Source organism: Tepidibacter sp., from assembly GCF_025210165.1.
GTDB lineage: Bacteria > Bacillota > Clostridia > Peptostreptococcales > Peptostreptococcaceae > Tepidibacter_A.
Window position 1 is genome coordinate 1 of record NZ_JAOASI010000063.1, and the last position, 57671, is coordinate 57671.

Genomic DNA, 57671 nt, shown 5'->3' on the forward strand with positions numbered 1-57671 from the left:
TGCTATATCCTTTTTTAAGTCTGCACCAGCAACTTCATACTCTGTTCCATCTATTGTTATTTTTAATGTTGCATCTTTACCAGTTAAATCCGCACCTGCTATCGTTTTTCCTGTTACTGTTGCTGCTGTTGCTTCTTTTGCTTCTTTTGCCTCAGAACCTCCTTTAGCTCCTTCAGCTGCTTTACCTTCTGTAACAGTTTTGAATGTACCTTCCATTTCTGCTTTTTTAGTACCTGTTACTTCTAATTTTAATGCTGTATCACTTTCTTGTCCTTCTTTTTGAGTTAATGTAAATTTATCACCATCAACTTCAACTGTATACTTATCTTTTAATTTGTCGTTAGCTTCTATTGCTGCTTTTAATCCAGCTGCATCTTTAAACTCTCCACCAGCTGCATTATCACCAGCTTTTTTCGTAAAAGTTTCTCCATCAATTACCACTGTATCATCATTTGTAAGTGTTGAAAGCGTAAATTCAAATTTACCAGCTACAGCTTTAGATGCTTCTCCTTCTCCTGCTCCTTCAACGTTTCCACCATTAAGTACTTTTTGCTTATTGAACTCAGTAGTGTTAGCTATTCTGTTTATTTCAGAAGTTAATTGATTGATTTCGTTTTGGATTTGATCTCTATCCTCTCCTGTATATGTATCATTTCCTGCTTGTACTGCAAGTTCTCTCATTCTCTGAAGTATAGAGTGAGTTTCATTTAAAGCTCCCTCTGCAGTTTGAATTAAAGAGATACCATCTTGAGAGTTTCTTGAAGCTTGGTCAAGCCCTCTTATTTGTCCTCTCATCTTTTCACTTATTGCAAGTCCTGCTGCGTCATCTCCAGCTCTATTTATTCTTAGTCCTGAAGATAACTTCTCCATTGACTTTCCTGATGCTACAGTGTTTGAAGTCATCATTCTGTGTGCATTTAATGCATTCATATTGTGGTTAATTATCATAATATATTACCTCCTTGAGTTTTTATATGGGCTTCCTTTCCCATAAATTTATTTATATCAAGCCTTTTTCAGCTTAATAGCTACGTAAAAAAAGAGGAGTTAACGAACTAGATTTAATCATCCTGATTATCTCCAGTTCATTAACTCCTCCATGAGTTTCTAAATATTTAATTAAACTACAGTTTCTGTCTCTTTCTCCCAAACTTCGCCTCTCATTATCTTCATCTCTCTTGGAGCATCTATAGCAAGTCTTAGCTGTCCACTCTCACTCTTTATAACCTTTACCTTTATCTTCTCATCAATTACTATGTACTCTCCTGGCTTCCTTCCTAGTACTAACATTTTAGGTTCCCTCCTTATGTAATGTGTAAATAAAAATGGACGATTAACAAGCTTATCTATTCTCTTCATCCTGAAGAGTTAAATAAACCTATTAATCGTCCATGATTATATTTATGTATTCAGTTATTATTTTTTACAATTAATATATCGTCCCTTGTTATTAATACTTTATAGTTTTTTTTAAATTTTTTTAGAATTTTTTAATTCATATAAAACTTAATAGTATACCAAAAATAGATGGCATTATAATGTTAGTCAGTGATTTAAATATTTACAACACTGGCGGTATTATAATGTCATCTATTTTGCGATTAAAATTCTATTAAATATGTAAGTTTACTTCTTATATACAGCTTCCCAAATTTCTCCTCGTATTACCTTCATATTTCTGGGTACATCTATACCGAGTCTTAGCTGCCCATTTTCACTTCTTATAACTTTCACCTTGATACTTCCATCAATTACTATGTATTCCTCTGGTTTCCTACCTAATACTAACATTTTAATTCCTCCTTGAATTTTAGGTACAAGGCCGGTTGCACTATTAACTCCATATAGCTCAAGTGCCCAAGTACAAGCTATATTTCCTCGTTTCCTTTCTAATTTTATATATTATAGCATAATATTACATAAATGTATATTAAAATTCGTCTACTCGCTAACGCGGTGACTCATATCTCCAACAATCCTTACAGGCTCTGTTGCTCAAAAATAGTTTCAAGTATAGCTCTTTCATCAATGTTATCCACAAAACAAAAATAATATTATTTTCTTAAATATAAAAAAAAGCCAGAGATAAATATCTCTGACTATGGTTAAAACTATCTTAATAATTGAAGTACACCTTGTGGTGCTTGCTTAGCTTGAGCAAGCATAGCTTGAGAAGCTTGTTGTAATATATTGTTCTTAGAGAATGCTAACATTTCCTTAGCCATATCAACATCTCTAATTCTTGACTCTGCTGATGTTAAGTTCTCAGAAGATGTATTCAAGTTGTTAATAGTGTGCTCTAATCTGTTTTGAGCAGCTCCTAGCTTTGAACGCTGAGATGAAACCTGCTTAATAGCCTCATCTAAAGTAGATGTTAGTGCATCAGCTTCAGTAGAATCTGTAATAACATTGCTCGCAGCCTTAGCTGTAACTAAAGCACTTAATTTAGAACCACCACTACCAAGTGTAGTATCATCAAACTTGTCAAAATTAACAGACATTTTTTCATCAGCTGTTCCATTAGCACCTATTGCAAACTGTGCAGAAGCATTAGCTCCAGTTGTTATAGTTAGAGTATCAAGGTCAGCTGCAACATTTGCATTAGTCTTACCTGCTGCCCCTGTCATTTCTATAGTAATTCCTAAATCATCAAAAGTTAGTGTAGTAGTACCATCTGCACCAATAGTAGCTTCACCTGTTACTGTCTGAGCTACCGAGTCAGAAGATCTAGTTAATGTAATCTTTCCTCCAGTTGCATCTGATAATGTATAAGTGTCACTCGCTAGTGCTCCAGATACATCTATCTTTGATATTGTTGCATTAGCACCAGTAGTCAAATCCTTACCTACTACAGCAGTACCACCTGATTGTGTTGTTGATAAAGAACCGTTAAGTAGTTTTTTACCATTGAACTCCGTTGTTTTAGAAATTCTATTCATCTCTGACGTTAAATCCTTTAACTCTTGTCCAATTGCTTCTCTGTCTTGTGCTTCTAAAGTATCATTTGAACCTTGTACTGATAATTCTCTCATTCTTTGAAGTATAGACTCAGTTTCTTGTAATGCTCCCTCAGCTGTTTGAATCATTGATATACCATCTTGTGCATTTCTTGATGCTTGATCTAATCCTCTTATTTGGCTTCTCATCTTTTCAGAAATAGAAAGACCTGCTGCATCGTCTCCTGCTCTGTTAATTCTTAATCCTGAAGAAAGCTTCTCCATTGATTTTGATGATGCTATTTGGTTAGACCCCATCATTCTGTGTGCATTAATTGCTGACATATTGTGATTAATTATCATAATAAATTCCTCCCTGAATTTTATTAGAGCGTCCATGCTCATTTTTTATTTGTTGCAATATATATATCGCAATTAGACATTAATACTTTATAGTTTTTTTTATTTTTTCATTAAATTTTTCAAGGTATTTATATCCATTTTTGCTATTGCTTCTTTATTCTCATTAACTACAGCTTCCTTGACTTCCTTTCTAAGTATCTCAACCTCCTTAGGTGCATCTATTCCAATTTTCACCTTTCCTTCTGATATTCCAATTACTTTTATTTCTATATTTTCATTTATTATAATACTCTCATCCATTTTTCTTCCAAGTATGAGCATCCTACTCACCTACCTTTTCAAATATCATATATCTTAGAGGATATCTTTCATCTAGTATTAATTGCTTTCCTCTTTTATTTTTATTATTAATAACTATCGGAGCTTGAAGATTAGTTCTCATATTCTTTATATTATTATCTGGGATTGTAACCATTGTATATATTTCTACATCCTGATGATCTTGTATTTCCAACTTCTTTATAGTATTATCAGGTATTTTAATTTCATACTCTTTATTGACTAAAAATGGATTTATTATAGGAAAAGTTATATCCTCCTCAATACCTTGAAGCCAATCTATAATCATATCCTCCTGCTTTATAATCACGAATTTATCTAGATATTCAAACCCAGGAAGCCCATCCTCAAAATATATAACCTCACTATCATCTATATTAATTTCACCAAAATAATTAGTATTAACCTTCACTCAAATCACCTCTTATATTTTTTAAATTATATTTATTCGAAATCTAATCTATCATTATTAAGTATAAAGATAAGAATTTAACATTATAACTAAAAATGATTTTTATTCAAATGTTAGCTACTTTTTGTTAATATTTTTCAATAAAACTTAGATTGTGCTGTTAAAATATCCGTTAAGAAACTTCTTTGTCTGACCAGAGGGAGTTCAAGAAGTTTTAGGATATTTTATAAAGCAGAATCTATAGTTTTATAAAAATATTGACTAAGTAGCGGTATTTTAATAAAAACCATTTTTCGCTTAACCACTAAACTCTATACTAATAATCCCCAAACACTATCAATAGCATTTAGGGATTATTTATTCTATCTTACAAAGTCCACAAGTGTAGGCTGTATAATTTTTGCTCCTATATTAAGAGAAGCCTGATATATACTCTGTATTGTCATAAATTCCATAGATACCTTTGCCATATCTGTATCCTCTGTTTCTGACAATAGTTTTTTAAAGTTTACATCAGTTTGCTCTATTCTATTTTTTATCGTTTCTGCTGTATTAGTTTTGGCTCCTATTTCACCCTTTAACATAGATACATTATCTCTGTGCCCATCTATTTCATCTAGAATTTTAGATATTTTTTCAGTATCTCCAGATTCAAGATGATTTATAAGGTCATTCATTGTATCCATAATAGTTTTGTCACCTATTCCATCATCATCAGTGTCAAAAACTGCTCCAAATACTCTATCCCCTGTAATATTTATTTCTAAATCGGCAGATACTCCTACTTGATATTTTATTTTTTCACTACTTTCAGATATATTTAATTTTTCAAGACCTAATTGATCCCTAAGCTCCTTAACATCTAGCTTTAGAGCAAATTTTTGATCATCCTTCATATCGTCATTCTCAATTACTAGCTTATTATTATCTATATTTGCTTTAAAATAATCATTATTATCAGAAAGTCTTATACCTATACTTTCTAAGTTATTAGAACCATCGTTAAATTTTAATTCATGTGCCTTAAATAAAATATCCTTACCACCTGCTAAATCTAATTCTTTTCCGCTATTAGCAGTTATAATTATTTTTTTGCTGTCTGTAGGATGTATTACTACTGTAGCATTTCCTGCTCCAAATTCTTTGTCTAATTTTGATTGTATTATATCTTTACTAGAAGCATCTAACTCTTTATCAAAAGTTATAGTAACACTTTCTTCTGTTAGTTTATTATCTCCCTTTTTAGTAGGATCTAACGGAGAACTTACTTGAACACTTTCTACCCCTTTAGTTCCCATAGATGAATTTAGTTTGTTTTGTAATTCCTCCTGAATTTCTTCCATATTAGAATAAGTTTTAGCCTCTAGTTCAACCTTATATTTACCTGTATACTTAACGCCATCTTCATCTTTAAGACCTGCTATATCCATCTCAAATGTATTGTTTGGACTTTTTATCTCTAATGGGAATTTTAGATTTTCTGTTTTAATATGCTTATTCATATTCATATTATAAATTCCATTTTCACTCATATACGGTTTGTCCGTTTTATATCCTGAATATATATGCCTTCCAACATAAGTATCATTAGATATTTTTATTATTTCTTCTTTAAGCTGATCAACCTCAGCTTTAATCTTTAAAGTATCTTTCTTTGTTAAAACTCCATTTGATGCTTGTGATGTAAGTTCTCTTACTCTAAGTAAAACAGAATTTAATTCATTAAGAGAGGTTTCTGTTTTTTCTAAAACTGAATTAACATCATTTATATTCTTCTTAAATTGTTCATTTTCTGATATATCAGTACTTATTTTAAGACTTCTAGCTACTAAAATAGGATTATCCGAAGGTCTGTGTATTTTTTTACCTGTAGAATAATCATCATATAAGCTATTCATTTTATTTAAATTTCTATTCATATTCATCATCATTCTGTTTACCATCATAGAATTAGTAATTCTCATAATAAACTACCCCCTTACATACCTACTCTTCCCATTCTATTAATTATAACGTCTATCATCTCATCAACTGCTGTTATCATTCTTGCAGAAGCATTGTATGCATGTTGAAATTTAATCATATTAGACATTTCCTCATCTATAGATACTCCCGATATTGATTGTCTTGTATTATCTATTTGGTTAACAAGAACACTTTGATTATCACGCATTCTTTTGGCTTCTTGTGATTCTACCCCAAGATTTGAAACTAATGATGTAACAAAATCGTCAGGAGATCCCCAAGTAAACATACTATCATCATGTCTTAGATTTGACATAGCCTTTATATTTGAGTTATCTCCAGAAATACCTTCTCCATTATCATCATGCTTCTTAGCAACTGCTATATAGTCAACATCCTTTTCTATTTTAGACGATATCTGTATGTCTTTTGCCGATAATTTTTCTACTTCATACCAGTTACCCTCATCATCTGCTGCTAAGGTATATCCTTCATATGTTTCTTCCCATTCTTTTATTGCTTCACTTTCTGTTTTTCCTGCTTCTTTTTGTTTTTGTATATAATCTTTTATAGAGTTTGCTGCTATTGGTGAGTTTGATCCATTTACCACTCCAGATGTTGATAATCCTATAGAATCTTCTACACTTGTCTTAGATGCTGCATCTGTTCCATTTATAGTTATCTCAATACTAGATGCAGCTCCTAGTACTTTTGATTTTATAGATATTTTACCATCTACTATATTTATATCTGCTTTATCTTTTAAATTTCCTGATGCTGGTGCAACTGCCACAGCGTCATTAAGAATTTTTTTAAGATCATCTTCATTCTTAGTACCATCTAAGGATTTTAAATTTGCATTACTAATTTTATATTGTACTCCATCTACAGTTACAGTAATAGAAGTATCAGCATTAATTGAGCTTAAATTATTTTTTAAATCTATTGATTTTCCTGATATTTCAGCAGGTTTTCTCATACTAGGATCATGTATTTCATTGAGTCCTAATTTTTTATTCACTGTAAACTTGGTTGAATCAGTTGTATCCTTTGATATATCTCTATCTTTAAAGAATAAATTACCCGTTCCAGCAGAGTCTAGTCCATATCCTGCAAAATGTTGAACATCAAGTTCTGCTGTAAATCTATTTACAAATTCATCTAATTTTTTAATGTAATAAGGTATCCCTTTAGCTCCATCTACATCATTAAGGTTATCTCTCATATCTATTTGAGCCTTTAGAGTACCCTTTATATTATTAGTATTTATCGGAGAGCCTGATTCAAACATAATATCTCTTATATCAAATTCTATTCCAAGCTCATCTTTATGTTTATGAGATTTCTTTTGCATAATTATAGTATCTACCTTGTTATGGGATACTAATGGCTGTCCATTTATAGCTATTACCATTTTTTTAGAAAGATTCTCATTTCCTTGGCTAACCTCATCTATTTCCACATCTACAAGCTTAGATAAATCATCAAGCAAAACATTTCTTTGATCTCTTAAATCATTTGCATTAGATCCACCCATTTCAGCTTGATATATCTGTTCATTAAGTTTTGATATATCTCTTGCGTATCCATTTATCTGATTAACTGTAGATTCTATAGATGAATCAGTATCCTTTAACATTTTTTCAAATTGAGAATGCATTTGTCTTATTGAATTAGTAAATGCAATTGCTCTTTCTCTAACCACCGTTCTAACCGATACCGAAGAGGAATTCTTAGATAACTCTTCAAAAGAACTAAAAAATTCATTCATAACCTCTGTTATTCCACTATCTCCTGGCTCATTCATTATAGCCTCTATTTCTTCAAGAGAGCTCCTTCTATAATCCCATTGTCCATAAGATGTAACTTCTCCTCTAAATTTTACATCCAAGAATTCATTTCTTATTTGAGTAACACTTTTTGAGTCAACCCCTGTTCCTATCATTCCCGATCCATTTGGAGCACTTAATGGATTACTCGATACTAGCTCTATTCTTTGTCTACTATATCCACGAGTATTTGCATTTGCTATATTATGACTTACTGTATTTAATGATTTTTGAGCTGCAAACAATCCTGATTTAGCTATATTTAATCCAAAAAAACTAGACATAATTGCACCTTCCTTTTAATACTTTGTATCGAAAAAATTATTACCTTTATTTTTTTTCTCACTTGCAGATTTCCCATATGTTTTTGGTTCTGCTCTTGATGTTAAAAGATTTATATTAAGATCTAAATATTCAAGTGTAATATTTAAGAGATTATTATTAAGATTATTATTGTTTTGAAGAGCTTTTAGAACTTCTTTAAGTTCTTTTGCTAATAAATCTATTTCTTTACTTTTTTCTTCATTAACACTGTTAATAACTTCCTTTATATTAGTTATATTCGGTATATCAAGCTCTTTTTGTATGCCGAGAATGATTCCCGCTCTCAATTTTTCAAGCTCTATTATTCTTTTAATATGATTTTGCTCTTGTATCATTAAGCTAGACATTTCTTTTGATTTATTATTTATTATAAAGTCCTTTTTTTGAATAGATATTTCTAATAGCATTTTATTAATATTACGCTCTTCATTTAATACTTCTATAAATGAATCTACAGATTTCATATTAATCTCTCCAATTCAAATCTTATTTTACAATAGACTTTGCTAATTTATGCTTATCTATTGTATAAGTTCCATTATCAATTCTTATTTTTATATCATTTACCTTATCTTCTCTTATATCTTCAGTATTTTTTAATGCTTCTATTGCAAATTGATAATCTTTTCCTGCTTGAGATATTTCTATTTTGTCTTCTTTTAAAGAAACTTTATTTACATTTTGAGATTTATTAGTTTTATATGCTTTCATAACCTTATGTATATTGCTAATGCCATTTATCTTCATAAAAAACACCCCTTATTAATCTTTTATGTTACTATTATCGACTAAAAGGAGTGTTTTCTTTACATAAATTTTTATTATTTATTTTGTGTATGATATTTTGCTTTAGGTCCTTTGCTATCTTGAAGTGATTTTGCAGCTTGGGCAAGTTCTTTTTTTATTTCTGCTTTGCAAACTTCACAATATTTACCTGTCTTTATGCTCTTGTTACATCTTTCACATGAAAGTATAGCATTCTCGTCCTCAACTATCTCTATTCTTTCTTGTTTTAGAAATTTTATTATTAATGCTTCATATACTCCTGTTTGATTTGCAACCTCTTGAACTGATGAACCTGGATTATCATATAAATAAGCTCTTACTTTTTTAAACTCAGCACTATCATCAATCTTACATTTTGAACAATATACTTCTCCATTGTGACTTCCAAACATTCTACCACATTCTTTACAATTTATAAGTTCCATCTAATATTCCTCCTTGTTAATATATATTTTTACCTGTTGCAAATGATATTGCATATATTTTACTCGGCTCAAGTTTTATCAAATTCCTAGATATTTCATTAACTGTAGCACCTGTTGTAAATATATCATCGACTATTAATAAATTTTTTTTATATATTTTATTGTTATTTTGGGTTAAAGTAAATACATTTTTCATTTTTTTTAATCTTTCTTCTCTAGAAAGCTGTGATAAAAATGGTGTGTTTTCATTTCTAACTACTATATCTAATACTTCTTTTTTTCTAATTTTTGATATTTGCTTAGCTATAAGAAGTGCTTGATTATACCCTCTTTTTTTAAGCCTTTTCTTATGGAGTGGTACAGGTATAATATAATCAAAATCTATATTTTCATATTTTAACTTATCATTCATAATCTCAGCAATATTATATGATAGATAAGTTTTTAATCCATATTTAAATGAATATATAAGTTTATGAATATTATCATAGTACTCAACACATGATAATGCTCTTGTAAAAGTGTATTCCTTAGTTTCACAATTTAAACATATATCTTTTTTATAAAAATCTGTTAGAGGCTTTCCACATTTTGAGCATCCTTTTTTTATAAATTTTAATTTATTAAAACAATCTTTGCAAAGAGAGTACGAGTTATTTTTTGATATTGGATTTTTACATAATATACATTTTATATTTCTAGGGTATATATAATCTATAAAATCATTTATCATTCTAATAATCCTTCCTCTTTAAATCTTGAAAGCTTAATATTCAGATTTGAGTATCTATCATATATTTTGTTGTTTTTAACCATATAGTCTAAGTATTTAATATCCCCAACTAAGACTACTAATTTTTTAGCTCTTGTAACAGCTGTATATAATAGGTTTCTAGTTAAAAGCATAGGAGGTGCCCATGTTATAGGCATTATTATTACAGGAAATTCACTTCCCTGACTTTTATGTATAGTAGTACAAAAGCTATGATTTATTTCATCTAGTTCATTATAATCATATTGTGCAATTTTATATTCATCAAACAATATATATACTATTTTTTCTTCTTTATCTATATGATATATATACCCTATATCTCCATTATATACTCCTTCACCATCTTTTGTCTCATCTTCATTTTTCCATTTCTTCGTATAATTATTTTTTATTTGCATAACTTTATCGCCTACTCTAAACGTCCTTTTTTGAAATTTTTCTTCTACCTTAAATTTATCATTTGGGTTAAGAACATCTTGAAGGCACAAATTCAAATTAAATACTCCAGTATCTCCCTTTCTCATGGGAGATAGTATTTGTATGTCTTTTAGATTGTCTATTTTGTAATACTCAGGAAGTCTTTTATGTACTAGATTCACTATTTCTTTTAATATATCTTCTTTTTCATATTTTGAAATAAAGTAAAAATCCTTGCCCTTAGCGTTAAGTTCTAATTTTTCACCCTTATTTATTTTATGAGCATTAACTACTATCATGCTTTCTTTTGCTTGTCTAAATATTTCATTAAGCTTTACAACTTCTATTATATTAGAGTCTATTATATCCTTTAATACATTTCCCGCTCCAACAGATGGAAGCTGGTCAGAGTCCCCTACTAATATAACTCTAGTTCCTGGCTTTATAGCTTTAAGAAGATTATACATTAACAAAATATCTACCATAGATACCTCATCTATTATAATCACATCAGCATCTAACTGATCATCCTCCCCCTTCATAAATACTAGTTCTTCATCTTCTGATGAATATCCCATCTCAAGTAATCTATGTATAGTCTTAGATTCTCTTTTAGTTGTTTCACTCATTCTCTTTGCAGCTCTTCCAGTTGGTGCTGCTAAGTATATATTCATTTTTAGCTTTTCAAATATCTTTATTATAGTATTTATTGTAGTGGTCTTTCCAGTTCCAGGCCCTCCAGTTACTACTAAAACTCCTTTTTGTACAGCTTTAGTTACTGCCTCTTTTTGATTTTTTGCAAGAGTTATATCATCTTCTTTTTGTACTGAGGATATTTCTTTATTTATATCTAGTTTTAAATCATCAAATTCATATTGAGAAAGCTCTATTAATTTTTTACAAACTCCATTTTCAGATATATAATATGGAATTAAGTATATATTATCTTCTAAAGGGCCCTTCTCTATTTGAATTTTTTGGTCAAGTGCTAATTTAAATACAATGTCTCTTATATATTCATCCTCTATTTCAAGTAATTTAGAAGCTTCCTTTATAAGCTTACTCTTAGGTAAGTAGGTATGTCCTTCACTTAAGCTCTGAGTTAGTGTATATATTATTCCTTGTGCTATTCTATCCTTTGAGTAAGGATCTATTCCCATCTTTCTTGCTATATTATCAGCTAGTTTAAAGCCTATCCCTCTTATATCTTCTGCTAGTTTATATGGGTTTGTCTCTACTATTTGAATAGATTTATTTTTATATTTTTTATATATTTTAAGGCAGTAGTTAGGAGTTATTCCGTACTTTGACAGATTTATTATTAAATTTCTTAGTTCTCTATTATCTTGAAAGCTTTTACCTATTGTCTCAGCCTTTTTCTTCCCTATTCCGTCCACCTTAGTTAATTTTTCGGGATTCATTTGTATTATATCTAGAGTATTAAGTCCAAATACCTCTACTATTTTTCTGGCCATTTTAGGACCTATACCCTTTATCATTCCAGATGATAAATATATATATATTCCTTCCTCAGATTCAGGTGTGCAAGGAATAAATGAACTTACTTCAAACTGTGGACCATACATTTTATGATTTATCCATCTTCCATCAACTTCAATAGTCTCTCCAAGCGTTATAGTTGGCATACAGCCTACTATAGTAACTTCATCATTTGAGTGTTCAAGGGCGGCTACTGTATATCCATTATCATCGTTTTTAAATACAATCTCAACGACCATTCCCTTTATTTTTTCCATAGTATCTTCTCCTAAATAGTTATAATACTACTATTATATCAAAAACTAGCTTTACTTTATAATGTTATCCATTAATTTCATATATTATAATATTATATATTTCAAAAAATTGTCGATATATGATAAGAATAATAATATTATTTCAAGGATGATATTAAAATTTCCAAGGAGGGAGATAATTGTGATAATAAATCATAATTTGAGTGCACTTAATACTCAACGGACGATGTATCAGAACATTTTTTCACAGAAAAAGTCTGTAGAAAAATTATCTTCAGGACTCAGGATAAATAAAGCTGGAGATAATGCTGCAGGACTTTCAATATCTGAAAAAATGAGAGCACAAATACGAGGATTAAATCAGTCATCTAGAAATATCCAAGATGGTATTAGCTTAGTTCAAACTGCTGATTCAGGCTTATCAGAAGTAACATCTCTTTTACAAAGAGGACGAGAGCTTTCTGTTCAAGCATCAAATGATTCATTAACTCAAGATGATAAAACTTCTATACAAGAAGAGATAGATCAAATAAAAAAAGAAGTAGATAGAATAGCGCAAACTACTGATTTTAATGGAAAAAAGTTATTAAGTAGTTCTAGCAGTTCAGCAGCCACAGCACAAAATGTAATAGATGGATTAAAAAAGGGTTGGCTAGAAGAATCTGAAAAAAGAATAAAAGATGTATATGGATTAGAAGGTACAGGAACAGCTAATCTGCATATAATACTCGAGAGTGAAGCACAATATGGAAGACTAGCTCATGTGGAGGGAACAGCCTCAGATTTAGAATTGCATATAGACTTAGCCGATTTTGATCCAGGAACAGGTGAGCATGGAGATACAATACTTGGCAAAGGGTTTTATGCAGATAGAATCGTAGCACACGAGATGGCACATGTAGTAATGAATGATACCTTTGGAGTAGCTAAAATGAATGACCTTCATACTAACAATGCTGTATGGTTTATAGAGGGTACAGCAGAGTTTATACCAGGAGCAGATGGAAGATTAAAAAAGGTCATAGGAGATTTAGGTCAAACAGGTATAGATAATACAAAACTAGATACCCTAGTAAATAGAGCTACAGACTTACTAAATGGAGCAGTCTGGAGCGGAAGTGATACTGATTATTCAGCTGGATATGTAATATCAAAATTCTTAGATAGCCAGCTTCAAGGTAATGGAAGTAGTTTTACAGCTTTAATGACAGCAATAAAATCAGGTGGAGCAGCAGCTACGAATACCCTAAAAACTGAAACAGGTAATTTAACAGGACTAGGAAGCTATGCAAACTTTGTAACAGAATTTTCTAAGGTAGGAGCAGGTGGAGGAAAGGATTATATTCAAAATAATATAACGCTAAATTGGGGAGCAGATGAAACTGATACAGGATCAATAAAGGGTTCTGACCACTCAGGAGCAAACCTAAATGCTGAAGATGTAATAGATGAGGGTTCCTCTGTATCTAAAGATCAGCCACTTTCTAAATTCACAGTTGTATGGGAGCCTGTAAAAAGCTCAGATCCACTAAAAATTAGATCTGGTGCAAATTCAGGAGAATCTATAGAAATAAATCTAGTAGGAGTGACAGCTTCAGGACTAGATATACAATCAGTGGATGTAGTTAATTTATCAGATGCATCTATTGAAAAATTTGATAAAGCAATAAAAACGGTTTCAATGGCAAGAAGTAAATTCGGAGCATTACAAAATAGATTAGAGCATTCTCTTTCTGTAAATACTAATACATCAGAGAATTTAACTTCATCAGAGTCAAGAATAAGGGATGTTGATATGGCAAAGGAAATGATGAGGTATAGTAAGACTAACATATTGCAACAAGCATCAAATGCAATGCTAGCTCAGGCTAAACAACAGCCTCAAGCAATACTTCAGCTATTAAGATAATTCAAAAATTCGTCTAATTCGTTATAAAAAAATAGAGGCAATTAAAATAATGTGAATCTATTAAATATTCACTAACATTTTAATTGCCTCTATTTTATAGGTTAGTTTCTTAAATGTTCTTTTACTTTATCTATATCATCTGCATTTTTCTTACTTTACTCATCTATTTTGTCTAACTTATCATTTAATTCTTTAATATCTTTTCTTGTTTCTAGTATCTCTAAATACATTTTTTCTAGATATTTTTTAGCACCAACATATAATCTTAAGTAGAAATATAATTTATAATGCTTCTTTTTTTAGTATTTCAGCCTTATCAGTTCTCTCCCAAGCAAAGTCAAAGTCAGTTCTTCCAAAGTGTCCATAAGCTGCTGTATGTCTAAATACAGGTTTTTTAAGATCTAAGTCTCTTATTATAGCTCCTGGTCTTAAGTCAAAGTGCTTTTTAACAAGCTCTACTAGTTTTTCTTCTGAAACTTTACCAGTTCCGAATGTTTCAACCATTACAGATACAGGCTCTGCAACACCTATTGCATAAGCTAATTCTAATTCGCATTTTTTCGCAAGTCCTGCTGCAACTATGTTTTTAGCAACGTATCTTGCTGCATAGGCTGCTGATCTATCAACCTTAGTAGCATCTTTTCCTGAGAATGCTCCACCACCATGTCTTGAATATCCTCCGTAAGTATCTACTATTATTTTTCTTCCTGTAAGACCTGCATCTCCACAAGGTCCTCCTATAACAAATCTTCCTGTTGGATTAACTAATATTCTAGTATCAACAAATAATTCTTCTGGTATAACAGGCTTTATAACATGCTCTATTAAATCCTTCTCTATTTGTTCTCTAGTTACTTCTGGACTATGTTGAGTTGATATTAAAACAGTGTCTATTCTTACAACTTTATCTTTATCATACTCAACTGTAACTTGAGTTTTTCCATCTGGTCTTAAGTAAGGTAGAGTTTTGTTCTTTCTAACTTCTGATAATCTTTTTGATAATTTATGAGATAAAGATATCGGCATAGGCATTAACTCTTCTGTCTCATCACAAGCAAATCCAAACATTATACCTTGATCTCCTGCTCCTACTGCTTCAACTTCATCATTCATTTTTCCTTCTTTTTCATCATTCATTTTTCCTTCTTTACTTTCTAGAGCCTCGTCAACTCCCATAGCAATATCTGAAGACTGTTCATCTATAGCAAGAAGTACTGCACAAGTATCTCCATCAAAACCATATTTAGCTCTATCATATCCTATTTCTTTAATTCTATTTCTAACAACCTTTTGAATATCAACATAAGCATTTGTAGATATTTCCCCTGATATTAAAACAAGTCCTGTAGTAACTGATGTCTCACAAGCAACTCTTGAATTAGGATCCTTCTCAAGTAATGAATCTAATATTGAATCTGATATTTGATCACATATTTTATCTGGATGCCCCTCCGTAACTGATTCTGAAGTAAATAATCTTTTAGCCATTTTAGTACCTCCTAATTTTATTTTATATTGTGTTTCTATTATGATTTTTTTTATGTATAAAAAAAGTCTCTTCTACAAGAAGAGACTAATTCAAACTTAAATTAGACCTCATCTTCCAAAGCACAGCTTTGTAGGAATTAGCACCATTTTCCATTACTGGATGGTTGCTGGGTTTCATCGGGCCTATTCCCTCCACCTCTCTTAATAAGGTATTAAGATTATATTCAATTAACTAACTTAGTTCATAATACTATTTTAAAATTCATTTGTCAATAAATATTTAAGTGAAATTTAATGTAATAAATGATACTATTACTCCAGCTAACATATTACCTATAATTATTCCTAATACAGCATCTTTAATTCTCATCTTGAAGACAGATGCAACCATAGCTGCTGTCCATGTTCCTGTAGTAGGAAGAGGAATCCCAACAAATAGTATTATGCCCAATAATTTTTTTTTCATTATCTTATCGCTATTTTTATTAACTTTATTATCTAGGAAATCTCCAACCCATTTAAAGTGTTTGTTCTTTTTGAGCCACTTAAGCAAGTCTTTAAAAAATATTATCAAGAACGGAGCAGGAATTATAGCTCCTATAACGCACGATATGTATACATATATAGGGTTTAGGTCTTGAACTATGCCTACAGGAATGGCTCCTCTAAGTTCAATAATAGGAACCATAGATATAAAAATCAAATGTATGTATTCTGAAATCATCAATATTGTCACTCCTTATTTTAAAAATTCAATACTTTTATTATATATTAAAATTTAATATTATTGTAATTGAATTTATACCATTTTTAATATAAACTCATTGTATGGATTCAAATTTTGTATACAAGTCAACACCCCAACTTACATTATATTGTTTGCAAGGTAGATATTTGAATTAATACTAATAATAATTACATAACAAGGAGAGTCATAATGAAAAAAATACTTGGAAAAATAAGGCGTGCCTGTAATGATTATAATATGATTCAGGATAACGATAAAATAGCAGTAGGATTCTCTGGAGGAAAGGATAGTATAGCTCTTATATATGCTCTTAAGCTATTTCAGAGATTTTCTCCTAATAAATTTGAACTAGAAGCAATAACCGTTGATCCTGGATTTGATAATATGAATTTAGACAATGCTAAAAAATTCTTAAGAGAAATAGATGTCCCATATACAATAATCAAGACAGATATAGCTCAAATAGTATTCGATGAAAGAAAAGAATCTAATCCGTGTTCATTATGCTCTAAAATGAGAAGAGGAGCATTAAATGATCACGCAAAGAAGAGAGGAATAAACAAAATAGCCCTAGGACATCACCTTGATGATGGAATATCTACTTTATTTTTAAGTATGTTCTACGAGGGAAGAATGAATACCTTTAAACCAGTTACATACCTAGATAGAATGGATATAACAACTATTAGGCCTTTAATTTATATAACAGAGAAAAGTATTATAGAAGCAGTTAAAAGAAATAATCTTCCTGTTCTTAAAAGTCCTTGTCCTGTTGATGGCAAAACAAAGAGAGAATTCGCAAATACAATTGTAAATGATATAGCCGATAAGGTTCCTGATTTTAAAAAGAGAATGCTTAAGGCTATGCAAAACAAAGATCAAACTCAATTATGGTTTAAGCCTGAGATGTTTGAATGATAGGAGTGGTTTTTATGAATAAAAAACTTATAAGCTTTATGTTAGCAGGATTTTTTTTACTTTCATCTTCAACTAATATATTTGCAAGCTCGGTTATAAGAGAAAGTCAAAGAGAAATGATGCTTTCAAAAGGCGTAACATATAAAAATGTATACTCATTTACTGAAAATGGTATACAAAATATAAATTTAGTTTATGTAGACTTAAACAATCCTGATATAAAATTAGATTTATTATTCAACAAAGATGGATTTAGTAAAACTCAAAGAGTTAGTGATATGGTAAAAAACGATTCCTTAAGTGAAGATAATGGTGATATATTAGCAGCTATAAACGCAGACTTTTTTAGTATGTCAAAGCCTGCCTTTTCGTTAGGTCCTATGGTTAAAAATAGTAAAGTTTTATCGAATCCTCATTATCAGATAAATAAGTACTCGTCATTCTTAGTTGATAATGATAAAAATATATTCTTTAGTTACTTAAAACCAGATGTAAGCATAACTGATATAACAAAAAATACTAACCTTCCAATAGCTGCAATAAATAAACCTAGTAAAGATTATGCAAATATAGTTATGTATACAAGTGAATACTTTAAGAACTCACCTGGAGCAAATGATACTTACTATGACCTTTGTGAGGTAGTTGTAGTTGATGATGTTGTTACAGATATAAGATATGGTCAACCTTCAGTCCAAATACCACCAAATGGATATATATTATTATCAGCTGGAAATAACGGTTTAACACTTAGAGATTTTTTTAGTATAGGTGATGAATTGAAATTAAATTCTACCTTCAGTCTTGATTATTCAGACAATATAGACCTTGCTGTAGGAGGGGGGAGCTTAATATTAAAAGATGGAGAATTATTTGCTCCAACACAAAGAGTTTCTGGAAACAGCCAAAGATCTGCAGTAGGTTTAACTTATAATAATGAGCTGGTTTTATTTACAACAGATGGAAGACTTTCTAATGTTATAGGAATGAAGGAAGAAGATGTTGCAAATTATATGAAAAATTTAGGCTGTAAGGATGCTATGCTTTTCGACGGTGGTGGTTCTACTGAGCTTATCGTAAATGACACTATAGTAAATACTCTAGTAAAGGGAGCTGAAAGAAAAATAGTTGATTCTTTGGCTGTTAAATCAACAGCTCAAAAAGATGAATTTGACTCTATAGAAGCTTTTATAGATAAAGATTTTGGATATGTTGATGAAAAATTCAAGCTTACTGTTAATACATTCGATTCAGATTTTGACCCCCTTAATATACCTATTGAAAGCATAAATTTCAGTGTATCAGGAATAGATGGTACCTTCAATAAAAATATATTTACTCCAAGTAGTGCAGGAGAAGGTATTATACATGTAGAATATGAGAATGAAGATGTTTCTATCCCTATAACTGTTGTTGAAAAATCTAATACAGACCCTCATTTAGTAAATGAATTAGGACAAGAGGGTATAAATATAGCCTTTTTAAGTGATATGAATAAAACTAGCATATTACTTGATAATTTAATTCATATAGCCTATAGAAAAGATATACAAAAAAATTCAGACAATTTATTCTTATTATCTAATTCGAATGTAGGATTTGAAGAAAAACTAGATAAACCTCATTATAACTTTAACGGATCTTATTCTAGCCAAGTTATAGATGAAAACCTTATAATAAATCTTAATAGCTCAAACGGAGGCTTCTTTAAATCAAAGGGGCAATGGGACTTTTTTAGAAATTCACTAGATACTACACTTGATAATATATTTATAGTTCTTAACTCTAAAGAATCCTTAAAAGTAAAAGATGAAGCTTATGAATTTAAAAGAACTCTACATGAAGCTTCAAAGGACAAAAATATATATGTTATTTATAGAGGGAATAATTTTACTCAAACACTAGAAGACGAGGTAAGATTTATAAGCATACCAGATTATAAGGATGTATATAGAAATGACCTTTTAAATGATTATAAATATCTTCTAATTAATATAAATGGAAAAGATATAACATACACTTATAGAAATATATTTAATTAAAAATATTAAGTTTTACTTCATTTGTAAATATTTTCAAGAACAATATCATAATTTTGAGCATACTATAATATGAGAAAGTGTAAATTTAAACTTTCTCATATTTTTTTATTTTCTCCATATAATTAATTAGGAGGTGCTATCTGTGTATTTGGCTAAGGCAAATTATAAAGACGAGAACGTCATTTGTGTTTTAAAAAAAATTTTAACAACTATAATCAACGATAATACGGTTATAATTTGTATAGGAACAGATAGATGCATAGGCGACTCTCTAGGACCCCTAGTTGGGACTATGCTGAAAAACAGCGATTATAAACATCCTATTTATGGAACTTTAGATAATCCTATTCATGCCTTGAATATTCATGAATCACTAAGTTATATAAAAAACAAACATCCTGAGGCTAACTTTGTAGCTATAGATGCTTGTTTAGGAGAAGTTAATAATATAGGCAATATTCAAATCAGAGAAGGCCCTATTCTTCCTGGAAAAGGAGTCGGAAAAACACTTCCTCATATAGGGGATCACTCAATAGTAGCTATTGTTGATGAAATTAATGAGAATAGTAAATTTGCATTTAATAACATACGTCTTAGTTTCATCGTGCAAATGTCAGAGCTAATAGCAACATCTATTATACTATCATCATAAAATTCGTCTACTCGCTAACTAGGATTATAATTTACTATTCATTAGAAATACGATTAACGGTATTGTTATTACGGATAATAAGGTAGTTATAAATATCCCTTGGGATGCTAATATATGATCATTATCGTATTTCGTTGCAAATATAGCACAGTTTGCAGCACTTGGCATTGCAGATACGATAGATGGTATACCTAATAATAAACCCTTTAGATGAAATACTTCTTTTAAAGTAAAATATACTATACACGGAATAATCAAAAGTCTTAAACAAGAAACTATAAGTAAATACTTATTTTTAAGAGCTTGTTTTATACTAGATTCAGCTAGTATTGACCCAATCAATATCATAGACATAGGTGTTGTTGTATTTGCAAGTACATTTAATATATTGTATATTGGAGTAGGTATTTTTATTGATAATAAAAACAAGATATATCCTATTATTATTGCAAACATACCTGGATTGATAAATATTTCCTTTATACTTATTTTATTATCTTTATCAGAATTTCTAGACATTATAATAACGCCAACACTCCATACTAATATGTTAAACGGCATATTGAAAAGTGCTGTATAAAATACTCCACGATCTCCATAAATTGAGCTTATAACTGGATATCCCATAAATCCTACATTTGGAAATATAATAAGAAATTGTATTATATCTTTGATCTTTCCTCTTACATCCAAGTTCTTTATAACAAAAAAAGATATTAATATTGACATTAAATACATGAATATGGATATTATTATTATTCCTATACTGCTTTTTAACATTTCCTTAGAAAAATCGTACTGCATAGATTTTATTATTAGAGCAGGAAGTGTTATATATAAAACTATATTACTCAGTTCTTTATTTAGATTTTGAGTTATAAGCTCTTTTTTATTTGCTGCATATCCTATTAATATTAGTGCAAATAACATGAATACTTGATTAAATGTAGTCATAAAATTCATAATTATACCTCCAAAGTTCATTGTCTTACTATAATATATAATTTTTGTAAAATTTGTCTATAAATTCGTATATATTGATTACGTTTAGTCCAAAATAAATCTGCATGTTAACATATAATTTAACATACACCATCACTTAAAAAAGTTTTTATTTATATTTTCCCTGTTTTGCATAAGTTTAAAACCACACAATTCAAGCACTAATTAAAAATGATGCTTATTAAAATGTTAGATACTTTTGATTAATATTTTTCTATAAAACTTAGACCGCGTCGTTTAAATGCCCGTTAAGAAACTTCATTGTTTGAACATAGTGAGTTTATGAAGTTTTAGGGAATTTAATAAGACGTGGTCTTTAGTTTTATAAAAATATTAATTAAGTATCGTTATTTTAATAAGTATCATTTTTTGCTTAAGAACTAAAACTTATCAAACTATGCTTATTAGAATATTTGGTACTTTTGATTAATATTTTTCTATAAAACTTAGACTGCGTCATTTAGATGCCCGTTAAAAAACTTCATTGTTTGAACATAGTGAATTTATGAAGTTTTAGGGGATCTAATAAGACGCGGTCTTTAGTTTTATTAAAATATTAATTAAGTATCGTTATTTTAATAAGTATCATTTTTCGCTTAGATGCTAAAACTAAACTATGGTTCTTAGAATTTTAGTTTTTATCAACCAATGCAAACATTAAAGTTCCGCTACAAGCTAATTCTTCTCCAACATAAGCCTTAGCTTCTGCTTTTCCTATTCCTCTTCTCATATTTATCATTTCAACTTCCATTCTAAGAATATCTCCTGGTCTTACTTCTTTTCTAAATCTAACCTTATCTATCCCTGTGAAAACTCCTAGTTTTCCTTTATTTTCTTCTAAGCTCATCATAGCAACTGCTCCTACTTGAGCCATAGCTTCAACTATTAAAACTCCTGGCATTAAAGGATAATCTAGAAAATGTCCTTGAAAGAACGGCTCATTTACAGTGACATTTTTTATACCAACAGCTCTTTTGCCTTCTTCTAATTCAACCACCTTATCCACTAATAAAAAAGGATATCTATGCGGTATTATCTTTTTTATTTCATCTACGTTAAGCATATTTTTAAAACCTCCTTATAGTATCTAGTACTAATTTCATAATTAGTATACCATAAAAAATAGCCTATATCTAATAGATAAAGGCTATTTCTTTATATATGTTTTATTAAATTGATCGTATATACTTTTAGCTAATCCTAAAGAAGATCCCTTTGAGGTTTTAGTTGCTAAGTTTTCTGTATATAAATCCTCAAAGATCTCTCTTCCCTGAGACTTTTGAAACAAAGAATCTTCAGGAACAGTCTTTTTCATTTCTTTTAGCATTATTTTTAAAAACTCTGCTTCTATATCCTCACAAGCTTTCATAAGCTTTTTATCATCTTGTTTATTATTCTCAGCTTTCTTCTTTAATAATTCTAAGTTTGTATAATTATTATTAATATTCACTCAAATCACCAACCTATCTTCTAAGGTTATTAGCCATTTGCATCATATCATCTGCTGTTTGTATAGACTTTGAATTCATTTCATATGCTCTTTGAGCTGTTATCATTTTTATCATCTCATCTACTACTTGTACATTTGAAGTTTCTAAAAATCCTTGATATATACTAGTTTGTGCATCTTCTTCATCAAGAACTACTTCTTCTCCAGAGGCAGATGTAGACTTATAAAAGTTTTTACCTACTGCTTCAAGACCAGATGGATTTAAGAATTGAACTACCTTAATTTGACCTAGTTCTTCAAATTCTTCATCTGAGTTTTTAACTGTAACCATACCACTTGCATCTACAGTTAAATCTGTTTGACCATTCTCTACTATTATCTCATCATCATCCGCAGATAAAACTGTATAGCCCTCTGTTGTAACAAGCTTTTTAGTATCCTCATCTACACTTAACTTAAATGATCCATCTCTTGTATATAGATTTTGACCATTAGGAGATTGTATTGCAAAGAATCCTTTCCCATCAAGAGCTAAGTCTGTTGGATTCTCAGTTCTTTCAAGATTTCCATTTTCAAATATTCTACTAGTAGCAGATGCCATAACACCATGTCCTATTTGCAAATTAGATGGACTACCTTGTCCCTCTACTAAATTAGATTTTTTTATATTTTCATATAGTAAATCCTTAAACTCTATTCTTTGCTTTTTATATCCTGTAGTATTCACATTCGCCAAGTTATTAGAAATATTATCCATATTTAGTTGCTGTGACTTCATTCCACTAGCAGCTGTCCATAACGCTCTCATAATTTACACCTCCAATTAAACTTTTCCTATCTCATTTACAGCCTTTCCCAATATTTCGTCATAGGCTTTTACAACTTTTTGATTACTTTCATATTCTCTAAATACAGTAATCATATCTACCATCTCATTTACTGAATTTACATTAGAAGTCTCAATAAATCCCTGAAGAAGATCTCCGTCAAATTGTTGTTCATTTGGATCTATGCCTTCCTCTATCTGATATAGATTGTTTCCTTCTTTTCTAAAGGCATTGACATTCAATACATTTACTATATCTAATTTTTCATAGTATTCATCTGTTCCATACTCTTCATCCTTTATATATATTTCTCCACTTTTACTTATCTTAAATTCTTTATCAATAGTTATTATGCCTTCTTTTCCAAGAACATGATTTCCATCTGCATTAACTAGTTCACCTTTATTATTTAATTCAAAAGAACCATCTCTTGTATATCTAATTCCATCTTCTGTTTGAATCTTGAAAAAGCCCTTTCCTTTTATAGCAAAATCTAATTTATTATCAGTTTGCTTCATCTGTCCTGAAATAAAATTAGTCTGAATTCTATCAAGTCTTAGCCCTCCATTTATAGTTCCTATAACATTCTTAGACGGCTTATGAATAAGATTTGCTACTACATTTCCACCTGATATTACGTTTCCATTTTTATCATCAATTTGAATATCATTATTATCAACTTTTATTTTTTTCTTTTCAGAATCTAGTACATAAAATCCTGTACTAGTATCTATTCCTTTATTTATGTCTCTAGTATATGTTTTTAAATATCCTTCTTCATCTACACTAAATTTTACTGACTTATTATAGCTTGTACCCATAGAACTATCCACAGTAAAAAATCCTTTATTAGATTTAAGGTAAAATCCTTGTCCATCTCTTTTAATGTCTAATTTTAGGTTATTATATTGTGTGTTTAAATCACTTCCCATTTTACCATGTATCTTACTAATTAGCATCTCTGGAAAAGCTTCTGAAATTACTACATCCTTTTTAAATCCAGACGTATTAGCATTTGCGATGTTATTACTAATAACATCTAGTTTTTTTTGATTAGTTTGCATTCCCGATGTTACAGTATAAAGTCCTCTAAACATAATATCACTCCAAAAAAGTTTTTACTAATTATACTTCGGCATGAATGATAAAAAAGTTTAATTTATTTTCTAATACTTTTTAACATTCCAGAATTAAGAACTTCTCCTGTTCCTTTAGCAACACAAGATACAGCATCCTCTGCCACATATACATCAATGCCCGTCCTTTTAGATATTAATTTATCAAATCCCCAAAGCAAAGATCCTCCACCTGTCATTACTATTCCTTTATTACTTATATCTGCAGATAATTCTGGAGGTGTTTTTTCAAGTACACTATGTACTGCATCTGCTATTTGTAATGTACATTCATTTAAAGCCTCTAGCATTTCGCTCGAACTTATTTCTATAGTAGTAGGTAATCCTGATAGTAAATTTCTACCTCTTACTTGCATAGTTTCTTCATCCTCTTTAGGATATGCTATTCCTATATTCATTTTAATTTGCTCAGCTGTTCTTTCTCCTATAAGCAAGCTATGTTTTTTTCTCATATATTTTATTATAGCTTCGTCAAATTTATCTCCTGCTACCTTTATAGAAGTACTTACAACATTTCCACCGTATGATATTACAGCTACATCAGTTGTTCCACCTCCTATATCTATAACCATATTACCTTGTGCTTGTGATATGTCAAGTCCCGCACCTATTGCTGCAGCCGTTGGTTCTTCTATCAAATCTACATGTCTTGCTCCTGCTTGTTTTGTAGCTTCTTCAACAGCTCTTTTTTCAACTTCTGTAACTCCTGATGGAACACATACAACTATTTCTGGTTTAAAGAATTTAAAAAAACCTTTTTTAACTATAACCTTATCTATAAAGTATTTAAGCATTTTTTCTGTAACATCATAATCAGATATTACTCCATCTCTAAGAGGTCTTATAGCAACTATATTCCCAGGTGTTCTTCCAATCATTCTTCTAGCTTCTTCTCCAACAGCTAAAACTTTTTTTGTTTTCGTATCTATAGCAACTACAGACGGCTCTTTTAAAACTATCCCCTTACCTTTTACATAAACAAGAACCGTTGCTGTACCTAAGTCTATTCCTATACTTGGATTAACCATTAAACTTGTCCCTACCTTTCGTTTAAATTATTCTATATATCTTCCTTCTACAAAAATATACAAAAATTTGTATTTCGTCAAGAAAAAAATACAGGTATAATTATCCTGTATTTTTACTAGTACTCTCATATTTTAATTTTGTAGCCATTCCTCCTCTTATATGTCTTTCTGATTTATTTTTATTTAATACATACTTTACCTCTTCAGCAAGTACTGGATTTACAGATTCTAATCTTTCAGTTATATCTTTATGTACTGTACTTTTGCTAACTCCAAATCTCTTTGCAGTTTCTCTTACTGTAGTTTTTTTCTCTATTATATACTTGGCTATGGTTACTGTTCTTTCTTCTATATATGCCTTCAACGGTCCCCCTCCTTAAAGGAATAGTCTTTAATCATATATATGTGTTTTGTACAAAAAATAGAACAGGCTTAACCTTATTTAAAGGTTAAGCCTGTTAATTAGAATTTATCATAGATAAAGGATCTATGTTTTTATTATCTTTTAAAACTTCAAAGTGTAAGTGAGGACCTTCTTTACTTTCTATTATAGATGTGTTCCCTATATTTCCTATAATATCTTTACACTTTATCATCTGACCTTTTTGAACTTTAGTGTCTAAAGATAGATTGCTATAAACACTTACTATATTATCTTGATGCTTTAGTTTAACAGTTATTCCTTGCATACTATCCTTTAATACCTCTAATACTTCTCCATCCATAAAAGCACTTACAGGGGTTCCTTCTTTAGCTTGTATATCTATTCCCTTATGTAGCTCCCATTGTTCTAACGTAGCAGAGTAAGTAGGTTTATTATCAGAATAATCTCTTCCTAATTTACCTTGAGCTGGCATAATAGCTTTTATTGTTGTAGTTTTTGCAACTTCTGTATCAGGGTCTTTTTTAGCTTGGTTTTCCTGTTTTAATTTTTCCTTTGCCTTAGCTAAGTTTTGATTAGAATTTGTTGCTGTAGGCACAGCTTTCTCATCTTCTTTTATTAGATGAATCTCATCCTCGTCATTGCTAGCTACTTTATCATCATCTATAATCTCTCCTTGTTCGTAGTTCACAAACCCATTCTGAGATGCTATATTGTCTATACTGTTTTTAGTTACCCATACAGCAGTTACTGCTACTAAACACACACAGACAAATAGAACTAGATAAAACCCATCTTTCTCTAATAATTTTTTGAATTTATTTTTTTTGTTATCCATGACTTTCACCTCCATCTATATTCTTACCGAATTTTTAAATTATATACTTTTTACTGCACAAAAAAAGAAGGACTTATTTAGTCCTTCAATACTTATTTTCTATACTTACTCCTTTAAAGTAATGCTTTAATATTTCATCATATTTATAACCTTTATGAGCCATTCCATTTGCTCCCCATTGACTCATTCCTACTCCATGACCATACCCCTTAGTCAATATATTTACAAAATTTTTATCTACTTTTATATTAAAATCAGATGAATTAAGACCCAGTATACTTCTAACTTTACTTCCCTTTATAACACTTTTCCCTACTCTTATTTCTTTTACAGAACCGCCTTCACTTCTTGATATAACTTCTATATCTTTGTCAATATCATCAGATAATACAATTCCAATACCCTTGAATTTATTTATAAAATCATTCTTACTTATCTTCATATTTGCTCTAAATTTTGGTGATTCTTGTTCATATGGGCTATCAACAGATCTTAAGTAAGGAAGACTAGAGCTAAATACTTCTTCAGAATTCTCAGTTTTACCTCCACTTGTTGAATGATATAGAGGTTGTATAGTTCTTGCTTCAAACATAAGTACCATTCCCTTAGTATCATCTACAGCTTTTTTTATTTTAGAAAACGACTCATTCATCCATTTTTTATTATGTAATTTCTCAAGAGTTTTCGTATCTAGATATTCCTGGCAATGCCTATGATCTGTGCATACTACAGCTCCTTTATGCTGAGGTATTTTATCTCCTCCACTTTCAATTTTATGAAAAACATAGGACCTTGCCGCTATAGCCTGTGCCTTTAGAGCTTCTTGATCAAAGCTTGCTGGCATTTCAGATGCAACTACATTATATAGATACTCCTCAATATCCATATCTTCTACCTTATCTGTTTTTGTGTTATAAACTTTTATGTTTATGGAATTAGTTTTTTTAGTTTGTACAACTTTTTTTTGAAATATATCATCCTTATACATTCCAATAGTTAGTATTACAGGTAAAACTATTATCACTAAAAAAGTATATATAACAACTAAAAAAGGGTTTTTCATAGACTCTCCTCCTTTGATTATCTCTATCAATAAAGTCTATGAAAACCCTTATATTATTATTCCTCTATAATTTCTATATTAGCACCTAAATTATTTAACTTCTTATCTATATCCACATAACCTCTAAATATATGATATGTATCACCTATAATAGTTTCACCCTCAGATACAAGTCCTGCAAGTATTAAGGCAGCTCCTGCTCTTAAATCAGTTGCATTAACAGTAGATCCTTGAAGCTGATTTACTCCTTGAACTACTGCACTTCTTCCCTCTATCTTTATATTTGCGCCCATTCTCTTAAGCTCTGGTACATTCATAAATCTATTTTCAAATACAGTCTCTATAACTACACCAGTTCCTCTTGAAACACTTAAAAGTGCCATAAACTGAGATTGCATATCAGTTGGAAAACCTGGATGAGGAAGAGTTTTTATATCAGTAGGCTTTATTTCATCTGGACCTATAACCCTTACAGAATTATCCATTTCATGGACCTCACATCCAACCTCTCTAAGCTTTGCAATAGTAGGTTTTAAGTGGTCTATTAATACATTGTCTACTAATACATCTCCTTTAGTTATAGCTGCTGCTACCATATAAGTTCCAGCTTCAATTCTATCAGGTATTACAGTATGAGTAGCTCCTTTAAGCTCTTTTACACCCTTAATCTTGATAGTATTAGTTCCTGCACCTTTAATATTTGCTCCCATTTCATTTAAGAAATTAGCTAAATCAACTATTTCAGGTTCTTCTGCAACATTTTCTATTATAGTAGTTCCTTCTGCAAATACAGCTGCCATCATAATATTTTCAGTAGCTCCAACAGATGGAAAATCAAGATATAACTTAGTTCCTACTAACTTATCCGCTTTAGCCTCTATAAATCCGTGATCCATTTCAATTTGAGCTCCTAAAGATTTGAATCCTTTAAGATGAAGGTCTATAGGTCTTGTTCCTATAGCACAGCCTCCTGGCATTGATATTTTAGAACTTTTAAATCTAGCAAGTAACGGTCCCATTACTAAAAATGATGCTCTCATTTTTCTTACAAGCTCGTAAGGTGCTTCACATGTATCTATATTTGTTGCATCTACTGTAAGTACATCTTCATTAAATTCTACTTTAGCACCTAAATGTCTTAAAAGATCTGATATTACATGCACATCTCTTAAGTTTGGTACTCCCTTTAATACTGATTTTCCATTTGCAAGAAGTGTTGCTGCTATAACTGGAAGAACTGCATTCTTCGCTCCATTTATTTTTACTGTTCCCTTTAAAGGTTGACTTTTTCTAACTACTATCTTCGACACTTTTTTCAGTCCCTTCCTAATATTCTAATGTTATAAGAGGTGTACCTATATACACAAAAGTCTTATCATCATATTCACTATATCTGACAGAAGCGTTTACATTTATCTTATCTTCACCGTACTCTATACAATTTCCTAAATTTTTAGTGTATCCTGTTGTTGATAATATATTATCATCTTGTATTTCATCCTTTTTTTGCGCATCTAAACTAGATAATATATCGTCCACTATATTATTATAACATTTTTCATCTATTTTTCCTTCAAAAAATCCACATATACAAGAATATACATCTATATTTTTTGAATATTTTTTTAAATTATTTTTAAGTTTAATATAATCCTCTACTATACCTTTATACACTTGATTCGTGTTAATGTCAACTATAATATGAGTTTGTTCCATACTTTGACATTTTTCGCTATCGATTATAATGGATATACCTCGTTCTGCTTTATTTTGGCTATTTCTGTCATATACATATATTTGTCTGAAATCTTTTTGTTCACTTCTTGTGTATTCCATTCTTTCTTTATCAATACCAAACTTAGCTACAATCTCATTAACTATTTTATCCATTTCCTCAAAGCTTAAAAACTCATTATCCATCATAGCATGAGCATTTATATTGTAATTGTCAAAAGTAGAACCCGTCTTCTCAAAAGAATCTAATATAAGTTCATAATCATTTCTATCCTTTTGATTATCGTCTAAATTAACTTGTTCAGCTGATGATATCATACTAAAAAATAAAACTAATATTATTATAACTCCAAGTACTTTTTTCATAATAAATCCCCCTTTAAATTGTATCTATTTTGATTATTGACAATTTAAAGGGGGTTATACATTTATTATTTTATTTTTTGAAATCCATTTTTGAATGCATTCATTAACTCTTCATTAGTATCTAGTCTATACGTTCTAGCTGGATTTCCATTTTTATCCCAATCTATTCCATTCCACCATATAGCTATTTTAATTCTAGGATAATTGTGTATTGTATCAAACATATTGTTTACCCAATTTATTTTATCTCCACCAACATCATTAGACCCAAACTCTGTTATCATAAAGGGTTGTTTGAATAATTTAGTATATTCTTCATATACTGGAGTATATATATTATCAAACTCTCTCCAAACTTCACCTTTGTAATAATTCCCTGTATTATAACCTGTAAGACCTATAACATCTACATTCTCATCACCAGGATAATAGTTTAAATAGTGGTTCCAAGAAAAGTTAGGAAAAGACTTATCATTAGGATTCCATACCCAAATTACATTCTCCACTCCCTCATCTTCAAATATCTTATATACATATTTCCAAAGTTCATTAAATATCAATGTATCCTTTGAGTAATAATAAGAAGAATATGTACACCAATCTCCATTCATCTCATTGTTTAATCTAAATAGAACAGGCTTTCCAAATTTTTTAATTTTCTTAGCATAGTTTCTAAGCCAATGATCATACTCTCCATCCAATATATCGTAGCTAATATTTTTATTCACTGGAAGCGATAAATCTGCTTTTGATGTTTGAAGTGTAAGCTCAACTATTTTCTTATCATTATAAGCTCTTTTAAGTTCGTCTATATCTAGTTTTGAATCTAAAGAATGATATTTTACTAATACGGAAAAATCATAACCTAGTCTATCTTGTAAGCTATGTAAATAATTCATATTAGTAGGAGCTGTAGGCTCAAATATTCCAAAGCTTACTTTATCAGAACTAGTCAAATAGTTGTTATAAAATTCTTTAGTAGGATTATTCCATTGCTTATGTTTATTATCATACATCTTATTTATTCTAGCAGTTCCCTTTGGTTCAAAAAACTTTATAGTCCCAACAAGAGACTCAAAATACTCTATAGGCTGTTGAGATTTTAGTATAACTGTATAAACCTCATTGTTATTTTTCTTTATTTCAGCACTTGCATAGTAATTATAATCTTTATCAAGTCTATTGAGTTTTTTTCTACTCCACTTTATAATTCTTATATTTTTACCATTAATATTGATCCTTTTGTCAGATTCAAGATTATGGTACTCTCTATTATATAAAAATTTATTACTATAATTAGTGTAAACATTAAAATTAACCTTGTCATAGTATACTTCCATTATACTATTTCCATCTGCAAAGCTTGTCTTATATAAAGATTCACTTGTATCTAATTTCATATAATTTGCAAACTGTATTGAATACCCTTTTGGATAATTTATATATTCATTAGTGTATTCATTTATTTTAACCACCTGATGAAAGTCATCCCATTCATTAAATTGATTATTATCAGATATCTGTCCATTTAATATATTTGTAGCATTATTTCTTCCATATTCTACAGCGTATGTAGTCTTTATATTAATACTAAATACAAAAATAAATATAATTACATATAAATATAGTTTTCTCATCAACACCCCTCCTTAGTCCACTATATTATAACTTAATTAAAGTTATTTTTAAACTATATATATCTTTTTTGATAATTAATTTCATTTTATTATATTATTCTCCACAAGCAACTTTTCTAAATATGGACTTGCATTTAAGAATTTCTTAAATTGTTTATATTCATCTATAAGAAATTTATCTATTTCCCCTTTATACTTAACAGCTCTTATTAAAAGATTTTTCGGAGTATGCTCAGTCTCTATAAATTCTAATATCTGAGTTTTATATCCAATTATTTCAAGAAGATTTGCTCTTATTGAATCGGTTGCAAGAGACGATAATCTCTCTTTTATTATTCCATGCTTTAACATAGGGCTTAATAAATCATTTTTTATCTGAGTATTTAGCTCATGCTGACAGCATGGAACTGATAATATAACCTTACTATTCCAACAAATAGCTTTAAATAGTGCCATATCAGTAGCTATATCACAAGCATGAAGAGTTACTACCATATCTACCTCTGTAAATTCATCAAAATCAGATATATTACCTATTTGAAAACTCAAATTCTCATAGTTTAATTCCTTAGCGACTTTATTACAATACTCTATAACATCCTTTTTAATATCTAGTCCTACTATTTCTACATTAAATTTAGCTATCTTAACAAGATAATAATAAAGAGCAAACGTAAGATAAGACTTTCCACAACCAAAATCTATAATCTTTATTCTCTTATTTTTATCAAAATTTGCTTCTACATCCTTTACCATCTCTAAAAATCTATTTAGCTGTCTAAATTTATCTCTCTTTTGTTTTTTTACATTTCCTTTTTCATTCATAACTCCAAGGTACTGAAGAAAATCACAAGGAACATCTTCTTCTAGTATATATTTTTTCTTTCTATTATGAGATATATTCACTGTTTTTTTAGTTGCTTTCTTCTTTAATACATTAGCCTTACCTTTTTTATTTACAAGTATTTGATAGTCATTATTAATACAGTACATCTGAGCTTGCTTAAAGTTTTTATTTATATGTTCTATTATTTCATCTACAGTGTCTTTGGGTAGTAAATTCTTGTGTATTTCTTTATTAGAGTATACATAAGTTAATTGGTACATAAAATCATTTTTTATTTTTATAGGCCTTATATTTATTTTGTTGTAATCTAATTCTTTATTTCTTTTATTGCTAAGAACTGCTTGAATCAATTCTTTATCATTTATAATATCGTTAATCAAATCATTACTATTCATAAAATATCCTCTTTCTATTTGATATATTTAATCCAAAAGCTAAGAGTTACAAGACTCTACAGCTTCTGGATAAGTTTCACTTGATTATATATGATATAGTATCATTTTATCTATCAAAGTACAAACCTACTACTATTCTTATATTTTAAATTCATTAACTATGTCTTTTAATTCTTTTGTAATTTCTTCTAATTCATATGATGAATTAGATATTTCTTCTATTATAGCTGCTTGTTGCTGTATAGATGCACTTATCTGCTCAGTAGAAGCACTTGATTGTTGTGTAACAGCTGATATTTCTTGGATTGATGCTACAACTATATTTTTATCATCATTTATTTTTTGTATATTATTTATTAAATTATCTATTTGTATAATTATATTTTTTATAGCTTTACTAATATATTTAAATTTTTCTTCTGTAATATTAGATGCCTTTTCTGTATTTAAAACTATTTCTTTTGAATCATCTATCTTTTGTTTTGTACTATGAATTTCTAATTTAATATTATTAATAGTATTTTCTATACTATCAACATTATTATTTACTTGGTCTGCTAATTTTTGTATTTCTTTTGCTACTACAGTAAATCCCTTCCCTGCTTCACCTGCTCTTGCCGCTTCTATCATTGCATTTAAAGCTAGTAGATTAGTTTGATCTGCAATAGCTTTTATAGTTTCTGTAATTTCTCCTATTGTGTTTGACTCATTATCAAGAATATCAACTTGAGATACTACTTCTGACAATGTAATTATATTATCAGATATTGATTCTTTTAATCCTAATATAGCTCTATTTCCTTCTTCATTTGCTTTATTTATTTCATCTATATATTTTTCTATTTCTACTGAATTTTCTGCTGTTATCTCTATGTTTTTAGAAAGATTATCAAGCTTTAATACAGCTTCTTCTGCATTTATGGCTTGATCTGTTGCACCTTTTACTAAATCATCTGTTGCATCTGCTATACCTTGAAATGTTATTGAAGTATCTTTAATGCTGTTATACATATTCTTTGCATTATATTCTACATTATTCGAAAAATCTTTTATGCTTTTAATAATGTTTCTAATAGATTTTCTCACTTTAACTAATTCATCTATTATATCTGAAAGTTCATCTTTATTCTTAAGTTTTTTAAATTTATTCATTAAATCCTCATTAACCTTCAAATTAAAATCATTAGTCTCCTTTAAGCTTATCATAATACCATTTAATCTATTGCTTATACTCTTATTTATAATCCATGCTAAGAATATACTTATGATTATAATTATAATTGTTAGTATTATGAATATCTTTACAAAATGATTATATATTGAAGCATTGGTATTATTTTGAGAAATCTCTTTCTTATGTTCATCTAATTCTGAGTCTTTACTTTTAATATCGTTATATTTATTTAGTGATTCTGTTAAAATAATTTTATTAGCTTCCTTTTTATTTAAGTCTGAACTTAACTTAATAATTTTATCGCTTATTTTAAGATAAGATTCAGTGTTTTTTTGAAATTCTTGAATTAATATTCTATCTTCTTCAAGGTAAACCGTTTTCATATAATCTTTAAACGATTTTCTTATATCCTCTTTTATATCTTCCATTTCTTTTTTGACTTCTAGCATTCTATCTTTATCATTAAGTGATATATGTCTAAATTCGTGAAGTCTATAGTCTCTTATATTTTCATTGATATAATGTAGAGAGTCTACACCAGTAAACCATAACTTCATATTTTCTGTAGATTTTTTATTTATATTATTAATTGATTTTATTGAAAAAAAACTTAAGCCTATCATCATTATAATTATTAACCCAAAGCATATAATCAACCTATTTTTTATGCTTATATTCATTCTGAATTCACCCCTGTTGTATTTTTTTGATGTACCCATTATCTTGTATCCTTCTTTAATTTATTATATTCGCTTATAATTTTTTGTTTCATTATAGGAGATACTATCAAAAAGGTGGTGATTTACTTGAATATAAATAAGTCTTTATCTTGTCCAAATTGCAATAGCAATGATTTTTTATTAAAATATGAAGCTAAGTATGTTTATGTTTATAAGATAGATACAAGTAATTTTGAAGATATAAACAAAACCTCTAATGTTCCTTTTTTATTTGATACAAGGGATAAAGCAGATTCAAATCAGTATATAGAATGTATGGGATGTAAAAATAGATATAAGTGTGATCTTGAACATGATCATGAAAAGATAGATTTTACTATACTTCAAAAAGCAATCCGATCAGATTATATAGAAAACCCTGAATTTTTTGGATAGTATATTTGAACACTAAAATCTAAGTCTCATATATAAGGTATATGAAACTTAGATTTATCTTTAAATTGTAGATAAATATACTTTTAGTTATGATTTTCAAAAAAGTTATTTTGCCTCTATTTTAAAAGGCTTCTTTATCAAATTATTATAATTATCTATTGTTAATGTTATAGGATTTTTATACTTTATATTTTGGGGTATACTAATATGTGTGTTTGTATACTCTTCTCTTTGTGAGCGACCCACACTATAAGCATGATATGATATATTATCTTTATCCTTAAATTCAAACCCAAAGGATATATTCTTATCACACTCAAATATTAACTCATATAATTTTTCTTCTTCAAATGATGCATCTTTTTCATATCTTATCTGTTTAAGCTTTAATCCAGGTATTGATGATTTGGTTAATTTATTATTTTCGATATCAACTACTACTTCTAATTTATCTTTTTCAATAGCCTTTATTCCAGTCCCCTTTACATAAAGCTTTTCATTATTTTCAAAATATGGACTTTCAAAATATAAAGATCTATTTTCACCTTTATTCCTACTTATATAACCATCTATACCTAAATCATACTCTTTATTATTGGTTGATATTTTTAAATCTTTTATTTCAAATATTTTCATAGTATTATCTTTATCATATCTTATATCAATAATTGTAGTAGTTGGATAAACTGTAATATTATCTATATATATCTTTTGATTTTTAATATCTATAGCTTCATCTACACTATATACCTTCTTTTTAGCTTCAAATATTTTCTTATCTATAGGTATGTAAAAAGTATATTTATAACTAGACTCTTTTTCGTCTTTAGATTTATTAGATTCTATCATTTCATCATATTCTTGTGAATTATACTCCGATTCATTTAGTATTATATCTAGCTTAATTTTTGATAAATGTTTCAATTCTTCAGAAAATAATAAATCAAAGCTATCATGTATTCTTTTAACCTTATTGAGATTTGTATCTCCGTAAGTTATATAAGGGCTTGTACCCCCTTTTATAGCTTTTTTATTTTCATCATATAAGTGATACTCTATGCTTTTAATATACTTATGGTTTGATTTATTTTTTATAGTATAAAAAACCTTAATCCTTTTTTTATCCACTATAATGTTATCAACTGTAACTTCCAATCCATCTTTTTCTTGAGACTTTTCTACTTTTTGTATAAAACCAGACTTAATCGCCATTTGTATTCCTTTATCCTCTATATTGTAGGCTTCATTAAAATTAAACTTTTTGATAATATTATCTAAATACCAAGTTCTTGTATAGGTATATATTGATAAAGGTATTATAGTTAACACAATTATGGTGATAATTATTATTTTTTTATTAAACTTATATTTATTATTCATATCTCCCTCCTACATATTTAATTATCTACATTTATGGAAATTATATCATATAATCCAATATTTAGAATGTCATTGTAATTATATACTATAATATGATTATTGTTTAGGCAAATTGACAATCCACTATTTAAAAATTAATAAAGCACCATTATTTCAAACTATTATTTAGCCTAAAATAATGGTGCTTTGTATGTTAAATGAATAATAAAGTTAACTTATAAACTAATTCTTATTAAATATGCAGCTTGTTCCACGTGGATTGAAACATTTATTACATGATACACATTTTGATTTTTGAGTTTCTCCATCTATCCATCTAGTTATTAATTTAGGCTCTCTTATAAATGGTCTACACATAGAAATAGCCTCTATGCTTGTATTCTCTAACGCTTCTTCTATTACATCTAAGCTTCTAAATCCACCTACTAGGATAACCGGGATATCTATTTCTTTAGCTATACTATCTGCGTATTCTTTATGATAACCTTCATCTTCTGTTGTTTTTATACCAGATCTTACAGGAGAACACTTACCTCTCAGATTTCCTCCACTTATTTCTATAGCATCAAAACCTACCTTAGCAAATATCTTTGCTGCTTTTTTACTATCCTCAAAAGTAAGACCATCTTTCTCTGCAAAATCAGAAGAATTCATCTTAATGAATATAGGAAAATCTTCTCCACACTTACTTCTAATATTTTCATATGCTTCTAATATTATTAGTATTCTATTTTCAATACTTCCTCCATACTCATCGTTTCTTCTATTGTAATAAGGTGTTAAAAATCTACTAAAAAAATATCCGTGAGCTCCATGTATTTGAACACCATCAAACCCTGCTTTTTTAGCTCTCAATGCTCCATCCCCAAAATCTTCAACTATTTTTTTAATTTCTTCCTTACTTATTTCCTTTGGTTTAAAAGCTGCTCCCTCATCACCAACACCAGATGGACTATATGGTATATAATCCGGATTCCCATGTATTTGTGCTCCGTGATGCACCAACTGTACAACTATCTTATTATTTTTTTCATGAACTGAATCTGTTAGTTTTTTCAATCCTTCTATATACGAGTCATCATGAATTTTCATTAATGTATGCGTTTGAGTTCCTTTTACTACTTCTGTTAATCCTGTAATAATTAAACCTATATTCCCCTGACATAGTTCATCATACATATTGATTAGTTTATCTGTCACATATCCATTTGAATCAGCCATAAGCTCTCCTGTAGCTGATCTAACTATCCTATTATTAACTTCTATACCGCCTAAATTGATTTTATCAAATATTTTCTTATTCATTCTTTCGCCCTCCTAGATTTCCAAGTAATATTATTTACAAGATAAAAATCTTATAGTTTACTATAGAGCAAAAGTATTATTAGATATCTAATAATACTTTTTTATGCTAACATATAACCTTTGATTTTAAATGTACTGTTTTAAAATGTAAAAGTTTCAGTTGGCTCTTTTGTGAATAATTTTGTTAAGCTTGCTTCTCCATGCTCTAAGTAAAAAACTTCTAACAGTGGATTATCTGCTGTTTGATAGCCTTTTTTAACTAATGGAGCATTATCTATAACCATTTGCTTTTCATCAAGACTATTAGTAAACTTAATTTCACCACTTATCCTTACAATAGTAAAATCCTCTGTAGTTACTACAAACTCAATATATGGATTTTCTTTAAGTTGCTCATAAGCTTTCTTAACATTTGCTGTAGTAAAATAAAATTTACCATCCTTTATAAAGTGAACATGCTGAGGTCTTGCATGTGGTCTGTTGTTTTGTGATGTAGCTAAAACTCCTGATTTATTTTTTTCTAAGAACTCAATAATTTTTTCCATAATAAAACTCCCCTTTCAATATTATATTTATTTTGATTATATATATCTTATTCTATTAAATTATCTAATAATTTCTTCAAATGTCCTCTTAAATGCTTCAACTCTTCTAAGCTAAGTCCAGTTTGACAAAAAGCATTTTGTGGAATTATTACTGCCTTTTCTTTCATCTCAAGACCCTTATTGGTTAATTTAATGTAAACGTTTCTTTCATCATTTTTATTACGTACTCTTTCAATTAATCCAATTCCTTCCAATTTCTTCAAGACAGGTGTGAGTGTATTGGAGCGAAGTAATAATTTAGACCCAATATCTTTAACAGCAATATTATCTTCTTCCCACAAGGCAAGCAGGGTGATATATTGAGTATATGTTATACCAAATTCATCTAATATAGGCTTATAAAGCCTAATAATTTCTTTTGAACAAGCGTATAATGCAAAGCATAATTGATTTTCTAATTTTAAAATGCTATCTTCCATATCTTTAGCAAGATCCCCTTTCCAATCGTATTCGATTTAATCTTATACGTATTTTACCATTTATATGAATTAACTTCAATACTTTTTTTAAACTCATAACGAAAATTATATTTATCCACAATTTGAATATGATTATAATTTCCTATTAGTTATAAAAAATTCGTCTACTCGCTAACGGGGTGACTCATGTAGCCAACGATCTCTAACAGGCTCCGTTGCTCAAAAATAGTCTCAAGTGCAGTCTTTTTATCAATGTTATCCACAGATTCAAAATCATATAATATCCTATAGCATAAAAATAAGAACTAGATTTTGAAAAGTTTCATCAAAATCTAGTTCTTTATGATTTCATATTTATATTCACACTGATTTTTGGGATACTTTAACTCTTGTGACCATGTAGGAATAAGTTTAAGCGCAGCTTTCCCAAAAGTTGGATCAAACATTATACTTAAATTTTTTTCTATTTCGGTTCTACAACATTCCCAGCTCATTGCATTTTTATATGACCTTTTGCTGGTTATTGCATCTATAGAATCACATATAGCTATTATTCTAGATCCTACTGGAATTTCTTTTTCCTTTATTCCCATAGGGTAGCCTCCTCCATCCCATCTTTCATGATGGTGAAGTACTATTTTGGAAATTTGTTTTAATTCTTTTGAATTTCCCAAAATATCATGCCCTATAGTAGGATGTAGTTTTATTTTTTCCCATTCATTATCAGTTAATTTCCCTGGCTTATTTAATATTTCATCAGGAACTCCTATTTTACCAATATCATGAAGATGTGCAGCTATATGAATTGTTTCTTTTGTTCTCCCTCTAATCCCTAATTCTTTACACATATCTTCAGCCATTTTAGCTACTCTATCTGAATGTCCCTTTGTATATATATCTTTTGCTTCTAAAGCTCTTATAAGACTTTCTATTATATCGTGATAGAATTTTTTTCTTTTAAATTTCTTTATATAATCTCTAATCATAAGTTTACCCTTCCTCAAACACGTAATTGAAATCCCTTATAAATTATATCATATTTATTTATAATTTCCCCCTTGATTTTTCGAAAAGATTTGGTCTACTGGCTACACACTGATTCATGTTACAAATATAGTTTTTCAATCAATGCCCTTTATGCTTTTCTTTCTTTTTCTTTTGTTTTAATTCAAATTGTTTTCTTCTTTCTTCTTCTTTTTTTTCTTTTGATTTCTTCTTTTTCTCTATTTTATTAGCTTCATGTTGAAGTTTTATTGCAAGTTGTGCCTTAGTTCCTATCCCATTATCACTTACATCTTTTTTTATTTTCCTCTGAAGTCTTTTAGGATTTATTCTCTTATCCGTTTTCTTATCAGCATTAATTGGCTTACTAAATCTTATATTTTTAAATTCTTGTAAAATGAACTCATATATATCATAATCTTTTGGTTCTGGACCAAATACAATTCTTGAAACTTCATATTTTTCATTATAAGTTCTTTCAAATATACCTATCCAAAAAGGATTTTCAAATAGAACTGTTAATTTAGTACTTACTTTCATTTTTTAATACCTCCTGATTAATAATCATTAATGGAGAATGGACGACCCCAGGAGGGAAGGCTACTGCTATCTATTAATCATAGTTAGGTTCGGACTACCAACCGAAACTGTGTTTTTATCTCCATAATTTAGTTACATGAATTTACTCGTTATCATATGCCTCTAATGCGATTGGAAGTGATGCAGTTACTACATTTCCTACTGCTGGTAAGCCTAATAATATAGTACTTATTATTTCTTCCCTACTTGCACCATTAGCTTTCGCTTGTTTTACATGAAACGGTATACCACTACTTAGTTTAGTTGCTGCTAAAACTGATATATATGCAAGTGATTGTGTTTTTTTATCAAGAGCACTTGCAGCATCTAGATTTTGTACTGCTTCCATCCATGCCTTTGAATGATTTGGTGCTTCATTGGTAAAAGCTTGAAATGAATTGCTAATCAAAGATTTACTCATAATTAAATACCTCCTTTTTAATCAAGTTCAACTAATCCAGAAGCTGTAGAGTTCTAAGACTCCAACCTGAAGAGGATGGAGTCTTAGAACTCTTAGCTTTCGGATAAAACGATCTTCCTATATTACAGATAGAGTAATTATATCATATTATCCAATACTTGGAATATCATTATAGTTATATGCTATAATATGATTATTGTTTAGTGTAAAGGAAGGTTTATTATGGGAATTAAAAGTGAAAAAAAGGAACTTAGAATACTTTAATTCTTGTGACCATGTAGGAATAAGTTTATAACAGCTTCTTAATCAGTTCTTTACTTGGTGATGCAATCACAACAGTACTGATTATATCTCCTGTTTCTTGTAATTGACTCTCACAAGCATTTACTGAAGCTTTTACAGCACCCACATCTCCTGTAAGCAATATAAAACCTTTTCCTCCAAGACCTCTTGCTACTCTTACCTCTAATAAATTTACATTCGCAGCCTTTGCAGCAATATCACCTGCCATAATTGCTGTAATTGCAGACATTGTCTCAACAATTCCTAATGAAGATATTTTTTCAGCATCTGTGGTTGCTGTAAGTGCTGGAAATATATCTTTATGTACATTTGGTATGACATAGCTATCAATAATAAATGAGCCTCCATTATTTTCTCCAGCTTTTATAGCATTTTTTACAGATCCAACATCACCACTTAACAATGTAATATATTTTCCAGGACATAATGGAGATGACAAAATTAATTCAACATTTGCAGACTTTACCATATAATCAGTTGCTTCAATGCCCTTTGCAACACTTTTAAATTCTATTAGTCCAATTGATCTTTTCATTATAATCTCCTCTTTTTTACTAATTTGAATTATTACAATTTAGAAATGACTATACTTTTTTCATTAATATCTTCTATAAATCCATCTATACTTGCATGAAGTTTTGCACCTAATTTATTTTCAAGAATATCTCCTATTAACTGCCCCTTATGTACTTGATCTCCTATCTTTACTACAGGCTCTACTTTTACACCTATATGCTGTGATAAGTCCATTACAACTCTTTTGAAATCTTTTATATTTTCATTTGTAATAGGTGCATCTAAATCGTATTTTTCTATTTCTAATCGTGACTTTAGCTTGTTTACTGGAAATTTTCTATATTCTCTGAAAGTATTTATTTTGCTTGGTATATTTTTATTTGGATTTTTTATTCCTTGTGAACTAAGCTGTCCCTTTAAAAAATTATTTAGCTTCCACGGTTGAAGACCCATAATACATACCTTTTCACAAAGACCACATTCACTACATAAAAATGCATCTGTAGCTTTTGTATTTATATCGCAAGTACTACTATAGCTTGCAAGTCTCATTAATCTATCAGGATGCAATTTATGCCCTAATAAGTTTCTTGGACATGCTTGAGTACATAAAGAACAATGACAACACGAACTTCTTGCTTGCTTTAACATACTCTCTATACTTCTAGCTTTCGATAGTAACAAGGAATGATTCTTAGGAAGCACAATCAAGCCCTTTGTGTTTTTCTTGATAAGCTGATGTATATCTTCTATAATCTTCCCCATCATAGGGCCTCCATCAATTACTTCAAACTCATCTATTGTAGTTGAACCTGCTAACTCAATTGCCTCTAATACTGAAATACCAATAGGTACTTTTAAGGTAATAGGATTATGTACTTCTCCTGTAACTGTTAAATATTTATCTGTTACAGGAGTGTTCTCTATAGCCTTATATACATTTAATAAGGTTTCTACATTAATGACTATAACACCTACATTTAAAGGAATCCCACCTTCTGGTACAATCCTCTTCAAAACTTCATATACAGTAACCTGTTCATCTCCTGCTGGATAAAAGTTATTTAGCTTAAACAAATCTGAATTTTCATATTCTGTAATATTTTTCTTTAAATTTTCCAAGGCTTTTTTGTATTTTCCCTTTAATGCAATGATTCCTTTTTTTGCACCTGTTTCATGAACTATTTTGTTTAATGCTATAAGTATTTCCTCACTTTTTTGCGCCATAAGCTGCTGGTCTACCTTAAGAAGAGGCTCACATTCTGCACCATTAACAATTACATATTCAGCTTTTGCATCTAATTTTATATGAGTTGGGAATCCAGCACCTCCTGCACCGACAATCCCAGCCTCCTTTATTAAATGAATAAAATTTTCATTCATAATCTATCCCTCGCTTCTATCTGATTGAAAATCCATCAAATAATACACATCTTCTTTTTCTAGTAAAAGTTTTTGTAGAAGTTAAGCCTTCTCCTGTAGGACCTGCAATAGTGAATGTTGAATGTCCTTCTGATCCATATCCTATTCCTGCATAAGAGGGTGCATTTTTTACAAAAATAGTTGTTTGTACAGCCTTTGCAAACTTAGTTAGACTGTCTACATTCTTAGAATGCATAATAGCCGTATGTCTATTTCCATGCTCTACCTTTACACCTAGTTCAATACCTTCATCTATATTCTTTACTCTTACTATAGGAAGAATTGGCATCATAAGTTCTTCAATAACAAATGGATGATCTTTATGTACTTGTGCAAAAATAACTTTTACACTAGGGTCTATATTAATTCCTATTTGCTTCATAATGTAGTCAGCATTTTTTCCTACAAATGCTTTATTAATTGTTCCTTTTTCTGTTAGAACTAATTTTTCTAATTTTTCTAAAGTTTCTCTGTCCTTAATTTCAAAGGCATGATAATTTTTCATACAATCTACTAATTCATCAGCTACGCAGTCTACTACAATAACTTCTTTTTCAGCTGTACACGGCAAATTATTATCAAAGCTACATCCATCAACAATATCTTTAGCCGCTTTTTTTATATCTGCCGTTTCATCAACTAAAGCAGGTGGATTTCCAGCTCCCGCACCAATTGCTTTTTTACCAGAGGATAATGCTATTTTCACAATTCCTGGCCCTCCTGTAGCACAAATCATATTGATTTTTTCATGCTTTAACATTACATTTGTACTTTCAATTGTCGGTTCTTTTACAGTAACTACTAAGTTTTTAGGTCCATTTACCTTTTCAATAGCTTTATTTATAATTTCTACAGCTAAAACAGAAACTTTTTTTCCTCCTGGATGCGGAGAAAATACAACGGAATTTCCAGCTGCAAGCATACCAATACTATTGCATATAATGGTCTCTGTTGGATTAGTTGAAGGTGCTATAGCTCCTATTACACCAAATGGCGACATTTCATATAGTGTCAGTCCTCCATCACCAGTATCCACCTCTGATTTTAAATCTTCTACTCCAGGAGTTTTTTCTATAGCAAGCTTATGTTTTGAAACCTTATCTTCAAATCTTCCCATTCCTGTTTCTTCTACACCCATTTTCGCAAAAGCTTCAACATTTTTTCTTAATTCTTCTCTCATAGATTCTATGATTTCACATCTTCTAGATAAGCTATACTTTGAAAATTCCTTTTGTGCTATACTCGCAGCCTCAATAGCATCATTCATATTTTCAAATACACCTAAATTATTGTTAAACATTTCAACTTTGCAATCTTTTCCCTGTGCTACATCTAATTTCATTTCTTTCATAATCATTGCTACCATATCATCTATATTTATATTTCCTAACATCTATTTATAATCTCCTCTCCTATTATGAATTGACTTCTATATTATCTATTATTGCTACAATAGCCCTATCTATAGGGCTATTGTTTTCTTCAAAAACTTGACGTGCTGAACTTCCCATAGAAACCAATACAATTTCTCCTACTCCTGCACCTACAGAATCTATAGCAACTTCTATATTTCCTATTGATTTATAATCCGTATCTAAAGGCTGAACAATTAACATTTTCTTTCCCACTAATCCTTCTTTTTTAGTTGTTGCAACTACAACACCTACTATTTTTGCTATATACATGATTAGCACCTACCTTTTAATTATTTCAACCCCTTTTTCAAGAGCTACATCTTTAGCTAAAGAAGTAATGATAGCATTTTGTGGAACAATAATTTTATTTTTCATACTATTAATCACAATATCTTCTCTAGAAATTATTTTCTTATTCAATATACACTCACTATCATAAGCTCTCTCTTTTAATTCATTTTCATTATTTATTGAAGCTTTATTTATATTCATTGCATAATTATATAAATTTTCTATATCTATTAATTTCACTCCATATGATTCAATTCTATCAATATGGCCTTTAATCATTTCAAAATATGTATTAGGAAATCTATTATATCCTAGTTTAACTCTTGAAGTATTGTTCAAGTCGCAATCATCTTTAACTGCTATAACTGGAGTACCATTCATAATACACCTTGCAGCAAGTTGTGTAGGTAGTGTATCTGAAATCCCTGTTGATATCTTAGCTGCAGAGTTTATTGTCAAAGTTGGTATAATAAGGGTATCCATATGTTCATATAACTCTTTTATATCTAAAACTTCACCATCAATAAAAATATTATTAGTCCCAAAACAGTCTCTAATTTTTTCAATATCTAAAATTCTTTCTGCTGAACTAGATAAAACTATCTTTAAGTCCCATCCATTTTCTTTTAATTTATTTAACTGTAATATACTTTTTTCAAATCCAATATCTCCTCCAGTGAATGCCACAATTGCTTTTTTAGGAACATATTGTATCTTTTTTAATACTTCTTCTACAATCGACTGAATCATTTGATCAAAATTCAAGACCTATCACCTCACTTAGCACAATTAAGTGCAATCCCTAATGGTGTAACCAACAATGGTCTCTTAGGTTTTATAGTTTCTATTCCAATTTCTTTTATAAAAACTTTTTCAAACTCAGTAAAGCTACAAGCTCCACCTACAATATATATTTTTTCAACATCATATCCTTGTATATGTCTCTTAACAATGGCTGCCATTTTTTCAATAACAGGTTTTATAATGATAAAATTATCTTTTTCCTTATTTTTATCTTTTTTGACTTTTTCAGCTTCTTCAAAAGATAGCTTATAATTTCCTGCTAATACTAAAGTCATATGAGTTCCTCCAGTTGGTTCATCAGCAGTATATATTACTTCTCCATTCTTTAAGATACTTATTCCTGTTGTTCCTCCACCTACATCTACTACAGCACCATCTTTAATTCCTAAAGCTGTTGCAGCGGCAGTAGGTTCATCTATCACATTTGTAACTTCAATATCGGCAGATTCTAAAACATTAGCTATCGCTTTTGCATTCCCTCCAATAGTTCCTGGAGGTACTGCTGTTGCACCGTGCGTTAACTCAACTCCTAAAATATCTTCAACCTTCTTCTTTAACTTCTTCACAATCTCCACAGCACCAATATAATCTACAACCAATCCATCCTTTACAACAGAGGCTCCGAAAGATGCTCCTGCGACTGCTTTACCACATTCATCAACTACTGAAATTACAATATTTGCTGTTCCTAAATCTACACCTACTTTTAACTCTCCACTGTACTCACTACATTTTTCTTCCTTTATTAAATTATAAAATGTTTCAATATATTCGTTTTTATTTGATAATTCCATAATTTAATCCCTTCATTCCTTTATAATTTCAATTTTATCTCCATTTTTAAGTCCTGATGCATTTGCTTCATCCATATCAATATGCATTTCTAGCTCATACTCATCTGAAACCCTAAGAAGAACATTATGGAAAGTTGTTTTTCTAATCCCATCACTCATTGCAGAAACCATTTCACAATCCTTATATCCATATTTTTGTGCATATTCTGTTGATAAATGAATATGTCTTAGGGCTACAATAACGCCTTCCTTTAATTCTACCGAACCTTTAGGACCCTTAAGTACAACTCCTGGTGTACCTTCAAGCTTTCCTGATTCCCTTATAGGTGCCTTAACCCCCAATACAAATCCATCTCCTGATGAAATTTCTAATTGCGTACTTTTCCTTACAGGCCCAAGTATTCTTACTTTCTTAAAAGACCCTTTTGGTCCTATTACTTCAACTGTTTCGTTGGCTGCAAATTGCCCTGGTTGTCCTAAATCCTTTAGTTTTGTCAGCTCATATCCTTTACCAAATAAAATATCTAAATCTTTTTGACTAAGGTGTATATGTTTATTAGAAACCCCTATAGGTATAAGATTACTCTCTGTACTTATATTCAATTGATCAATGACTTGTGTAACTACATCTTTTATTATCTTTTCTACATCCACTTGGGCCATGATAATATATGCTCCTCTCTCTTATTTCACTGCTGGTAAAATCTTTTCTGTATCCATGTGTGGTCTTGGAATTACATGTATTGATACTAACTCCCCTACTTTATCTGCTGCTGCTCCTGCATCTGTTGCAGCCTTTACTGCACCTACATCTCCTCTTACCATTACTGTTACTAATCCTGACCCTATTTTTTCATATCCTATTAATATTACATTTGCACTCTTTACCATTGCATCAGCTGCCTCTATTGCTCCTACTAATCCTTTTGTTTCTATCATTCCTAATGCATCACTCATGATTTATTCCTCCCTTTATTTTTTTATTTCTTCATAATGAATACACGAAGACCTAGGTTCTCCTTTTTTCCTAGAACATGCTGGATCCCCACATAAATTACAAACCTTTTTTGTATCTTTTTTTATTTCCTCTTCATTAAATTCGTATTTTTTTACTTCTATATTTTTTTCAAGTTCCACTATAGTTTCTAATCCTAATTCTGATACTTCTTCTATATTATCCGTCTGTTTCTCATTCAAATTATTCTCTTCTGAATCCATATTTTTAATTGTTTCTTTTGTTATAATCAATTTATGCATTTCATCATGAGGTCTAGGAATAATAGTTTTACTATATACTCTATTGACTTTCTCAGCGGCTGCACAACCAGCTTGAATAGCAGCATTAACGGCGCCTACATCACCTTCGATTTTTACTGTTACCATTCCATTTCCTTTTGTAAGTTCATACCCCAAAAGTTTTACATTCGATGATTTCACTGCCGTATCTGCAGCTTCTATTGCTGCTGCAAGACCAACTGTCTCTATCACCCCTAAAGCAAATTTTGACAAATCCATCACCTCCTCGATGATTTTTATCCTTAGAATATCTAAATTTATTTAGTTCTCTCCAAAATGTCCACCAACACTACACTTTATACCAACTGATTCTACAATTCCTTTTAATTTCATCATTGTATCTTCACTAGGTGTTTTTATATTAGGTCTAATTGGATAATGCTTTCCTATACATTCATATTTATTTACTCCAAGTCTATGATAAGGCAGTAAATGTAGTTCTTTTACTACTCCTAGAGATTTAGTAAAGTTTGCTATATCTCTAATACTCTTTTCATCTGCATTAAACATTGGAATAACAGGAACTCTAACAATAATCTCAACCCCTAATTGGGCAATTGTTTTAGCATTTTCTAAAATAATTTCATTATTCACACCTGTATATCTTTTATGTTGACTCGCATCTATACTTTTAATATCTAATAACACCAAATCTACCCAAGGAATTACTTTTTCTATTACATCTTTTTTTGCAAAAGCTGTAGTTTCCATAGCTGTATGCCATCCTAAAGCTTTACAGGCTTTTAGTAATTCTTCGCTAAAATCTTGTTGTAATAATGGCTCTCCTCCAGAAAGAGTAATCCCTCCCCCAGATCTTCTATATTGAGTTGAATCCTTTTTTAAATCTTTAATTACTTCTTCTACCATTCTTTTATTCCCTGACATAACTAACCCTCTAGGAAAACAAACTTCAACACACTTTCCACATCCTGTACAAATATCTTGATTTACTCTATGTGGAAGACTAAAGTCAATAGCTCCTAAGGCACATACCTTCTCACATTTTCTGCAACCTTTACAGTTGTTTAAATTAAACATAACTTCTGGCTTTTTTTTATGTGATTCTGGATTACTGCACCAATCGCATGTTAGTGGACAGCCCTTTAAAAATGCAATAGTTCTAATTCCTGGCCCATCATGTATAGAAAAACGTTGCATATTAAAAACAATTCCTGTCTCTTCATAGTTAATTTTACTATTTAGCAAGTTTTTCACTCCTCTTTAAGCTCTTATTAAATATCAAGGTCTGAAAGTTTAATCAAGCCTTGATATTTAATAATCATATTATTTAAAATTCATGCTGTGTTCTCATAATAATATCATCTTGGATTGCTTTATCTAAACTGATAAATTGTGCACTATATCCTGCAACACGCACAACTAAATCTCTATAATTGTCAGGATTTTTTTGTGCTTCAATAAGAGTATCTCTATCTATTACATTAAACTGTACATGCATACCTTTATTGTCAAAATAGCTACGTACTAATGATGCTAAGTTTCTTAATCCATTATCCCCTTGTATAGCAGCTGGATGGAATTTTTGATTAAACAAAGTACCATTAGATGCAATATGATGATCTAACTTTGCAACAGAGTTAGCAGCAGCAGTTGGTCCACTAGAATCTGCTCCTCTGACTGGTGATACCCCATCTGCTAGTGGTTCCTGTGATTTTCTTCCGTCTGGTGTAGCTCCAACTAAAGTTCCAAATAAAACATTAATAGATGCTGGATATAATCCTGCTTGGAACTTTCCACCACGAGGATTTGTATACTTTTCAACTTCTTTACAATAAATTAGTGCACCTTGACGAGCTAATTCATCTACTTCTTCTATATCATTACCAAATTTAGGAGCTCTATGGAGAAGCATTTGACGAATTTCTTCCATTTCCATATTTCCACAAACTGGTTTTGTTATACTGTTAAGGTTAATATTTAATGATTCTTTTAATTCATCTGCAGATATTTGATTGTTTTCATATAATACCTTCTTAACAGCTGCCATAACAAGCTGATATGTCATATCTTCTTTATTACTCATACTATTACATGTTGTACCTACTTCACCAAAATTGCTATTAAGAGCTTCTTTTAATTGAGATAATGTAATTTTTTTCTCATCAAATACAAGTTTCTTGATAGCTGCAAAAGAATCTCCAACATTAGCAACTCCAACTCCTTGTGGTCCTGTAAAGTTATAATGTGCACCACCCTCTTGAAGTGATTTTCCTCTACCTATACAATCTTCAACCATACAAGATAAGAATGGCAATGGTGCTCTTTCTGCATGAGCAATATCTACACAGTTATCTGCTGAAACTAAATGATATACAAAGTATTCCATTTGTTTTTTATATGCTTCTATTATTTGGTCAAATTGAGTAAATGAAGTAAATTCACCTGTTTTAGGTCCAAGTTGCTTACCCTTATCCATACCATTATTGATTGTTAACTCTAATATTCTCGCTAAATTAAAGAATGCTGAATCATGCCATCCTTCAGTTTTTCCTGGCTTTTGTGGTTCAACACAACCTATAATTCCATACTCTCTAGCATCTTGTAAAGTTAACCCTCGATTTACTAATGCAGGAACTATTACTTCATCATTGTAATAAGCAGGAATACCTAATCCCATACGACTTAACTCACACGCTCTTAATAAGAATTCATCTGGTGTTTTATCCCATACACGTATAGAAAGAGATGGTTGCGACAATTTAACATGTGCAGTAGCTTGTATTGACATATATGATAATTCATTCGTAGCATCTTTTCCCTCGTGTGTCTGTCCACCTACAATTAAGTTTTGGAACATAGGATATCCACCAAATGCTTTTGTTGAAACTTCATCACGTACTTTATTAATATCATTTAATTTTATCCAAACACAGTCTACTAATTCTTGTGCTTGTTCATTTGTAATTACTCCTGATTCAATATCTTTTTTAAAATAAGGATACATGTATTGATCAAAACGAGTTGGTGAAATAGAGTGTCCATTCGATTCTATATTAATAATCGCATGTACAAACCAAAAGGATTGACAAGCTTCATAGAATGTAGTTGCTCCATTAGCTGGTACATTCTCACAATTCTTAGCTATTTGTAATAATTCTTCTCGTCTAGTTGGATTTAGTGATTTATTAGCTAACTCTGTTGCTAGTTGTGCATATCTTTTAGCATATACAATAGCAGCTTTGCATGAAATAATTATAGATGTCCAAAACTGTTCTTTCTTTATGTACTCAGGATCTGCTTTATCTGCTTTAGCCATCATTTCCTCAACTTCAGCAATAATCCCGTTATAACCCTTTGATAAAATTTTTCCATAATCTACACAAATATGTCCTACACCATTCATATAATAATTTCCAACCGTAAACATATCTGCATTCATTGCCTCTAATGTTTTTTCAGACATATAAGATGTAGCTAATTCACTTGTTGTTTTTCCATCCCAATATTCAAAAACAACTTCTAATTGTCTTTTGTCTTCTTCTGTTATTTGGAAAGAATCCCCATTTCTATTTCCAATTCTATCAAACTCATCCTTTAACCATTTATTCGAGAATTCTGGAAAAACTTGTGATGATCTAGGATGCTTTGTTAAACTACCTACAATAAGCTCTTCTTCTCTAATAGTTATAGGAATCTCTGTTAGTATTTTGTCTAATGCTTTTGCTCTACGTATAACAGCAGGTCTATCTTCTGTTTCTTTAAATGATTCTGTAATTAAAAGTGCTCTGTCAACTTCAATACAAGGAACTGCTGATAATATTTGTTCTTTTAATACTTCTATTCTTTCAGTTGGTGCACCAAAACCTTTTGATAGAATATCCATTTTATACTTCCCCCTTTTAATGTGATTCAATAATTTTTGTACTCATTTTTATTAATAAATCTCTAAATATATGGCGTAGCAGCTGAGGTTGGTACATCTCCTAAAGTTCCTAATGCTTGTATTCCTACCTCTCTGGCTGCAATAATTGATTGTCTAACAGCCCCAGAATCACCACTAATCATTGCAATTACTTCATTACTATAGCTTGTTCCATCTGCTGGTGAAGCATATCCAATTATATCTACATTAGCAGCTTTAACAGCTGTATCTGCTATAAGAACACCTATAGCTGCTGGAGCTCCTACGATTAAACCAAAAGCTTTCCCTATTGGCGCATTGAATGCTTTATTACAAGCATAGCTTGCTCTTGCTGTATATTGGAATTCTAAATGTCCAGCATCATTTGCATAAACGTCTCCAAAAGTTCTATCTAATTCCTTTAATGTTACTTCTACTGCTCTTCTTGCATCTGATACATCCTCAGCACCAAATAAAATCAAACTACCATGACCTGCTCCACCCTTTGTATCTCTTGCTAATTCAACAGATAAAATCTCTGTATTTGTTGCCTTAACAGCTTCATCAGCAGCCATAATCTGAGGGCCTGCTCCTGTACGAGCTCCAACAATACCAATAGATCTATACTTTTTATCTATTTTCATCATGTCATGTAATGCATAATCTACATTAGCAATAACAAACCCTATAGTATCCCCTGATGCAGTCCCTACAAACTCTGTCAAACCGCAATATTTTTTATTACTTGTTTCTTCTACTTTTACTTCCTCTTTTTCATTTATCTCTACTTTTACTTCTTCTTTAGGCTGATTCATATTCTTCATTACCTCAGCCATAATTTGCTCTACTAATTGATCTTTCAAATTTTACACCTCCACAAAATTCGATTATTCTACAGGTAATATAGCTGCCACTTCACTATGTGGTCTTGGAATTACATGAATTGACATAATTTCTCCTACTCTTTCTGCTGCAGCGGCTCCTGCATCTGTAGCAGCCTTTACTGCACCAACATCTCCTCTGATCATGACAGTAACAAGTCCAGAACCTATTTTTTCATAACCTATCAAACGTACATTCGCAGCCTTTACCATAGCATCAGCAGCTTCAATTGCTCCTACTAATCCTTTTGTTTCAATCATACCTAAAGCATCTCTTGTCATGTTCATACTCCCTTCTAAACTTTTTAATATTAAATAATGAATGCTAATAAACTATAAATTAAATATCTATTAAATAAAAGGATATCGTTTTCACATTAGATTTTTTAATACTAATTTGTATTATTTTTATAATTTCTTGTGTTTTTATTATTTTTAAGGTTTTCTTTTTTTAAAAATGATACTTTTTAGTCATATGACTATACTTTTTTGTTTTTCACTAAAAAAAGATGAAGATTCTTTCATCTAAGAATCTTCATCTTTTCATTTACTTTAATATTTTATTTTAAATTATTCCTATACTGTGTAGGTGTTACTCCTTCTATCTTCTTAAAAACTCTGCAAAAATAATTAGGTTCATTATATCCTAAATCAAAGGCTATATCATTTATACAAGTCTTCGTATTTTTCAATATTTCCTTTGCCTCTTCTATTCTTCTTAAGTTTATATACTTTATAAAATTTACATTCATTTCCTGTTTAAATAATTTGCTTAAATATGTGCTACTCAAATTTACATGTTTAGATAATTGATTTAAAGTCAAATTATTTTTAAAATTCTTTTCTATATAATTTAATGCACAATTTAAATCATCACTCTTATATAATTGCTTATTGTTTATTATTTCATTGAAAATTTCATCCAAAAGCTTCAATAAACAATCTCCAATATCACAAACATCAAAAGCATAGGACAGACTTTGTTTATAATTTAAATTCTCAGATATATTTGTATTATTTAAATCTATCTGATTTAAATTATATACCATTTTATAAGCAATATCATTTGCAAGCATTCTAATATATTCTATATTGTTTCTGTTGTATATTTTACTAAAGTGATTTATTATTTGTTTTAACACATCTTTAGATTTCTTATAATAATTATTTTTTATGCTATTCAATAAGTCTTGAACTTTATCGTTTATAAAATCTCCTTCTTTATTATTAATATATTTTTCCACTAATTCTACTATTTTATCTGGCCGAACAGGCTTTAACAAATAATCATGCGCTCTTACTCTAATAGCCTTTTGTGCGTATTGAAACTCATCATATGCGCTTAATATTATGATTATCGTGTTCTCATCTTTATTTCTAATTATTTCTGCTGCTTCTAACCCATTCATTTCAGGCATTTTAATATCCATAAGAATCATATCTGGATTTAGTCTTTCGCTTATTTCAACAGCTTCTTTTCCAGAGCATGCTTGGCCAATAACTTGTGCTTTTTTTACTTGATTACTTATAATAATTTTCAAAGCTTCTCTTTCTAAGTACTCATCATCAGCAAGTAATATTTTATACATAAGTAGCCGCCTTTTATTTAATACCTTTTGGTATTTTTATTTTCACTGTAGTTCCTGCATTTAACTTGCTATTTATATTCACTTTATAATCCTTCCCAAAATAATTAGTCAGCCTTCTATTAGTATTATATACACCTATTCCATTTGATTTACTAGTATTATAATTATTTGTATTTTTACTTAATAAAGTGTCCATTTTACTTTGAGGAATACCTACTCCATCATCAGAAATTTTTATTATAATATCATGTTCTAAGGAATATGCTTCTATCTTTATATTCCCTTCTTTTCCACTAGGTTCTAAACCATGACTAATAGCATTTTCAACAAACGGTTGCAAAATCATTACAGGTATTTTTATATCTTCTATACCTTCTTCTATACATATTTTATAATTTACCCTATTCCCAAACCTAATAGATTGAATTTTTAGATATTTCTCTATATATTCTATGTCTTCCCTTACAGTAACTTTACTATCTGTATTTTTCAATACATATCTTAGTAGTTCTGCTAAAGAATATACTATTTCTTGTGTTTTTTCTGCTTTTTCAATTAAAGCAAGTCTTCCAATTGTGTTTAAAACATTAAATAAAAAATGAGGATTAATTTGGGATTGTAAAGCTTTTAATTCTGAAATTTTCAATTCTTTCTCTAGTTCTACACGCCTCTTCTGTTCTTCCATTAACTTCATACTTTTAGCATTTAATTCTTCTTGAATTAAATTTACCATTGATTTTTCAACAATTTGATTAACTACTATATGAACTAATTTTGCCATGACTTCAATTTTTTTAAGATCTAAATAGACCGTTTTATTATATGCTTCAACAAATCTATCATTTTCTTTCCATTCTTCATCATCTTTTAATGAATCAGATATACTTTTCAATTCTTCTATATTCGACCTAACTTGTCCACATAAAACTGCTCCTAAATATTGTTCTTTTACAACAATAGGAATTGCAAAATCTACTAATCCCGTAGGACATCTATAAATAATATAAGGTTCTTCTCTAATAGCTGCTTCTAGTCCTCCATGAGCATCTGATTGATAGCATATTTTTTTATATTTAGGCATTTCCCTCCTCATCTTACAAAACTCACAAAAATTTGATCTCTGTGTGATAGGTTTTCCTTTAAAATCCACTGTTACAAAGGCTATTCCTGTAAGCTCTGCAAATTTATCTTGTATATCTTGTAATACTTGTACATCTATTATATTTCCTAAGTAAAAATTTTTATGACTATCTATGCTCATACTAGAACCAATCCCCCTTAACTATATTTACTTACATATTTATAGTATATAATTAACTATAATTTTATATAGATTGTATTCTCCAATTACATGCTTAACTCCTTGTGGACTACAAAATCTATACTCTTTAAAAGTAACACTATTAAAAGGTAATATAATATTTATACATTTTTCATTTAAATTAATTGCGAAAATATCACAAAAAAGACATATAATAAAATTTTTTAATCTTTTATTATATGTCTTCTTAAATAATCTTTATTTTATTTATTCATAATTACCATATCATCTACAGCAATAACTATTATTATAATAATTCTTCTTTTTACCCTTACTTTTTCTTGTTTCAATCAACTCTTGTATCTTATCAATATAATCTTTATCTTGTGCAATTCTTATTAAGCTTGTTAAGTAATAAAAGTTTGTACTCTTTGGGATCTTTTTATTGACTACTAAATCAATAGCACTTTTTGCTGAGTTAAAATTTTTCAAATGAGTATGTCCATCACTAAAATCTTTTTTTGAATTATAAACAACATATCCTTTTTTTATGGGAAATATCATAAATTCTTTTTTTTCATAAACTTTACTGAACATAGTACTCATTCCTTTCAATTTTATTCTAAATCTAAAATTTTTCAAATTGAATAGGTTGTAAAGCAAGCTCTCATTTAAAATATTCTGTTTTATATAATTCTATTTTACATTATTTAATCACTTTTATTGTAAAATCCTTGTTAAATCTATGATTTTACAGATATTACATATTTTTATTAATCAGCTTTAATATTGAATTATACCACAATTATACCTATATTTTAAATTCATAGTATAATATGGATAAGAGGCATATATTAAAACATTTATCAGGAAGCCATCTAATTAATTTATGTAAGCTTTTACACTGTTTAGTAAAATTGATATATTTCCTTCATTAATTATTTTAGGTGAAAATGGTTATTTTGTTTTTTATCTATTATACATAAAAAACCCCTATAGTGTAGGCTTTTTTACTTGTCTACACTATAGGGTACATTTTAATATTAGTTTTATAACTTAACTTGTTTTATTGAAACTTTCGCAGAATCCTCATTTCATATATATAATCAACTGCTTTAATATTTTTAACATATAAAAACTTACATGAACATAAATATAACGAAACTACATAAGAATATTGTTGTTGCAGGTGGATCTATATGAGTATCGCAATAACTATTAAATGTTCTACCAGCAAGTTCTCCAATAATACATGCTATTACTGCAAATACTGCCCCTATAAAAATATTTCCTGTTGCTATAGTTGCATATCCTGCAACTAAAGTAATATGATGAGTTGTAGGAAATTCAAACCCCATTTGTACAAATATTAATGAAAAAGCACTTATACAAAATCCTATTGTACCTATTTGTGTAATATTTACTATATAAGAAATTACTAATCCTAATGATACTGACCAAACAATACTAAATGCTAATGTTTTAGAATCTGGGAAAAAACTTCTTTTTTCTAATTTTGATGTAGCTACATTCTCATTTTTACCAATGAGTCCTGTGCTACCAAATAATAATCTCACTATTACTCCTGATGTAAAAACAGTCATTGCAACCGTATCTGTTTGCAATCCCATATGAACAAATAAACTATTTATCAAAAATCCTAAGACCCCAAATACTCCGCCTACTATCAAAACAGAACTATCTTGTGTTTTTAGAAGAGGTGTAATAGTATCATTCCCTTCATCTATATGATGCTTTTTATTAGCCGCATAAGCTGCTGCCGCTACACCTCCTGCAAATGCAATATGAGGTCCAAATAATGTTCCAAAAGCGATATTTCCAACTATATCTATATTTCCACCACAGGCCATAATAGCTATCCCCATTAATCCCATTATCCCTGTAAAAATAAACGCTGGTAATGCACCAATTAACGCTCCAAATACTCCTCCTCCAAAAGCAGCCAATACAACTTCTACACCCATTATTAATCTCTCCTTTACTAATTTAAATTATTATTATTTAGATTTAATCCCTCCATTCTTTTATAATTTTAATTCTACTTAAGAGCTACAATAACGCCTTTATTCAATTTTATTTCACAAACTCATCACCTCCTTCATTACATCTACTATAATTTGTTATAATAATGGATCTTTCAATTCAGTATGTTATCTTGAAATTACATGTATAATTTCTTGTATTTATATTATTTTTATGCTTTTCTTTTTTCTAAAATGATACTTTCTCTTTCTTTTTCCTCAATAAAAAAAGAGAAGCAGGGTTTTATTCCCGTTTCTCTCTTGTATTTTCAAATAAAATAACAATTCAATTTTATGAAAAAGTGTTGACAATCCAGTTTTTGATATATTATTATGTTTATTCCTTCTTGTTGTCCATAAAACTATACTAACATCATCTATATAAAATGAAGGGGATTTAAATGT

The 57671-nt window shown here is 29.6% G+C and carries 58 protein-coding genes and 2 riboswitches; of the genes, 5 read left to right on the forward strand and 53 right to left on the reverse strand.

Translation table 11 applies throughout. The features are described 5' to 3' along the window. From N4A48_RS09910 to recD2, 13 genes are all read right to left on the reverse strand, one after another. Positions 1–948, reverse strand: a 948-nt coding sequence (locus N4A48_RS09910; protein ID WP_293665753.1) for a flagellin N-terminal helical domain-containing protein, incomplete at its 3' end; no start/stop codon positions are given. Positions 949–1119: 171 nt separating this feature from the next. Beyond that, a complete protein-coding gene (locus N4A48_RS09915; protein ID WP_293665754.1) occupies positions 1120–1290 on the reverse strand; it encodes a carbon storage regulator in 171 nt (56 codons plus the stop codon). A gap of 336 nt (positions 1291–1626) precedes the next feature. Then, on the reverse strand, positions 1627–1791 hold the full coding sequence (locus tag N4A48_RS09920) for a carbon storage regulator (RefSeq protein WP_293665755.1): 165 nt from the start codon (positions 1789–1791) through the stop codon (positions 1627–1629). 20 nt (positions 1792–1811) lie between these two features. Next, positions 1812–1895: riboswitch (cyclic di-GMP riboswitch) on the reverse strand. A gap of 216 nt (positions 1896–2111) precedes the next feature. Next, entirely contained in the window at positions 2112–3299 is a 1188-nt protein-coding gene (locus tag N4A48_RS09925; protein ID WP_293665756.1) for a flagellin N-terminal helical domain-containing protein, read from the reverse strand. A gap of 99 nt (positions 3300–3398) precedes the next feature. Then, positions 3399–3620, reverse strand: a complete 222-nt coding sequence (gene csrA / locus N4A48_RS09930; protein ID WP_293665757.1) for a carbon storage regulator CsrA — start codon at positions 3618–3620, stop codon at positions 3399–3401. Between the two features lies 1 nt (position 3621). Then, the gene (fliW, locus tag N4A48_RS09935) at positions 3622–4050 is read right to left on the reverse strand and encodes a flagellar assembly protein FliW (RefSeq protein ID WP_293665758.1); all 429 of its coding nucleotides are present in this window, start codon (positions 4048–4050) and stop codon (positions 3622–3624) included. A gap of 362 nt (positions 4051–4412) precedes the next feature. After that, a complete protein-coding gene (gene flgL / locus N4A48_RS09940; protein ID WP_293665759.1) occupies positions 4413–6014 on the reverse strand; it encodes a flagellar hook-associated protein FlgL in 1602 nt (533 codons plus the stop codon). A 14-nt stretch (positions 6015–6028) separates the two neighbouring features. Beyond that, on the reverse strand, positions 6029–8128 hold the full coding sequence (gene flgK, locus N4A48_RS09945) for a flagellar hook-associated protein FlgK (protein ID WP_293665760.1): 2100 nt from the start codon (positions 8126–8128) through the stop codon (positions 6029–6031). A gap of 15 nt (positions 8129–8143) precedes the next feature. Further along, positions 8144–8632 (reverse strand): flagellar export chaperone FlgN, encoded by a 489-nt coding sequence (gene flgN, locus N4A48_RS09950; RefSeq protein ID WP_293665761.1) that lies wholly within the window; start codon positions 8630–8632, stop codon positions 8144–8146. A 22-nt stretch (positions 8633–8654) separates the two neighbouring features. Then, positions 8655–8915, reverse strand: coding sequence for a flagellar biosynthesis anti-sigma factor FlgM (flgM, locus tag N4A48_RS09955; RefSeq protein WP_293665762.1), 261 nt, complete (start codon positions 8913–8915; stop codon positions 8655–8657). A 74-nt stretch (positions 8916–8989) separates the two neighbouring features. Then, a complete protein-coding gene (locus N4A48_RS09960) occupies positions 8990–9379 on the reverse strand; it encodes a flagellar protein (protein ID WP_293665763.1) in 390 nt (129 codons plus the stop codon). A gap of 16 nt (positions 9380–9395) precedes the next feature. After that, the gene (locus N4A48_RS09965; protein ID WP_293665764.1) at positions 9396–10112 is read right to left on the reverse strand and encodes a ComF family protein; all 717 of its coding nucleotides are present in this window, start codon (positions 10110–10112) and stop codon (positions 9396–9398) included. Further along, positions 10109–12328, reverse strand: a complete 2220-nt coding sequence (gene recD2, locus N4A48_RS09970) for an SF1B family DNA helicase RecD2 (RefSeq protein WP_293665765.1) — start codon at positions 12326–12328, stop codon at positions 10109–10111. The genes N4A48_RS09965 and recD2 overlap by 4 nt, the downstream gene beginning before the upstream one ends. Positions 12329–12509: 181 nt before the next feature. Between recD2 and N4A48_RS09975 the strand changes: the two genes are divergently transcribed. Then, positions 12510–14237 carry a flagellinolysin gene (locus tag N4A48_RS09975; RefSeq protein ID WP_293665766.1) on the forward strand — a complete coding sequence of 576 codons (1728 nt, stop codon included), beginning with the start codon at positions 12510–12512 and terminating at the stop codon, positions 14235–14237. Between the two features lie 282 nt (positions 14238–14519). On the opposite strand, the gene metK is transcribed toward N4A48_RS09975, so the two are convergent. Together metK and N4A48_RS09985 are read right to left on the reverse strand one after the other, a co-directional pair. After that, entirely contained in the window at positions 14520–15725 is a 1206-nt protein-coding gene (gene metK, locus N4A48_RS09980; RefSeq protein WP_293665767.1) for a methionine adenosyltransferase, read from the reverse strand. A gap of 105 nt (positions 15726–15830) precedes the next feature. Continuing rightward, positions 15831–15936: riboswitch (SAM riboswitch) on the reverse strand. 69 nt (positions 15937–16005) lie between these two features. After that, complete coding sequence (locus N4A48_RS09985; RefSeq protein ID WP_293665817.1) at positions 16006–16449, reverse strand: COG2426 family protein; 444 nt, start codon at positions 16447–16449, stop codon at positions 16006–16008. Positions 16450–16662: 213 nt separating this feature from the next. Here N4A48_RS09985 and N4A48_RS09990 point away from each other — a divergent pair, with 213 nt between their 5' ends. The 3 genes from N4A48_RS09990 (at position 16663) to yyaC (ending at position 20085) form a co-directional block, all read left to right on the forward strand. Next, on the forward strand, positions 16663–17391 hold the full coding sequence (locus N4A48_RS09990) for a tRNA 2-thiocytidine biosynthesis TtcA family protein (RefSeq protein ID WP_293665768.1): 729 nt from the start codon (positions 16663–16665) through the stop codon (positions 17389–17391). Between the two features lie 14 nt (positions 17392–17405). After that, positions 17406–19433: a phosphodiester glycosidase family protein gene (locus N4A48_RS09995; protein ID WP_293665769.1), complete on the forward strand. Its 2028-nt coding sequence runs from the start codon at positions 17406–17408 to the stop codon at positions 19431–19433. A 142-nt stretch (positions 19434–19575) separates the two neighbouring features. Continuing rightward, complete coding sequence (yyaC, locus tag N4A48_RS10000; protein ID WP_293665770.1) at positions 19576–20085, forward strand: spore protease YyaC; 510 nt, start codon at positions 19576–19578, stop codon at positions 20083–20085. A gap of 24 nt (positions 20086–20109) precedes the next feature. On the opposite strand, the gene N4A48_RS10005 is transcribed toward yyaC, so the two are convergent. The 14 genes from N4A48_RS10005 to N4A48_RS10070 all read right to left on the reverse strand — a co-directional run bounded on the left by N4A48_RS10005 (position 20110) and on the right by N4A48_RS10070 (position 34644). Further along, a complete protein-coding gene (locus tag N4A48_RS10005; protein ID WP_293665771.1) occupies positions 20110–21048 on the reverse strand; it encodes an AEC family transporter in 939 nt (312 codons plus the stop codon). A gap of 670 nt (positions 21049–21718) precedes the next feature. Next, positions 21719–22150, reverse strand: a complete 432-nt coding sequence (fabZ, locus tag N4A48_RS10010; protein WP_293665772.1) for a 3-hydroxyacyl-ACP dehydratase FabZ — start codon at positions 22148–22150, stop codon at positions 21719–21721. 84 nt (positions 22151–22234) lie between these two features. Beyond that, on the reverse strand, positions 22235–22537 hold the full coding sequence (locus N4A48_RS10015) for a rod-binding protein (protein ID WP_293665774.1): 303 nt from the start codon (positions 22535–22537) through the stop codon (positions 22235–22237). Between the two features lie 13 nt (positions 22538–22550). Next, a complete protein-coding gene (flgG, locus tag N4A48_RS10020; protein ID WP_293665775.1) occupies positions 22551–23345 on the reverse strand; it encodes a flagellar basal-body rod protein FlgG in 795 nt (264 codons plus the stop codon). 15 nt (positions 23346–23360) lie between these two features. Then, complete coding sequence (locus N4A48_RS10025) at positions 23361–24461, reverse strand: flagellar hook-basal body complex protein (protein ID WP_293665776.1); 1101 nt, start codon at positions 24459–24461, stop codon at positions 23361–23363. Between the two features lie 62 nt (positions 24462–24523). Further along, positions 24524–25528 (reverse strand): rod shape-determining protein MreB, encoded by a 1005-nt coding sequence (mreB, locus tag N4A48_RS10030; RefSeq protein ID WP_293665777.1) that lies wholly within the window; start codon positions 25526–25528, stop codon positions 24524–24526. A gap of 100 nt (positions 25529–25628) precedes the next feature. Then, a complete protein-coding gene (gene spoIIID / locus N4A48_RS10035; RefSeq protein ID WP_293665778.1) occupies positions 25629–25892 on the reverse strand; it encodes a sporulation transcriptional regulator SpoIIID in 264 nt (87 codons plus the stop codon). Positions 25893–25986: 94 nt separating this feature from the next. Then, positions 25987–26748, reverse strand: a complete 762-nt coding sequence (locus tag N4A48_RS10040; protein ID WP_293665779.1) for a M23 family metallopeptidase — start codon at positions 26746–26748, stop codon at positions 25987–25989. A gap of 85 nt (positions 26749–26833) precedes the next feature. Beyond that, complete coding sequence (gene spoIID / locus N4A48_RS10045; protein ID WP_293665780.1) at positions 26834–27811, reverse strand: stage II sporulation protein D; 978 nt, start codon at positions 27809–27811, stop codon at positions 26834–26836. A 56-nt stretch (positions 27812–27867) separates the two neighbouring features. Further along, the gene (gene murA, locus N4A48_RS10050) at positions 27868–29121 is read right to left on the reverse strand and encodes a UDP-N-acetylglucosamine 1-carboxyvinyltransferase (protein WP_293665781.1); all 1254 of its coding nucleotides are present in this window, start codon (positions 29119–29121) and stop codon (positions 27868–27870) included. A 16-nt stretch (positions 29122–29137) separates the two neighbouring features. Continuing rightward, complete coding sequence (locus N4A48_RS10055; protein WP_293665782.1) at positions 29138–29911, reverse strand: YwmB family TATA-box binding protein; 774 nt, start codon at positions 29909–29911, stop codon at positions 29138–29140. A 65-nt stretch (positions 29912–29976) separates the two neighbouring features. Beyond that, entirely contained in the window at positions 29977–31548 is a 1572-nt protein-coding gene (locus N4A48_RS10060; RefSeq protein ID WP_293665783.1) for a glycoside hydrolase family 26 protein, read from the reverse strand. 81 nt (positions 31549–31629) lie between these two features. Beyond that, the gene (locus N4A48_RS10065) at positions 31630–32790 is read right to left on the reverse strand and encodes a class I SAM-dependent methyltransferase (protein ID WP_293665784.1); all 1161 of its coding nucleotides are present in this window, start codon (positions 32788–32790) and stop codon (positions 31630–31632) included. A gap of 138 nt (positions 32791–32928) precedes the next feature. After that, a complete protein-coding gene (locus tag N4A48_RS10070) occupies positions 32929–34644 on the reverse strand; it encodes a methyl-accepting chemotaxis protein (RefSeq protein ID WP_293665786.1) in 1716 nt (571 codons plus the stop codon). Positions 34645–34770: 126 nt separating this feature from the next. Here N4A48_RS10070 and N4A48_RS10075 point away from each other — a divergent pair, with 126 nt between their 5' ends. Further along, positions 34771–35079: a hypothetical protein gene (locus N4A48_RS10075; RefSeq protein WP_293665787.1), complete on the forward strand. Its 309-nt coding sequence runs from the start codon at positions 34771–34773 to the stop codon at positions 35077–35079. 105 nt (positions 35080–35184) lie between these two features. Here the strand turns inward: N4A48_RS10075 and N4A48_RS10080 are convergent, their stop codons facing one another. The 24 genes from N4A48_RS10080 to N4A48_RS10195 form a co-directional block, all read right to left on the reverse strand. Beyond that, positions 35185–36459 carry a DUF4179 domain-containing protein gene (locus N4A48_RS10080; RefSeq protein ID WP_293665788.1) on the reverse strand — a complete coding sequence of 425 codons (1275 nt, stop codon included), beginning with the start codon at positions 36457–36459 and terminating at the stop codon, positions 35185–35187. A gap of 222 nt (positions 36460–36681) precedes the next feature. Next, positions 36682–37764 (reverse strand): NADH:flavin oxidoreductase, encoded by a 1083-nt coding sequence (locus tag N4A48_RS10085; RefSeq protein WP_293665789.1) that lies wholly within the window; start codon positions 37762–37764, stop codon positions 36682–36684. Positions 37765–37904: 140 nt separating this feature from the next. Continuing rightward, complete coding sequence (locus N4A48_RS10090) at positions 37905–38309, reverse strand: pyridoxamine 5'-phosphate oxidase family protein (RefSeq protein WP_293665790.1); 405 nt, start codon at positions 38307–38309, stop codon at positions 37905–37907. Positions 38310–38356: 47 nt separating this feature from the next. Beyond that, complete coding sequence (locus tag N4A48_RS10095) at positions 38357–38788, reverse strand: MarR family winged helix-turn-helix transcriptional regulator (RefSeq protein ID WP_293665791.1); 432 nt, start codon at positions 38786–38788, stop codon at positions 38357–38359. A 332-nt stretch (positions 38789–39120) separates the two neighbouring features. Continuing rightward, positions 39121–39774 carry an HD-GYP domain-containing protein gene (locus N4A48_RS10100; protein ID WP_293665792.1) on the reverse strand — a complete coding sequence of 218 codons (654 nt, stop codon included), beginning with the start codon at positions 39772–39774 and terminating at the stop codon, positions 39121–39123. A 139-nt stretch (positions 39775–39913) separates the two neighbouring features. After that, the gene (locus N4A48_RS10105; RefSeq protein ID WP_293665793.1) at positions 39914–40330 is read right to left on the reverse strand and encodes a YjdF family protein; all 417 of its coding nucleotides are present in this window, start codon (positions 40328–40330) and stop codon (positions 39914–39916) included. A 142-nt stretch (positions 40331–40472) separates the two neighbouring features. Then, positions 40473–40790, reverse strand: coding sequence for a carboxymuconolactone decarboxylase family protein (locus N4A48_RS10110; protein ID WP_293665794.1), 318 nt, complete (start codon positions 40788–40790; stop codon positions 40473–40475). 289 nt (positions 40791–41079) lie between these two features. After that, on the reverse strand, positions 41080–41628 hold the full coding sequence (locus N4A48_RS10115) for a BMC domain-containing protein (RefSeq protein WP_293665795.1): 549 nt from the start codon (positions 41626–41628) through the stop codon (positions 41080–41082). A 32-nt stretch (positions 41629–41660) separates the two neighbouring features. Then, on the reverse strand, positions 41661–42992 hold the full coding sequence (locus N4A48_RS10120; RefSeq protein WP_293665796.1) for a 4Fe-4S dicluster domain-containing protein: 1332 nt from the start codon (positions 42990–42992) through the stop codon (positions 41661–41663). 16 nt (positions 42993–43008) lie between these two features. Then, entirely contained in the window at positions 43009–44424 is a 1416-nt protein-coding gene (locus tag N4A48_RS10125; RefSeq protein ID WP_293665797.1) for an aldehyde dehydrogenase family protein, read from the reverse strand. A 22-nt stretch (positions 44425–44446) separates the two neighbouring features. Then, complete coding sequence (locus N4A48_RS10130; RefSeq protein ID WP_293665798.1) at positions 44447–44716, reverse strand: EutN/CcmL family microcompartment protein; 270 nt, start codon at positions 44714–44716, stop codon at positions 44447–44449. A 9-nt stretch (positions 44717–44725) separates the two neighbouring features. After that, a complete protein-coding gene (locus tag N4A48_RS10135; RefSeq protein ID WP_293665799.1) occupies positions 44726–45502 on the reverse strand; it encodes a flavoprotein in 777 nt (258 codons plus the stop codon). An 11-nt stretch (positions 45503–45513) separates the two neighbouring features. Continuing rightward, the gene (eutJ, locus tag N4A48_RS10140; protein ID WP_293665800.1) at positions 45514–46335 is read right to left on the reverse strand and encodes an ethanolamine utilization protein EutJ; all 822 of its coding nucleotides are present in this window, start codon (positions 46333–46335) and stop codon (positions 45514–45516) included. Between the two features lie 12 nt (positions 46336–46347). Next, complete coding sequence (locus tag N4A48_RS10145) at positions 46348–46998, reverse strand: phosphate propanoyltransferase (protein WP_293665801.1); 651 nt, start codon at positions 46996–46998, stop codon at positions 46348–46350. A gap of 21 nt (positions 46999–47019) precedes the next feature. Continuing rightward, positions 47020–47295 (reverse strand): BMC domain-containing protein, encoded by a 276-nt coding sequence (locus N4A48_RS10150; RefSeq protein WP_293665819.1) that lies wholly within the window; start codon positions 47293–47295, stop codon positions 47020–47022. Positions 47296–47307: 12 nt separating this feature from the next. Continuing rightward, positions 47308–47844, reverse strand: coding sequence for a BMC domain-containing protein (locus N4A48_RS15075; protein WP_330665104.1), 537 nt, complete (start codon positions 47842–47844; stop codon positions 47308–47310). Between the two features lie 48 nt (positions 47845–47892). Beyond that, on the reverse strand, positions 47893–48837 hold the full coding sequence (locus N4A48_RS10160; protein WP_293665803.1) for a glycyl-radical enzyme activating protein: 945 nt from the start codon (positions 48835–48837) through the stop codon (positions 47893–47895). A gap of 82 nt (positions 48838–48919) precedes the next feature. Next, on the reverse strand, positions 48920–51475 hold the full coding sequence (locus N4A48_RS10165) for a glycyl radical protein (RefSeq protein WP_293665804.1): 2556 nt from the start codon (positions 51473–51475) through the stop codon (positions 48920–48922). 62 nt (positions 51476–51537) lie between these two features. After that, entirely contained in the window at positions 51538–52356 is an 819-nt protein-coding gene (gene pduB / locus N4A48_RS10170; RefSeq protein ID WP_293665805.1) for a propanediol utilization microcompartment protein PduB, read from the reverse strand. Positions 52357–52380: 24 nt separating this feature from the next. Continuing rightward, positions 52381–52656: a BMC domain-containing protein gene (locus N4A48_RS10175; RefSeq protein ID WP_293665820.1), complete on the reverse strand. Its 276-nt coding sequence runs from the start codon at positions 52654–52656 to the stop codon at positions 52381–52383. Positions 52657–52934: 278 nt separating this feature from the next. After that, positions 52935–53963 (reverse strand): response regulator transcription factor, encoded by a 1029-nt coding sequence (locus N4A48_RS10180; RefSeq protein ID WP_293665806.1) that lies wholly within the window; start codon positions 53961–53963, stop codon positions 52935–52937. Between the two features lie 13 nt (positions 53964–53976). Then, positions 53977–55224, reverse strand: coding sequence for a sensor histidine kinase (locus tag N4A48_RS10185; protein ID WP_293665807.1), 1248 nt, complete (start codon positions 55222–55224; stop codon positions 53977–53979). A 285-nt stretch (positions 55225–55509) separates the two neighbouring features. Next, the gene (locus tag N4A48_RS10190; protein WP_293665808.1) at positions 55510–55821 is read right to left on the reverse strand and encodes a hypothetical protein; all 312 of its coding nucleotides are present in this window, start codon (positions 55819–55821) and stop codon (positions 55510–55512) included. A 542-nt stretch (positions 55822–56363) separates the two neighbouring features. Beyond that, positions 56364–57209 (reverse strand): hypothetical protein, encoded by an 846-nt coding sequence (locus N4A48_RS10195; protein ID WP_293665809.1) that lies wholly within the window; start codon positions 57207–57209, stop codon positions 56364–56366. Positions 57210–57671: the final 462 nt, after the last annotated feature.

Excerpts from the sequence above, each read along its gene's own strand:
- N4A48_RS09915 (WP_293665754.1), bottom strand. The coding sequence starts at position 1,290 with ATGTTAGTACTAGGAAGGAAGCCAGGAGAGTACATAGTAATTGATGAG.
- N4A48_RS09920 (WP_293665755.1), bottom strand. The coding sequence starts at position 1,791 with ATGTTAGTATTAGGTAGGAAACCAGAGGAATACATAGTAATTGATGGA.
- N4A48_RS09925 (WP_293665756.1), bottom strand. The coding sequence starts at position 3,299 with ATGATAATTAATCACAATATGTCAGCAATTAATGCACACAGAATGATG.
- csrA (WP_293665757.1), bottom strand. The coding sequence starts at position 3,620 with ATGCTCATACTTGGAAGAAAAATGGATGAGAGTATTATAATAAATGAA.
- flgL (WP_293665759.1), bottom strand. The coding sequence starts at position 6,014 with ATGAGAATTACTAATTCTATGATGGTAAACAGAATGATGATGAATATG.
- flgK (WP_293665760.1), bottom strand. The coding sequence starts at position 8,128 with ATGTCTAGTTTTTTTGGATTAAATATAGCTAAATCAGGATTGTTTGCA.
- flgN (WP_293665761.1), bottom strand. The coding sequence starts at position 8,632 with ATGAAATCTGTAGATTCATTTATAGAAGTATTAAATGAAGAGCGTAAT.
- flgM (WP_293665762.1), bottom strand. The coding sequence starts at position 8,915 with ATGAAGATAAATGGCATTAGCAATATACATAAGGTTATGAAAGCATAT.
- N4A48_RS09960 (WP_293665763.1), bottom strand. The coding sequence starts at position 9,379 with ATGGAACTTATAAATTGTAAAGAATGTGGTAGAATGTTTGGAAGTCAC.
- N4A48_RS09965 (WP_293665764.1), bottom strand. The coding sequence starts at position 10,112 with ATGATAAATGATTTTATAGATTATATATACCCTAGAAATATAAAATGT.
- recD2 (WP_293665765.1), bottom strand. The coding sequence starts at position 12,328 with ATGGAAAAAATAAAGGGAATGGTCGTTGAGATTGTATTTAAAAACGAT.
- metK (WP_293665767.1), bottom strand. The coding sequence starts at position 15,725 with ATGGCTAAAAGATTATTTACTTCAGAATCAGTTACGGAGGGGCATCCA.
- N4A48_RS09985 (WP_293665817.1), bottom strand. The coding sequence starts at position 16,449 with ATGATTTCAGAATACATACATTTGATTTTTATATCTATGGTTCCTATT.
- N4A48_RS09990 (WP_293665768.1), top strand. The coding sequence starts at position 16,663 with ATGAAAAAAATACTTGGAAAAATAAGGCGTGCCTGTAATGATTATAAT.
- N4A48_RS09995 (WP_293665769.1), top strand. The coding sequence starts at position 17,406 with ATGAATAAAAAACTTATAAGCTTTATGTTAGCAGGATTTTTTTTACTT.
- N4A48_RS10005 (WP_293665771.1), bottom strand. The coding sequence starts at position 21,048 with ATGAATTTTATGACTACATTTAATCAAGTATTCATGTTATTTGCACTA.
- fabZ (WP_293665772.1), bottom strand. The coding sequence starts at position 22,150 with ATGCTTAACGTAGATGAAATAAAAAAGATAATACCGCATAGATATCCT.
- flgG (WP_293665775.1), bottom strand. The coding sequence starts at position 23,345 with ATGAGAGCGTTATGGACAGCTGCTAGTGGAATGAAGTCACAGCAACTA.
- N4A48_RS10025 (WP_293665776.1), bottom strand. The coding sequence starts at position 24,461 with ATGTTTAGAGGACTTTATACTGTAACATCGGGAATGCAAACTAATCAA.
- mreB (WP_293665777.1), bottom strand. The coding sequence starts at position 25,528 with ATGGTTAATCCAAGTATAGGAATAGACTTAGGTACAGCAACGGTTCTT.
- N4A48_RS10040 (WP_293665779.1), bottom strand. The coding sequence starts at position 26,748 with ATGGATAACAAAAAAAATAAATTCAAAAAATTATTAGAGAAAGATGGG.
- spoIID (WP_293665780.1), bottom strand. The coding sequence starts at position 27,811 with ATGAAAAACCCTTTTTTAGTTGTTATATATACTTTTTTAGTGATAATA.
- N4A48_RS10055 (WP_293665782.1), bottom strand. The coding sequence starts at position 29,911 with ATGAAAAAAGTACTTGGAGTTATAATAATATTAGTTTTATTTTTTAGT.
- N4A48_RS10060 (WP_293665783.1), bottom strand. The coding sequence starts at position 31,548 with ATGAGAAAACTATATTTATATGTAATTATATTTATTTTTGTATTTAGT.
- N4A48_RS10065 (WP_293665784.1), bottom strand. The coding sequence starts at position 32,790 with ATGAATAGTAATGATTTGATTAACGATATTATAAATGATAAAGAATTG.
- N4A48_RS10070 (WP_293665786.1), bottom strand. The coding sequence starts at position 34,644 with ATGAATATAAGCATAAAAAATAGGTTGATTATATGCTTTGGGTTAATA.
- N4A48_RS10080 (WP_293665788.1), bottom strand. The coding sequence starts at position 36,459 with ATGAATAATAAATATAAGTTTAATAAAAAAATAATAATTATCACCATA.
- N4A48_RS10085 (WP_293665789.1), bottom strand. The coding sequence starts at position 37,764 with ATGAATAAGAAAATATTTGATAAAATCAATTTAGGCGGTATAGAAGTT.
- N4A48_RS10090 (WP_293665790.1), bottom strand. The coding sequence starts at position 38,309 with ATGGAAAAAATTATTGAGTTCTTAGAAAAAAATAAATCAGGAGTTTTA.
- N4A48_RS10095 (WP_293665791.1), bottom strand. The coding sequence starts at position 38,788 with ATGGAAGATAGCATTTTAAAATTAGAAAATCAATTATGCTTTGCATTA.
- N4A48_RS10100 (WP_293665792.1), bottom strand. The coding sequence starts at position 39,774 with ATGATTAGAGATTATATAAAGAAATTTAAAAGAAAAAAATTCTATCAC.
- N4A48_RS10105 (WP_293665793.1), bottom strand. The coding sequence starts at position 40,330 with ATGAAAGTAAGTACTAAATTAACAGTTCTATTTGAAAATCCTTTTTGG.
- N4A48_RS10110 (WP_293665794.1), bottom strand. The coding sequence starts at position 40,790 with ATGAGTAAATCTTTGATTAGCAATTCATTTCAAGCTTTTACCAATGAA.
- N4A48_RS10115 (WP_293665795.1), bottom strand. The coding sequence starts at position 41,628 with ATGAAAAGATCAATTGGACTAATAGAATTTAAAAGTGTTGCAAAGGGC.
- N4A48_RS10120 (WP_293665796.1), bottom strand. The coding sequence starts at position 42,992 with ATGAATGAAAATTTTATTCATTTAATAAAGGAGGCTGGGATTGTCGGT.
- N4A48_RS10125 (WP_293665797.1), bottom strand. The coding sequence starts at position 44,424 with ATGTTAGGAAATATAAATATAGATGATATGGTAGCAATGATTATGAAA.
- N4A48_RS10130 (WP_293665798.1), bottom strand. The coding sequence starts at position 44,716 with ATGTATATAGCAAAAATAGTAGGTGTTGTAGTTGCAACAACTAAAAAA.
- eutJ (WP_293665800.1), bottom strand. The coding sequence starts at position 46,335 with ATGGAATTATCAAATAAAAACGAATATATTGAAACATTTTATAATTTA.
- N4A48_RS10145 (WP_293665801.1), bottom strand. The coding sequence starts at position 46,998 with ATGGCCCAAGTGGATGTAGAAAAGATAATAAAAGATGTAGTTACACAA.
- N4A48_RS10165 (WP_293665804.1), bottom strand. The coding sequence starts at position 51,475 with ATGGATATTCTATCAAAAGGTTTTGGTGCACCAACTGAAAGAATAGAA.
- N4A48_RS10175 (WP_293665820.1), bottom strand. The coding sequence starts at position 52,656 with ATGACAAGAGATGCTTTAGGTATGATTGAAACAAAAGGATTAGTAGGA.
- N4A48_RS10180 (WP_293665806.1), bottom strand. The coding sequence starts at position 53,963 with ATGTATAAAATATTACTTGCTGATGATGAGTACTTAGAAAGAGAAGCT.
- N4A48_RS10185 (WP_293665807.1), bottom strand. The coding sequence starts at position 55,224 with ATGAGCATAGATAGTCATAAAAATTTTTACTTAGGAAATATAATAGAT.
- N4A48_RS10190 (WP_293665808.1), bottom strand. The coding sequence starts at position 55,821 with ATGTTCAGTAAAGTTTATGAAAAAAAAGAATTTATGATATTTCCCATA.
- N4A48_RS10195 (WP_293665809.1), bottom strand. The coding sequence starts at position 57,209 with ATGGGTGTAGAAGTTGTATTGGCTGCTTTTGGAGGAGGAGTATTTGGA.